The sequence below is a fragment of the Pseudomonas fluorescens genome (assembly GCF_002022275.1).
Classification (GTDB): Bacteria; Pseudomonadota; Gammaproteobacteria; order Pseudomonadales; family Pseudomonadaceae; genus Aquipseudomonas; species Aquipseudomonas fluorescens_AJ.
In genome coordinates, this window is record NZ_MSDF01000016.1 from 510,764 (window position 1) to 568,125 (window position 57,362).

The 57,362-nt window shown below is 61.2% G+C and carries 50 protein-coding genes (1 of these 50 cut by a window edge); 16 read left to right on the forward strand and 34 right to left on the reverse strand.

All coding sequences use genetic code 11. From position 1 onward, the window contains the following. Positions 1-705: 705 nt before the first annotated feature. Complete coding sequence (locus BFW87_RS14330) at positions 706-1,470, forward strand: SDR family oxidoreductase (RefSeq protein ID WP_064450434.1); 765 nt, start codon at positions 706-708, stop codon at positions 1,468-1,470. A gap of 188 nt (positions 1,471-1,658) precedes the next feature. Then, positions 1,659-2,564, forward strand: a complete 906-nt coding sequence (locus BFW87_RS14335) for a cation diffusion facilitator family transporter (RefSeq protein WP_078740438.1) — start codon at positions 1,659-1,661, stop codon at positions 2,562-2,564. A 111-nt stretch (positions 2,565-2,675) separates the two neighbouring features. On the opposite strand, the gene BFW87_RS14340 is transcribed toward BFW87_RS14335, so the two are convergent. The 5 genes from BFW87_RS14340 to ureE all read right to left on the reverse strand — a co-directional run bounded on the left by BFW87_RS14340 (position 2,676) and on the right by ureE (position 6,351). Continuing rightward, positions 2,676-3,785, reverse strand: a complete 1,110-nt coding sequence (locus BFW87_RS14340) for an AGE family epimerase/isomerase (RefSeq protein ID WP_078740439.1) — start codon at positions 3,783-3,785, stop codon at positions 2,676-2,678. A gap of 171 nt (positions 3,786-3,956) precedes the next feature. Beyond that, positions 3,957-4,529, reverse strand: coding sequence for a HupE/UreJ family protein (locus BFW87_RS14345; RefSeq protein WP_078740440.1), 573 nt, complete (start codon positions 4,527-4,529; stop codon positions 3,957-3,959). Between the two features lie 24 nt (positions 4,530-4,553). After that, positions 4,554-5,168, reverse strand: coding sequence for an urease accessory protein UreG (gene ureG / locus BFW87_RS14350; RefSeq protein ID WP_017737493.1), 615 nt, complete (start codon positions 5,166-5,168; stop codon positions 4,554-4,556). 11 nt (positions 5,169-5,179) lie between these two features. Beyond that, positions 5,180-5,854 carry an urease accessory protein UreF gene (locus BFW87_RS14355; RefSeq protein WP_078740441.1) on the reverse strand — a complete coding sequence of 225 codons (675 nt, stop codon included), beginning with the start codon at positions 5,852-5,854 and terminating at the stop codon, positions 5,180-5,182. Then, complete coding sequence (gene ureE / locus BFW87_RS14360; protein ID WP_078740442.1) at positions 5,851-6,351, reverse strand: urease accessory protein UreE; 501 nt, start codon at positions 6,349-6,351, stop codon at positions 5,851-5,853. The genes BFW87_RS14355 and ureE overlap by 4 nt, the downstream gene beginning before the upstream one ends. A 341-nt stretch (positions 6,352-6,692) precedes the next feature. On the opposite strand from ureE, the gene BFW87_RS14365 reads away from it, so the two are divergent. After that, positions 6,693-7,166 (forward strand): C40 family peptidase, encoded by a 474-nt coding sequence (locus BFW87_RS14365; RefSeq protein WP_078740443.1) that lies wholly within the window; start codon positions 6,693-6,695, stop codon positions 7,164-7,166. A 5-nt stretch (positions 7,167-7,171) separates the two neighbouring features. Here the strand turns inward: BFW87_RS14365 and BFW87_RS14370 are convergent, their stop codons facing one another. After that, positions 7,172-7,804, reverse strand: a complete 633-nt coding sequence (locus BFW87_RS14370; RefSeq protein ID WP_078740444.1) for a TetR family transcriptional regulator — start codon at positions 7,802-7,804, stop codon at positions 7,172-7,174. Positions 7,805-7,955: 151 nt separating this feature from the next. Further along, positions 7,956-8,327, reverse strand: a complete 372-nt coding sequence (locus BFW87_RS14375; protein ID WP_078740445.1) for a hypothetical protein — start codon at positions 8,325-8,327, stop codon at positions 7,956-7,958. A gap of 368 nt (positions 8,328-8,695) precedes the next feature. Between BFW87_RS14375 and BFW87_RS14380 the strand changes: the two genes are divergently transcribed. Then, positions 8,696-10,768, forward strand: coding sequence for an AsmA family protein (locus BFW87_RS14380; protein ID WP_078740446.1), 2,073 nt, complete (start codon positions 8,696-8,698; stop codon positions 10,766-10,768). 174 nt (positions 10,769-10,942) lie between these two features. On the opposite strand, the gene BFW87_RS14385 is transcribed toward BFW87_RS14380, so the two are convergent. After that, a complete protein-coding gene (locus tag BFW87_RS14385) occupies positions 10,943-11,473 on the reverse strand; it encodes a ferritin-like domain-containing protein (protein WP_078740447.1) in 531 nt (176 codons plus the stop codon). Between the two features lie 98 nt (positions 11,474-11,571). Next, complete coding sequence (locus tag BFW87_RS14390) at positions 11,572-12,471, reverse strand: LysR substrate-binding domain-containing protein (protein WP_078740448.1); 900 nt, start codon at positions 12,469-12,471, stop codon at positions 11,572-11,574. Between the two features lie 136 nt (positions 12,472-12,607). On the opposite strand from BFW87_RS14390, the gene BFW87_RS14395 reads away from it, so the two are divergent. Beyond that, positions 12,608-13,249 carry an FMN-dependent NADH-azoreductase gene (locus BFW87_RS14395; protein ID WP_078740449.1) on the forward strand — a complete coding sequence of 214 codons (642 nt, stop codon included), beginning with the start codon at positions 12,608-12,610 and terminating at the stop codon, positions 13,247-13,249. Between the two features lie 91 nt (positions 13,250-13,340). After that, entirely contained in the window at positions 13,341-14,231 is an 891-nt protein-coding gene (locus BFW87_RS14400) for an esterase/lipase family protein (protein ID WP_078740450.1), read from the forward strand. A 112-nt stretch (positions 14,232-14,343) separates the two neighbouring features. Here the strand turns inward: BFW87_RS14400 and BFW87_RS14405 are convergent, their stop codons facing one another. After that, positions 14,344-15,231, reverse strand: a complete 888-nt coding sequence (locus BFW87_RS14405) for a DMT family transporter (protein ID WP_078740451.1) — start codon at positions 15,229-15,231, stop codon at positions 14,344-14,346. A 97-nt stretch (positions 15,232-15,328) separates the two neighbouring features. Here BFW87_RS14405 and BFW87_RS14410 point away from each other — a divergent pair, with 97 nt between their 5' ends. From BFW87_RS14410 to BFW87_RS14420, 3 genes are all read left to right on the forward strand, one after another. Then, entirely contained in the window at positions 15,329-16,117 is a 789-nt protein-coding gene (locus tag BFW87_RS14410; protein ID WP_078740452.1) for an AraC family transcriptional regulator, read from the forward strand. A 72-nt stretch (positions 16,118-16,189) separates the two neighbouring features. Then, entirely contained in the window at positions 16,190-16,492 is a 303-nt protein-coding gene (locus BFW87_RS14415) for a PsiF family protein (RefSeq protein WP_016972558.1), read from the forward strand. Positions 16,493-16,715: 223 nt separating this feature from the next. Continuing rightward, positions 16,716-17,729, forward strand: a complete 1,014-nt coding sequence (locus BFW87_RS14420; protein WP_078740453.1) for an AI-2E family transporter — start codon at positions 16,716-16,718, stop codon at positions 17,727-17,729. Positions 17,730-17,850: 121 nt separating this feature from the next. Here BFW87_RS14420 and BFW87_RS14425 read toward each other — a convergent pair whose 3' ends face one another. After that, on the reverse strand, positions 17,851-19,119 hold the full coding sequence (locus BFW87_RS14425) for an Hsp70 family protein (protein WP_078740554.1): 1,269 nt from the start codon (positions 19,117-19,119) through the stop codon (positions 17,851-17,853). Positions 19,120-19,358: 239 nt separating this feature from the next. On the opposite strand from BFW87_RS14425, the gene BFW87_RS14430 reads away from it, so the two are divergent. Both BFW87_RS14430 and BFW87_RS32280 read left to right on the forward strand, forming a co-directional pair. Next, a complete protein-coding gene (locus BFW87_RS14430; RefSeq protein ID WP_078740454.1) occupies positions 19,359-20,300 on the forward strand; it encodes a DnaJ C-terminal domain-containing protein in 942 nt (313 codons plus the stop codon). Positions 20,301-20,385: 85 nt separating this feature from the next. Then, positions 20,386-26,235, forward strand: coding sequence for an NEL-type E3 ubiquitin ligase domain-containing protein (locus BFW87_RS32280; RefSeq protein WP_254865887.1), 5,850 nt, complete (start codon positions 20,386-20,388; stop codon positions 26,233-26,235). Here BFW87_RS32280 and ureC read toward each other — a convergent pair. The 11 genes from ureC to urtA all read right to left on the reverse strand — a co-directional run bounded on the left by ureC (position 26,220) and on the right by urtA (position 36,383). Next, positions 26,220-27,920, reverse strand: coding sequence for an urease subunit alpha (gene ureC, locus BFW87_RS14445; RefSeq protein WP_078740455.1), 1,701 nt, complete (start codon positions 27,918-27,920; stop codon positions 26,220-26,222). The two genes, BFW87_RS32280 and ureC, sit on opposite strands and share 16 nt — an antisense overlap. A gap of 113 nt (positions 27,921-28,033) precedes the next feature. After that, entirely contained in the window at positions 28,034-28,339 is a 306-nt protein-coding gene (locus BFW87_RS14450) for an urease subunit beta (RefSeq protein ID WP_078740456.1), read from the reverse strand. Continuing rightward, on the reverse strand, positions 28,336-28,869 hold the full coding sequence (locus BFW87_RS14455; RefSeq protein WP_078740457.1) for a GNAT family N-acetyltransferase: 534 nt from the start codon (positions 28,867-28,869) through the stop codon (positions 28,336-28,338). Before BFW87_RS14455 ends, BFW87_RS14450 begins: the two co-directional genes overlap by 4 nt. 5 nt (positions 28,870-28,874) lie before the next feature. Further along, the gene (locus BFW87_RS14460) at positions 28,875-29,387 is read right to left on the reverse strand and encodes a GNAT family N-acetyltransferase (protein WP_078740458.1); all 513 of its coding nucleotides are present in this window, start codon (positions 29,385-29,387) and stop codon (positions 28,875-28,877) included. Positions 29,388-29,396: 9 nt separating this feature from the next. Next, positions 29,397-29,699 (reverse strand): urease subunit gamma, encoded by a 303-nt coding sequence (locus tag BFW87_RS14465; RefSeq protein ID WP_010213535.1) that lies wholly within the window; start codon positions 29,697-29,699, stop codon positions 29,397-29,399. 175 nt (positions 29,700-29,874) lie between these two features. After that, the gene (locus BFW87_RS14470) at positions 29,875-30,714 is read right to left on the reverse strand and encodes an urease accessory protein UreD (RefSeq protein ID WP_078740459.1); all 840 of its coding nucleotides are present in this window, start codon (positions 30,712-30,714) and stop codon (positions 29,875-29,877) included. A gap of 31 nt (positions 30,715-30,745) precedes the next feature. Beyond that, on the reverse strand, positions 30,746-31,444 hold the full coding sequence (gene urtE / locus BFW87_RS14475; protein ID WP_078740460.1) for an urea ABC transporter ATP-binding subunit UrtE: 699 nt from the start codon (positions 31,442-31,444) through the stop codon (positions 30,746-30,748). Positions 31,445-31,576: 132 nt separating this feature from the next. Beyond that, complete coding sequence (gene urtD / locus BFW87_RS14480) at positions 31,577-32,410, reverse strand: urea ABC transporter ATP-binding protein UrtD (RefSeq protein WP_176159746.1); 834 nt, start codon at positions 32,408-32,410, stop codon at positions 31,577-31,579. Then, positions 32,407-33,474: an urea ABC transporter permease subunit UrtC gene (urtC, locus tag BFW87_RS14485; protein WP_078740462.1), complete on the reverse strand. Its 1,068-nt coding sequence runs from the start codon at positions 33,472-33,474 to the stop codon at positions 32,407-32,409. Before urtC ends, urtD begins: the two co-directional genes overlap by 4 nt. After that, complete coding sequence (gene urtB / locus BFW87_RS14490) at positions 33,474-34,976, reverse strand: urea ABC transporter permease subunit UrtB (protein ID WP_078740463.1); 1,503 nt, start codon at positions 34,974-34,976, stop codon at positions 33,474-33,476. Before urtB ends, urtC begins: the two co-directional genes overlap by 1 nt. A 141-nt stretch (positions 34,977-35,117) precedes the next feature. Beyond that, entirely contained in the window at positions 35,118-36,383 is a 1,266-nt protein-coding gene (urtA, locus tag BFW87_RS14495) for an urea ABC transporter substrate-binding protein (RefSeq protein ID WP_078740464.1), read from the reverse strand. 263 nt (positions 36,384-36,646) lie between these two features. On the opposite strand from urtA, the gene BFW87_RS14500 reads away from it, so the two are divergent. Then, the gene (locus BFW87_RS14500; RefSeq protein WP_176159747.1) at positions 36,647-41,173 is read left to right on the forward strand and encodes a DUF4329 domain-containing protein; all 4,527 of its coding nucleotides are present in this window, start codon (positions 36,647-36,649) and stop codon (positions 41,171-41,173) included. 10 nt (positions 41,174-41,183) lie between these two features. Here the strand turns inward: BFW87_RS14500 and BFW87_RS14505 are convergent, their stop codons facing one another. The 10 genes from BFW87_RS14505 to BFW87_RS14550 all read right to left on the reverse strand — a co-directional run bounded on the left by BFW87_RS14505 (position 41,184) and on the right by BFW87_RS14550 (position 51,921). Continuing rightward, positions 41,184-42,194: a FecCD family ABC transporter permease gene (locus BFW87_RS14505; protein ID WP_078740466.1), complete on the reverse strand. Its 1,011-nt coding sequence runs from the start codon at positions 42,192-42,194 to the stop codon at positions 41,184-41,186. Continuing rightward, positions 42,191-43,138 carry an ABC transporter substrate-binding protein gene (locus BFW87_RS14510; RefSeq protein ID WP_078740467.1) on the reverse strand — a complete coding sequence of 316 codons (948 nt, stop codon included), beginning with the start codon at positions 43,136-43,138 and terminating at the stop codon, positions 42,191-42,193. The genes BFW87_RS14505 and BFW87_RS14510 overlap by 4 nt, the downstream gene beginning before the upstream one ends. Continuing rightward, positions 43,135-43,923: an ABC transporter ATP-binding protein gene (locus tag BFW87_RS14515; protein ID WP_078740468.1), complete on the reverse strand. Its 789-nt coding sequence runs from the start codon at positions 43,921-43,923 to the stop codon at positions 43,135-43,137. Before BFW87_RS14515 ends, BFW87_RS14510 begins: the two co-directional genes overlap by 4 nt. A gap of 140 nt (positions 43,924-44,063) precedes the next feature. Further along, complete coding sequence (locus tag BFW87_RS14520; RefSeq protein ID WP_078740469.1) at positions 44,064-46,169, reverse strand: TonB-dependent receptor; 2,106 nt, start codon at positions 46,167-46,169, stop codon at positions 44,064-44,066. A gap of 149 nt (positions 46,170-46,318) precedes the next feature. Beyond that, positions 46,319-47,701, reverse strand: coding sequence for a PepSY-associated TM helix domain-containing protein (locus BFW87_RS14525; RefSeq protein WP_078740470.1), 1,383 nt, complete (start codon positions 47,699-47,701; stop codon positions 46,319-46,321). A 122-nt stretch (positions 47,702-47,823) separates the two neighbouring features. Continuing rightward, on the reverse strand, positions 47,824-49,884 hold the full coding sequence (locus BFW87_RS14530; RefSeq protein WP_078740471.1) for a TonB-dependent copper receptor: 2,061 nt from the start codon (positions 49,882-49,884) through the stop codon (positions 47,824-47,826). A gap of 93 nt (positions 49,885-49,977) precedes the next feature. Continuing rightward, the gene (locus BFW87_RS14535) at positions 49,978-50,379 is read right to left on the reverse strand and encodes a DUF2946 domain-containing protein (protein ID WP_078740472.1); all 402 of its coding nucleotides are present in this window, start codon (positions 50,377-50,379) and stop codon (positions 49,978-49,980) included. Between the two features lie 10 nt (positions 50,380-50,389). Then, a complete protein-coding gene (locus BFW87_RS14540) occupies positions 50,390-50,872 on the reverse strand; it encodes a copper chaperone PCu(A)C (protein ID WP_078740473.1) in 483 nt (160 codons plus the stop codon). A gap of 46 nt (positions 50,873-50,918) precedes the next feature. Continuing rightward, a complete protein-coding gene (locus tag BFW87_RS14545) occupies positions 50,919-51,314 on the reverse strand; it encodes a DUF2946 domain-containing protein (RefSeq protein ID WP_078740474.1) in 396 nt (131 codons plus the stop codon). Between the two features lie 250 nt (positions 51,315-51,564). Next, on the reverse strand, positions 51,565-51,921 hold the full coding sequence (locus tag BFW87_RS14550) for a helix-turn-helix domain-containing transcriptional regulator (RefSeq protein WP_078740475.1): 357 nt from the start codon (positions 51,919-51,921) through the stop codon (positions 51,565-51,567). A gap of 453 nt (positions 51,922-52,374) precedes the next feature. Here BFW87_RS14550 and BFW87_RS14555 point away from each other — a divergent pair, with 453 nt between their 5' ends. After that, positions 52,375-52,626, forward strand: a complete 252-nt coding sequence (locus BFW87_RS14555; RefSeq protein WP_078740476.1) for a DUF6124 family protein — start codon at positions 52,375-52,377, stop codon at positions 52,624-52,626. 119 nt (positions 52,627-52,745) lie between these two features. On the opposite strand, the gene BFW87_RS14560 is transcribed toward BFW87_RS14555, so the two are convergent. Both BFW87_RS14560 and cbiE read right to left on the reverse strand, forming a co-directional pair. Further along, positions 52,746-53,465 (reverse strand): cobalt-precorrin-6A reductase, encoded by a 720-nt coding sequence (locus tag BFW87_RS14560; RefSeq protein WP_078740477.1) that lies wholly within the window; start codon positions 53,463-53,465, stop codon positions 52,746-52,748. After that, entirely contained in the window at positions 53,462-54,667 is a 1,206-nt protein-coding gene (cbiE, locus tag BFW87_RS14565; RefSeq protein WP_078740478.1) for a precorrin-6y C5,15-methyltransferase (decarboxylating) subunit CbiE, read from the reverse strand. Before cbiE ends, BFW87_RS14560 begins: the two co-directional genes overlap by 4 nt. Before the next feature lie 38 nt (positions 54,668-54,705). Here cbiE and cobG point away from each other — a divergent pair, with 38 nt between their 5' ends. The 3 genes in view from cobG to BFW87_RS14580 are tightly spaced (each overlapping or abutting the next) and all read left to right on the forward strand, a layout consistent with a single transcriptional unit that may run on beyond the window. Then, positions 54,706-56,052: a precorrin-3B synthase gene (gene cobG / locus BFW87_RS14570; protein ID WP_078740479.1), complete on the forward strand. Its 1,347-nt coding sequence runs from the start codon at positions 54,706-54,708 to the stop codon at positions 56,050-56,052. After that, entirely contained in the window at positions 56,045-56,671 is a 627-nt protein-coding gene (locus tag BFW87_RS14575) for a precorrin-8X methylmutase (RefSeq protein ID WP_078740480.1), read from the forward strand. The genes cobG and BFW87_RS14575 overlap by 8 nt, the downstream gene beginning before the upstream one ends. Further along, positions 56,671-57,362, forward strand: partial view of a precorrin-2 C(20)-methyltransferase gene (locus BFW87_RS14580; RefSeq protein WP_078740481.1) — the 5' portion only. 40 nt of this gene lie beyond the right edge of the window; only the first 692 of its 732 coding nucleotides appear in the window; it begins with the start codon at positions 56,671-56,673; its stop codon lies beyond the right edge, outside the window. The genes BFW87_RS14575 and BFW87_RS14580 overlap by 1 nt, the downstream gene beginning before the upstream one ends.

Below are 57,362 nucleotides of genomic sequence, written 5' to 3' on the forward strand. Positions count from 1 at the left end.
AGCCAGCTCCCACATAAAGCGGCTCCCACATTCTTTTTTGTGCTATCCACAGACCGTTCCGGAAATTGTGGAAAACAAATCCAGCCTCCTCTCAAAGCGCGACATATAGCCGCCGCAAATCCCTGTTTTGTCACAGTTTTGACTTGTCCCCATCGGCTGTGGAACCGGCTGTGGGTAACGTGGGAGTAGCTGGCTGAAAGCCAATAACCACGGGGCTTGCAGCGCGATGGTTGTTTTTTGATCAGGCGGTTTTTCGTGACCTGCCGGGGGTTTTGTCAACCTGTTTAAAGACACAGGTATATGACTGAAATATGTCGCTTCAGCCTGTGGATAAGTCTGTGACTAAACTCTGGAAAGACTGCCGCAGAGGCCGGAATGACTGGCCTGGAGCCATCGTTCGGATTTTCCCTCTTTACGCGGGCCTACATACGGCCCGGTCCAGGTCAAGCAATAAACTTTCTAAAACCGTCTGCAGGCCTTGTGCACAGCGGCCTGAGGCATTTTGCACTTGCCCCCAAAGACTGTGGGCGCAGTTGTGGATAACCTGCGTGCATGTTGCTGCAGGCCACGTTTCATAAGGCTTTGCTCGAGGTGGTCAAATATTGATCAGCCTTGGATGAAGGTGTGTGCTTAGCGGTTGCCGCAGACGCGGCGTACGGGCATTCTGCTGGCAACTTTTTCCCCGATGCCCGCAAGGAGAACTCCATGTCCGACACGCTGTTTATTACTGGCGCCACTTCAGGTTTCGGCGAAGCCTGTGCCCGTCGTTTTGCCGACGCCGGCTGGAAACTGGTGCTCACTGGCCGTCGTGCCGACCGCTTGAATGCCTTGGTCGAAGAGCTTTCTAAACAAACCGAAGTCCACGGCCTGGTCGTGGACGTGCGTGACCGCAAGGGCATGGAAGACGCCATCGCCAACCTGCCGCCGTCGTTTGCCAAACTGCGCGGGTTGATCAACAACGCCGGCCTGGCCGTGGGCACCGACCCTGCGCCCAAGTGCAGCCTCGACGATTGGGAAACCATGGTCGACACCAACATCAAAGGCCTGCTGACCACCACCAGCCTGCTGCTGCCGCGTTTGATCGCCCATGGCCGTGGCGCCGGGATCATCAACCTGGGCTCCATCGCCGGCAGCTACCCGTATCCGGGCAGCCACGTGTATGGCGGCTCCAAGGCGTTCGTGAAGCAGTTCTCGCTGAACCTGCGTTGCGACCTGCAGGGCACCGGCGTGCGTGTCACCAACATCGAGCCAGGGCTGTGTGAGAGCGAGTTCTCGCTGGTGCGCTTTGGTGGCGATCAGGCGCGCTATGACGCGACTTACGCGGGTGCCGAGCCGATTCAACCGCAGGATATTGCCGACACCATCTTCTGGGTGCTGAACACGCCGGCGCACGTGAATATCAACCGGTTGGAGTTGATGCCGGTGAGCCAGACCTGGGCTGGGTTTGCCATTGAGCGTGGTGCCAAGTAAGGCTTTAAACCGGGTTGCTGCCATCGCAGGCAAGCCAGCTCCCACATTTGATTGGGTTCACACGGTCAAAATGTGGGAGCGGGCTTGCTCGCGAAGGCGCCAGATCGGCCAAAACAGGCCATAAGGTACACTCCCCTCCTGAAAACCCCTCCGCGCTGTGCGGATTTAAGGTTTTGACGGGAGGAAATGTGAGTAACCGAGGTGAGCAGGCACTGCTCAAACAATCGACCATCCTGATGTTCGCGGTCGCGATCGCCGGGATTGTCACGGGTGTGATATCCGGCGCCCAATCCATTCTCTTCGACGGCTTTTTCTCGCTGATCGCCACCGCCATCAAGGTGTTGATGCTGATCACGGCCAAGCTGATCGCCAAGCAAAGCAACGAGCGCTTCCAGTTCGGTTATTGGCACCTGGAACCCATGGTGCTGTTGATCGAAGGCAGCTTCCTGTTGTTGATCGCGATCTACGCGTTCCTCAACGGCGTGTTCGGCATTATCAACGGCGGGCGCGAGATCGAGTTGGGGTTGGTGATCGTCTATGCGGCGGTGTTTACCGTCGTCGAATTCGCCTACTTCTTCTACGTGCGCTACCGCAATCGCCAGCTTAAATCTTCATTGATCCAGTTCGACAACATCAGCTGGCTGGTGGACGCGATGCTCTCGGTGGGCTTGCTGATCAGCTTTCTTGCGGCCTTGCTGCTCAAGTCCCAGGGCTATGGTGAGTGGGCGGTATATGTGGACCCATTGATCCTGATCCTGTTGGCCCTGAGCATGCTGGCGCCGGCGTTCAAGATCCTGCGCCCGGCGTTGCGCGAGGTGCTCGGGATTGCCCCGGACCAGTTGGACGACAAGGTGCGTGAGGTGATGGACGCGGCGCAGGCCAAACATGGTTTCGACGGCTACGTGTCCTACGTGCAAAAGCACGGCCGGGCACGGTTTATCGAGATTCATGTGGTGTTGCCGGCGGATTACCCGGTGGATAACGTCGCGACGCTGGACGGGCTGCGTGAGGAGATATCCACAGGGCTCGGCAAAGCGGATGCGGCGCGGTGGTTGACGATCAGTTTTACCGGGGATCGCAAGTGGGTTGCGTGACCGTCAGTTAGACCGAGGTGAGGCCATCGCAGGCAAGCCAGCTCCCACATTTTGACCGTGTGAACCCGATCAAATGTGGGAGCTGGCTTGCCTGCGATGAGGCCCTGAAGGTCAGCCCAGATGCCGGATAAGGCCCTGATAGCAGGTCGCCAAATGATAAGGCGTGGTCGACGGCATATCCCTCCGACTCACCTCTCCCCGGGCATCCAGGCATTCATTCCAACCCTTCTCATGTAAAAAGTGCTGCTGCAGCGCCAGCAATTGGCGTTCCAGCACCGCTTCACTGCCAGGCCGCAAGGTCAGTGCCCGCAGGTATTCCGCCTGGGCCCAGATCCGTTGCGTGGCGTCGCGCACGCTGCCATCCAGAGCGAGCATGCCGCTGACCGCGCCACTCACGTTATCCACACCCTTGAGCTCGGCGTAGGCAAACGCGCGGGTCAATGAAGCGTGCAAAGGCGTGCCCCGCAGCACATCCGACGATTCCAGCAAAAAGAACCATTCGAACTGGTGCCCGGGCTCAAACCAGTTATCCACAGCGCCCAGCGGTTTTTCCATCATCACGCCGGTCTGGCGGTCGATGAAGCGCTTTTGCATGGACGTGGCCAAATCCAGCAGCGCGTCGCGGGTGATGGCGTCTTCACGCACGGCCAGGGTGGCCAGGAAACCTTCGGCCAGGTGCATCAACGGGTTTTGCAGCGGCCCGGAATTGAGCGAAGACCAGTTGCGCTCCAGCACCGCGTCGTACAGGCCGTCGCCTGTGGCAAAGCGTTTGGCGACCACATCCAGCGCGGCATTGAGCACCGATTCCACCAGGGGCTCACGCACTTTGGCCCAGTAATGAGCGCAGGCGAAGATGATGAAGGCGTGGGTGTAGAGGTCTTTGCGCTTGTCCAGCGGCTTGCCGGCGGCGTCGATGCTGTAGAACCAGCCGCCGTGTTCGGCGTCGTGGAAATGCCGTTGCAGCGAGCGGAACAGCGCCGCCGCGCGGTTCTCAGCACACTCGGCGCCCGGCTCGCCGATCAGGCTGGCGAACAGGTACAGCTGACGGGCACAGGCCATGGCGCGGTAGCGTTGCGGGGGCAATGGCCGGTGATCGGCGTCCAGGGCTTCATAGGGCAATGCCAGCTCGGCATTCCAGCCCGGGCCCTGCCAGAGTGGCACGATCAGGCTGTGGAAGTGGGTGAGTAGAGTGTTCAAGGAGGGTTGGGAAGCGCTGGGCATTGGCTGGCGTCGTCACGGCAGGGGTGTAGGCGCGCATGGTAGCAGGCTTGAGTTCTGTGGTGTCTGTGAGACCGCCATCGCGGGCAAGCCCGCTCCCACATTTGGAATGGCGAACCCAATCCAATGTGGGAGCTGGCTTGCCTGCGATGGGGGCCTTGAAGGCGCTGAAAATCAGCCCGCCAACAACCAAACCCCAGTCGCCGCCGAAGCCGCCCCGGCCACGCGCACCAACGGCGCCGCCGCAGCCGGCAGGAAGCGCACGACGGCATAACCCGCCGCGTGCAGGACGGCAGTCGCCCCCACAAACCCGGCGGCATACGCCCACGGGCTGGACATGTCCGGCAGCTCCAGGCCATGCGCCACACCATGAAACAGTGCAAACAACGCCGTAGCACCCACAGCCACAAACAACGGCGGCCGCACCGCCAGTGCCACCGCCAAACCGAGCGCCAGCACCGAAGCAGCAATCCCGCCTTCCAGCGCCGGCAATTCCAGCCCTTCAAAACCGAGCAGGCCGCCAATCAACATGGTGCCGACAAACGCACACGGCAGGGCCCAGCGCGCATTACCTTTTTGCTGCGCCGCCCACAAGCCGACAGCGACCATGGCCAATAAGTGATCAATGCCGCCCAAAGGATGGCTGATACCGGCCACCAGACCATTATCGCCATGCCCGGGGTGAGCAAAAGCGATGGCGGGGGCCAGCAGCAGGGCGGCGGTTGCGAGAAGTTTGTTGAGACCCATGAACAGGCTCCTTTCAGGGTAGGGTCAGGCTGCAGTCAGCAAGCCCTGACGTTCGATAAAGGCGACGATTTCTTCCAGGCCGACGCCGGTTTTCTGGTTGCTGAACACAAAGGGTTTGCCGTTACGCATGCGCGTGGTGTCGCTGTTCATCAACTCAAGTGACGCGCCGACCAGGGGGGCAAGGTCGATCTTGTTGATCACCAGCAGGTCGGATTTGCAAATACCGGGCCCGCCTTTGCGCGGCAGCTTGTCGCCCGCCGATACATCGATCACGTAGATGGTCAGGTCCGATAGCTCGGGGCTGAAGGTCGCGGACAGGTTGTCGCCGCCGGACTCCACCAGAATCAGGTCCAGGCCGGGGAAGCGGCGGTTGAGTTGGTCCACGGCTTCCAGGTTGATCGAAGCGTCTTCGCGAATTGCCGTGTGCGGGCAGCCGCCGGTTTCCACGCCGATGATGCGCTCCGGCGCCAGCGCCTGGTTGCGCACCAGGAAGTCGGCATCTTCGCGGGTGTAGATGTCGTTGGTGACCACCGCCAGGTTGTAGCGATCGCGCAGGGCCAGGCACAGGGCCAGGGTCAGGGCCGTCTTGCCGGAACCTACCGGGCCGCCGATGCCGACACGCAGGGGTTGTGTGTTCATATGTGCTTCTCCTAGGAACGGAACAGGCGGCTGTACTGGCGCTCGTGGGCCATGCACGCCAGGGACAGGCCGAACGCGGCGCTGCCCAGGTGATTGAGGTCGATGCGGGAGGCGTCCTGCTGGGCTTGTTGCAGCAGCGGCAGCAGTTCACTGGTCAGGCGTTGCGCGGCTTGCTGGCCCAGGGGCAGGGTTTTCATCAGCACGGCCAATTGGTTTTCCAGCCAACTCCATAGCCAGGCGGCGAGGGCGTCATCGGGGCTGATATGCCAGGCGCGGGCTGCCAGGGCCCAACCCAGGGCGAGATGAGGTTCTGCTAGCTGTTCAAGCAAACTGCGCGCGGCGTCGTCCAGTTCGGGCAAGCCGTTGAGTAGTTGCTGCAGGGAATAGCCCATCTGCCGGCTTTCCTGGTACAGCTCGCGGGTCTCGCGGCTGGCGCGGTGTTCTTCACACAGCGTGCTCAGCTGCGGCCAATCTTCATCCGCCGCGGCGCGGCAGTGGGCGAGCAGCAGCGGCGCTTCGAAGCGGGCGAGGTTGAGCGTCAACTGATCACTGATCCAGCGTCGTGCGCTGGCGGCATCCTTGACGCGACCATTCTCCACGGCCATTTCCAGGCCCTGGGAGTAGCTGTAGCCGCCAATCGGCAATTGCGGACTGGCCAGGCGCAACAGCGCCCAGGCCTGGTTCACAGGCGTACGCCGAACTGGTGCAGCTTGGGCGGGTAGTTAAAGTCTTCGTCGCCATGGCGCGAATGATGATGGCCGCCGCCGTAGGCGCCGTGTTCCGGCTGGAACGGGGCTTCGATGGTTTCAGTGGTGGCGCCCAATTGATCGAGCATCGCCTTGAGCACGTAGTCATCGAGCAGGCGCAGCCAGCCATCGCCCACTTGCAGCGCGACGTGGCGGTTGCCGAGGTGGTAGGCGGCGCGGGTCAATTCAAAGGCGTTGGTGCAAGTGACGTGCAGCAGCTGTTCAGGGCGGGCACGCACGCGTACGACGCGTCCGTCTTCGGCTTGTAGGCATTCGCCATCGTGCAGCGGCGGCTGGCCGCGCTCCAGAAACAGGCCGACGTCTTCACCGTCGGCACTGAAACAGCGCAGACGGCTCTTGCTGCGCGCTTCGAAGTTCAGCAGCAACTCGGCGGCCCAGAGGGCTTGGGGGGCGATTCGGCGGTGGATCACCAGCATCAGAAGGCTTCCAGCTATGAGCGATAAGAGAGCCAGAGCAAGGGGCTTGCCAACCCTGTAGTCGGGTGGGAAATCCCTGTAGGCAGGCGCGGTCATGCCACCGAATAGGGCGTCAGCGCGGTCCGGCAGTGATTCAATTTGGTGCGTGTTTTGAATGTATAGCACTGGATGTGGGCGTTTTGCGTTGAGATCCGCTACTCACAGGGTGAAATTTCTTTCATCTGTTTCTTTTCGGATTTTTATTCGGACTTGTCCTACTGGGTTTCGAGATTTGGCCTTCCATAAGTTACGCGCCGTTTGATTAGGATTTGCGCCGTGTTTAATCCACCGCGACGTTCATCATGTTCAAATCATTTTTGTATGTACTTATCGTCAGTCTGGCCTGTGCCCTGCCATCGGCGTCGGCCAACCTTCAGCATCGCCCCACCTCCATCAGCAATGTGATCGATCGCGCCCATGAGCTGCTCGGCACGCCTTATAACGCGGGCGGGGATTCGGCGCAGCGTGGCTTCGATTGCAGCAGTTTCCTGGTCTATCTGTTCAAGACCGAGGCCAATATCCAACTGCCCCGCACCACCACCGACATGCACCGCTCAACGGCGGCGACCATCGAGCGCAGCGCGCTCAAGCCGGGCGATGCGGTGTTCTTTTCGGGTAATGGGCGCGGCCGGGTCAGCCACGTCGGCCTTTATATAGGCCAGGACAAGTTCATCCATTCGCCCAGCAGTGGCAAGCGTGTGCGAATCGACTCGCTGACCAACACCTACTGGAAGAAGAACTACACCACCGCCAAGCGCTTTCACACGGCGGGCTGACAGGCTTACTCGGTACTGCCCAGCCCTTGCCAGTGCTTGAGGCCGATAAAGATAAAGCGCAGTTGCTGGGTGATTTTCGCTTGGGGCGTGAGGTGGGCAGGCAACGCGTGTGCCGGCGGGTCGATGATGTCGGGCAGGGTGGCGAACACGCTCTTGACGATCAGGTCGGCCATTACATGCAAACCATCAGCGTCCAAATGCTGGAGCTTGGGCATAAACGTCAGGTCGGCGGCGAGGTCTCGCGTGATGTCTTCGCGCAGCGCACCAATGGCTTGGCGCACGGCCAGGCAGCCACCGTATTGCTCGCGGGCCAGGAACAGGAATTGCGAACGGTTGGCCGAGACCACATCGAGAAAGATCCGCACGGACGCGTCAATAATGCCACCCATCACGAATTCGTTATGGCGCACCAGGCGAATCGTGGCGCGGAAGGTCTGGCCGACTTCACTCACCAAGACCAGGCCCAACTGGTCCATATCATCAAAATGGCGATAGAACCCGGTCGGCACGATGCCGGCGGTTTTGGCCACTTCGCGCAGGCTCAGGCTGCCAAACCCACGGCCACACTCCATCAGATGGCGGGCAGCGTCCATCAAGGCGAGGCGGGTCTGTTGCTTCTGTTCGGCGCGGGGCAGCATTGGCGGGTGGGCTTTGTCGGCAAGTACAGCGACGCACTCTAGCAAAACAGCTTTGCCGGCGTCGAACTTGGCAGGCGTAAGGCGTGACGCGGTTTATAAAAAAGCAAAAGCCCGATCGGCAGATCGGGCTTTTTTCTGGGCCACCACGGGGTTAGCTCTGTGCTTGATGCAGTTCTTGCAGACGGTCCGAACCACCTTCAGCAACACCTTCGGTGTAAGCGCGTTTGTTGGCTTGTTCAGAGCCGCCTTCTACCAGACCTTTCTGTTCCAGGCGATCACGGCCACCTTCAGCAACACCTTCGGTGTAGGCGCGTTTGTTGGCGTGTTCCGAACCATTTTCAGCAACGGCGCCTTTGGCGTAGTCACGGTTTTCGTCTTCTTGCGAACCGCTGCGAGCCAGGGTCTGGCTGGATTCAACGGCTTGAGCTTTGTTCTGTGGGGTAGCTTGTTCAGCGGCTGGCAGGGCAAAAGCACTGGAAGCGAGAACAGACAGCAGGGCGACAGCAAGTACTTGGCGTTTCATGAGGGTTGCTCCTTGGGAGGGCGATAAAGTGGGTACAGGGCTAATGCTACTCTCGATAAGTCGATATGAAAGTTCATAAACACAATGGTAATAATCAACAGAATTGATTGTTCCCGGCAGAGGCTCTAGAACGGACCTCTCAAGCCCGCGGTTTTGCACCAAGGTGGGTATTTTCGACCCGTTCGCGGGTAACACTGGTGCATTGTTGATGGTTCGGGCGACTGGGGCTGTAGGAAGAATCGCTTTTTTTGCGGTTAATTCGTTCTCCGGCTAAACCCCGGGGCTGTTTGCCAGTCGTAGCCTTATAAGCTGTAGTCACAAGGTGCGCCGCAGCGCGCACCCTCAGTCGTAATCAGGAGTCATGTGCAATGACGCGCACTCGTAAAATCGTTGCCTGGAGCTGCGCCAGCTTCGTTCTGTTAATCGCCGTGGTGGTGTTGGTGCTGGTGTTTTTTGACTGGAACCGCATCAAGCCGCCGCTCAATGCCAAGGTCTCCGAAGAGCTGCATCGCCCGTTTGCCATCAATGGCAACCTGGCTGTGGTGTGGGCGCGGGAGCCCGATGAAGGCGGCTGGCGCGCCTGGGTGCCATGGCCTCACGTGATTGCCGAAGACCTGACGTTGGGCAACCCCGACTGGTCGAAAAAGCCGCAAATGGTCACGCTCAAGAAAGTCGAATTGCGCATTTCGCCCTTGGCCTTGCTGGTGCAGCGCGTGGTGATCCCGCGCATCGACCTCACCGAACCGAGCGCCGACTTGCAGCGCCTGGCCGACGGCCGCGCCAACTGGACGTTCAAATTCGATCCCAAAGACCCCAACGCCGAGCCCTCCAGCTGGGTCGTGGACATTGGCGCCATCGGCTTCGACAAGGGGCACGTGACCCTCGACGACCAAACGCTCAAAACCCAACTCGATGTGATCATCGACCCGCTCGGCAAGCCGATTCCTTTCGGTGAAATCGTCGGCGACGCGCAGGCCAAGAAGGCGCTGGAAAAAGGTTCGGCACCTCAGGACTACGCGTTCGCCCTCAAGGTCAAAGGCCAGTACCACGGTCAGAAGCTCGACGGCACCGGCAAGATCGGTGGCCTGCTGGCCCTGCAGGACGCGGCCAAGCCGTTCCCGCTGCAAGCCCAGGTCAAGATCGCCGACACCAGCATCGCGCTCGCCGGCACGCTGACCGATCCGCTGAACCTCGGCGCGCTGGACCTGCGCCTGAAACTTTCCGGCAGCAGCCTGGGCAATCTCTACCCGCTGACCGGTGTCACACTGCCCGATTCCCCGGCTTACTCCACCGACGGTCACCTGATCGCCAAATTGCATGAGGCCAGCGGCGCGTCGTTCACCTATGAAAACTTCAACGGCAAGATCGGCAACAGCGATATCCACGGCGACCTCGGCTACGTCGCCAGTCAGCCACGGCCCAAGCTTACGGGCGCGCTGGTCTCCAACCAATTGCTGATGGCTGACCTTGCGCCCCTGATCGGCGCCGACTCCAACGCCAAGCAAAAAGCCCGTGGCGGCGAGAGCAAACAACCGGCGACCAAAGTGCTGCCGGTGGAAGAGTTCCGCACCGAGCGCTGGCGCGATATGGACGCTGACGTGGAGTTCACCGGCAAGCGCATCGTGCACAGCGCCGAGTTGCCGTTCACCGACCTCTACACCCACGTGGTGCTCAACGATGGCGAGCTGAGCCTGGAGCCCCTGCGTTTTGGCGTGGCCGGCGGCAAGCTGGATGCGCAGATTCGCCTGAACGGGCGCACCACGCCGATGGAAGGCCGCGCCAAACTCACCGCGCGCAATTTCAAGCTCAAGCAGTTGTTCCCGACGTTCGAGCCGATGAAGACCAGCTTTGGTGAACTCAACGGCGATGCGGATATTTCCGGGCGCGGCAACTCGGTGGCGGCGCTGTTGGGCACCTCCAACGGTGACCTGAAAATGCTCATCAACGACGGCGCGATCAGCCGCAGCCTGATGGAAATTGCCGGGCTCAACGTGGGTAACTACGTAGTGGGCCGCCTGTTCGGCGACAAGGAAGTGAAGATCAACTGCGCAGCGGCAGACTTCGGTATCAAAACCGGCCTGGCGACGACTCGTTTGTTTGTGTTCGATACCGAGAACGCGATCATCTACATCGACGGCACCGCGAACATGGCCAGCGAGCAGCTTGATTTGACGATCACACCGGAATCCAAAGGCTTCCGCCTGTTCTCCCTGCGCTCACCGTTGTACGTCAATGGCCCGTTCATCAAGCCGAATGCCGGTGTGAAGGCCGTGCCGTTGATGCTGCGTGGTGCAGGCATGGTCGCCCTGGGTGTTATCGCCGGCCCGGCAGCCGGGTTGCTCGCACTGGTCGCACCGAGCGGCGATGAGCCGAACCAGTGCGCGCCGCTGCTGCAACAGATGAAGGAAGGCAAGGCGCCAAAAACAGTGAAAGGCAACTGACGAAACCGGGTACAAAATGTGGGAGCTGGCTTGTCGGGTCGCCGCATCGCTGCGATAGCGGTGTAACAGTCGATACAGGGGCTGACTGTCAGATAGCTATCGCGGGCAAGCCCGCTCCCACATTGGAAAAAAAGAGGGGCTGATTAATCAGCCCCCTCTTTTTCGTGTTGCGAATTACAAGCTGCCAAGAATATCCGCCATGTCATCGGCGTGCTCTTCTTCCTGCGCCAGGATTTCTTCGAACAGGCGGCGAGTAGTCGGGTCCTTGTCACCGATGTACTGAATGATCTCGCGATAGCTGTCCACCGCGATCCGCTCGGCCACCAGGTCTTCGTAGACCATTTCCTTCAAGTTATTGCCGGCCACGTACTGAGCGTGGGAGTTTTTCGACAGCAGGTCCGGGTTGAACTCCGGCTCGCCGCCCAGCTGCACGATGCGCTCAGCCAGCTTGTCGGCGTGTTCGGCTTCCTGGGTGGCGTGTTCCAGAAACTCCTCGGCCGCCACATGCGCTTTCACGCCGGTGGCCATGAAGTAGTGACGCTTGTAGCGCAGCACGCAGACCAGTTCGGTGGCCAGCGAGGCGTTAAGCAGGCGAATAATCTCTTCGCGGTCAGCGTCGTAGCCTTCGGTCACGGCACCGTTTTCGACGTTCTGGCGGGCGCGTTCGCGCAGGGTCGCAACGTCAGTCAAATGTGCTTCAGTCATCTCAATCTCCTGGTGCTAATCCGGTTTTACGCCACGCTCTGCTGGCGTGATCGCTCCAAGTTGTGAGTGTTGCGCGAGGCGAAAAGTTTTATCGGATTTCAAAGTGCATGGCCGGACAGCTGCGCTTCTTCCTGTACCCATTGGAAAAACGCCCGTACCGGCGCATGCCGTTCGCGGCCGGGCACGCACAGCGCGCTGTAACCGGCGCCGTCCACGCGCACTTGCGGCCGGTAAGGCACCAACAAACCGCTGGCAACGCTTTCCGAGACGAGGATGTTGCTCGCCAACACCAACCCCTGGCCGGCAATCGCCGCCTGCAGTGCGTAGTGCTCTTCGTCGTATTCGCGCAGCAGCGAGGTGTGGGCCAGCCAGGGCTCGCCGGCCTTTTCGCACCAGGTTTGCCAGCCCAGGGCATACAGATCGGAGTTGTGCCAGCGCACGCTGATCAGCGTTGGCACTTGGGAGGCGGCCCGTGCGACCTGTTCGGGGGAGCCATACACCGCAAACGATTCATCGAACAGGCACAGGCCGTACAAGTGCGGGTAATCGCCAAGGCTGTAGCGAATCACCAGGTCGACGCTGGCGTCCTGCTGCAAGTCGACCACGGCGCAGCGTGTGTCCAGGCGCAGGTTGATATCCGGATGGGCGGCATAAAAACGCCCCAGCCGTGGCACCAGCCACAACGCGGCAAAGGCCGGCGTGGTGGACACGGTGAGTTGCCCGGCGCTGCGTTGCGGGCGCAAGGCGTCGAGGCTGTGCGCCACATCAAGCAGCGCGCCGTGCAGGCTTTGGAACAGCCGCTCGCCGCCCTCGGTCAGGCGAACCTGGCGCGGCAGCCGCTCAAACAGTGCAATGCCCAGCCAGGTTTCCAGGCTGCGGATCTGATGGGACACGGCCGTGGGCGTCACCGACAGCTCTTCGGCAGCGGCTTTGAAACTCAGCAGGCGCGACGCGGATTCAAACGTGCGCAGGGCGGTCAGGGGCAGCGAGGCGAACATTTTGGCTCCATGGATGAAATGGATTCATCCAGATCAACTATTGCTCATTTGTCGGTCGGCACCCTCGGCTCTAGATTTGTGAGCAAGAACGGCGGCCGCCACGGTTGCCGGAGTCTAACTCGCGAAGGGTATACAGATGAAAAAAATGCTAGTGATCCACGCAAGTCCGCGTGGCGAACGCTCTCACTCCCGGCATTTGGCCGAGTCGTTTCTCGACGCCTGGCAGGATGCCAATCCGCAGGCGCAGATCACCCGTCGCGAAGTCGGCCGGGCGTTTATCCCCCACGTCACCGAAGCCTTCGTGGCGGCGAATTTCTACCCCGAACCGCAATCCTTGCCGAAGGTGATGAAGGCCGACCTGCAATTGAGCGATGAGTTGGTGGGCGAACTGATCGAGCACGAGCTGCTGGTGATCTCCATGCCGCTCTACAACTTCGGCGTCCCCAGTGGCCTCAAGGCCTGGATCGACCAGATCGTGCGCATGGGCCTCACCTTTGACATCACCCAGGACAGCAACGGCATTGCGCAGTATCAGGCGTTGTTGAAGGGTAAAAAGGCGCTGATCATCACCAGTCGGGGCGGCAGTGGCTTTGGTCCGGGCGGGGAGTTTGAATGGATGAACCATGCCGACCCGCACTTGCGCACGGTGTTGGGTTACATCGGCATCGACGACGTGAGTGTGATCGCCGCCGAAGGTGAAGAGTCGGACAAAAGCGTGTTCCAGCGCTCCTGCGAAGAAGCTGAACGCCAACTGCATGACGTTGCGCGGCGGTTTTAACGTGTCATGAGTCTGTCATGGGGCGGTCATGTCGATTTATGAAAGGCTGGTCTAGGATGGACCCATTGCTTTGCTGATCAGAGCCGCGCCCATGCCGCAACCCCTTGCCACGCGTTATCCCCTGGTGCTGGTACCCGGCATGCTGGGGTTTGTGCGCCTGGGCCTGTTCCCGTATTGGTACGGCATCGTCCCGGCGTTGCGGGCGGGTGGGGCGCAGGTGTTTCCCGTGCAGGTGGCGCCGCTTGACGCCAACGAAGTGCGCGGCGAGCAATTGCTGGTGCAGATCGAGCGCATTCGCCGCGAGACAGGCGCCGCCAAGGTCAATTTGATCGGCCACAGCCAGGGCTCGCTGACCGCGCGGTATGCGGCGGCCAAGCGCCCGGACTGGGTGGCGTCGGTGACCTCGGTGGCCGGGCCCAACCATGGCTCGGAACTGGCGGACCATATTCACGCGCATTACCCGGCGGACAGCGTAAAAGGCCGGATCATGAGTGCGGTGTTTCACGCGGTCGCGTGGATGATGGGCCTGTTGGAAACCGGCTATCGCGGGCCACGCTTCAAGGCCGATTTGCAGGCGTCGCACCATTCGCTGACCAGCGCGGGAGTAGCGCTGTTCAATCGCGACTACCCCCAGGGTTTGCCGCAGGCATGGGGCGGGCAGGGTGCCGAGGAGGTCAATGGCGTGCGCTACTACTCGTGGTCCGGCACGTTGCAGCCGGGCAAGACGGACCGTGGGCGCAACTTGTTCGATGGTACGAATCGCAGTTGTCGGCTGTTCGCCCGCAGTTTTGTGCGGGAGAAGGGGCAGTGCGACGGCATGGTCGGGCGGTACAGCTCACACCTGGGCCTGGTGATTGGCGACGACTACGCCCTGGATCACTTCGATATCGTCAACCAGTCGATGGGGTTGGTGGGCAAGGGGGCGGAGCCGATTCGGTTGTTTGTGGAGCATGCGCAGCGGTTGAAGGCGGCGGGGGTTTAGCCCGGGACCGCGTTATCGTTCATCGCAGGCAAGCCAGCTCCCACATTCGACTGCATTCCAAAGGATGAACTCGGTCAACTGTGGGAGCTGGCTTGCCTGCGATAGCGATTTATCAGGCAACACCGAGCTCACGGCGAAACGGCGTCGTCCAGCGCTCCGACAAAATCACCCCACCTAATGTCAGCAACCCACCGACCAGGTGATACATCGCCAACTCTTCCTTCAGTACCAACGCTGCAATCAGCGCGGTGATCAGTGGCAGCAGATTGAAAAACAGCGTGGTACGGCTCGGCCCCAAGGTTTTGATCGAATGCATCCACGCCAACGGCGCCAGCATCGAGGCCAGCAAGCACGCATACAGAATCAGCGGGACATTCGCCCAGCCCAGGCCGGCCTTCGCCGAAAACAGGTACAGCGGAAACAGCACCACCACCGCCACCAGTATCTGCAGATACAGCAGCACCAACGGCGGCAAGCGCAGTTGCCATTTCTTCAGCAGGGTGCTGTAGACCGCGTAGGCGAGGGTGGCGACCAACATCATGCCGTCGCCCAGGTTGACCCCGTGTTGCAGCAACGCCCCGAGGCTGCCGGCCGACACCACCACCACCACGCCAGCGAAGGACAGCACTGCGCCGGTCAGCGCGCCGAAGGTCAGGCGCTGCCCGAGGCTGATGATGGCCGCCGTCAGTGCCATCAACGGCATCAGCGACAGGATGATGCCCATGTTGGTCGCGGTGGTGACCGTCGCGGCGTAGTAGGCCAGGCTTTGATAAACCGCCATGCCCAGCACGCCAAGAATGAAGATCTTGCCCAGGTTCGGGCGGATCAGTGCCCAATTGGCGATCACCGGTTTGAGCATGAACGGCGTGAACAGCAGCGCCGCCAGCAGCCAGCGGTAAAAGCCGATTTCAGCGGGAAAGATCGAGCCCACGGCAAGCTTGTTGACCACGGTGTTGCCGGCCCAGATAAAAATGGCGAGCAGGGGATACACGTATTGCATCGAAGGAAACCAGATAGGGTGTTGAGCCGGGATTATCGCTTGTCTGGATCGAAGCCTATACTGCGATCCAGACAAACGACCTCTGTATGCAGACAATATGCCCCGACACACCATACGCCTCGCGGATTTCCCCGCCCTGCCGAGCCCTGTGTACTTCCGCTACTCCGATTTGGCCCCTGATACCGAGTGCACGCCGCATCAGCACTTCTGGGGCTCGCTGGACTATTCGGCCAGCGGCGTGATGCGCATGGAAGTGGCCGGCAACCGCTTCATGTCGCCGCCGCAGTACGCGGTATGGATTCCGCCCTATACCGAGCACAGCTCATACAACGCGCAGGCCATTGTCTACCGCTCGGTGGGCCTGGCCCCGGAACTCTGCGAGCACTTGCCGCAGGCGCCGTGCACCCTGGCGATCAGCGAGATTCTCAAGGCTATCCTCAGTGACTTTGCCCGGCGAGACGTCAATATCCCGCAAACCGAGGCGGATGTCCGTCTGGCGCATGCGCTGGTGGACCAGCTCAAACAGGCGCCGATTCACGATTGCTTCCTGCCCTACGCCCGTCACTCCGGGCTGCTGGGCGTGCTCGAAGGCATGCAGGCCGACCCCGGCGATAATCGGCCCCTGGCGCAGTGGGCGGAGCAAGTGCACGTCAGCGAAAGAACCCTGGCCCGCCAGTTTGTGCGGGAAGTCGGCATGAGCTTCGGCGAGTGGCGTCAGCGCCTGCGTTATCTGGCCGCCATCGAGGCGCTGGACAGCGAGCGCAGCGTGCAGCACGTGGCCTTCGACCTCGGTTACAGCACCGCGTCGGCCTTCATCGCGATGTTCCAGCGCCACGCCGGCTGTACCCCGGAGCAGTACCGTCGGTCGAATATTCGCAGTCGGTAGAGATGTAACAGGCTTTGACTACACTGGCGTGTAGGCCGTGCCCCTTCGGTACGGTAACAGGGAGAAAACTCCATGAAGATGCTGCGTATTCCGCTGTTGATGATGGGCCTGCTGCTGTGTTCCCAAGGGTTTGCCGCCACGGCGCAGCAAAACAAGATGACCACCTGCAACGCTGAAGCCACCACCAAGACGCTCAAAGGCGACGATCGCAAAGCCTTTATGAAAACCTGCCTGTCGGCACCCGCGGCCAACGACGCCAAGACCCTGACCCCGCAGCAGCAGAAGATGAAAGACTGCAATGCGTCGGCGAAAACCAAGGCGCTGACCGGCGATGCGCGTAAAACCTTTATGAGCACTTGCCTCAAAGGTAGCTAAATACGCGAATCCCCCTGTGGGAGCGGGCTTTTGTGGGAGCCGGGCTTGCCCGCGATGCAGGCACCTCGGTCTTGCTCTGAATCGAGGTGATGCCATCGCAGGCAAGCCAGCTCCCACACAAGCCAGCTCCCACACTGACGGTGTTCCCCATTGAGACCCCTCGCTTGATTCCTCCAAGGCTGGCAGACTGCCCATCCTTTAACGCCGTTCGTTTTGAGGCTGTATGCCAACGTTTTCGCAGCGTCACGTGTTGTTGCTGGTCAGTTGCATCATCATTTTCGGTGGATTACTGCTGGTCCTGCCGCTCAAGCTGCTGCCCAGCCTGCTGGCCGGCTTGTTGGTCTATGAACTGGTCAATATGCTCACCCCGCAACTGCAGCGCCTCATCGAAGGTCGGCGCGCGCGTTGGCTGGCGGTGGCTTTGCTCGGCACCCTGATCGTCAGCGTGCTGACCCTGATTTTTGCCGGCGCTATCAGCTTCCTGCTCCACGAAGCAGAAAACCCCGGGGCCTCCCTCGACAAATTCATGGGCGTGGTCGACCGCGCGCGCGGCCAGCTGCCGCCGTTCGTCGACGCCTACCTGCCCGCCAGCGCCGCCGAATTTCGCGTGGCCATCGGTGACTGGCTGAGCAAGCACCTGAGCGAACTGCAGCTGGTGGGCAAGGATGCCGCGCACATGTTCGTCACCTTGCTGATCGGCATGGTGCTTGGCGCAATCATCGCCCTGCAGCGCGTGCCCGACCTGACCAAACGCAAGCCCCTGGCTGCCGCCTTGTTCGACCGCCTGCACCTGCTGGTCCAGGCCTTTCGCAACATCGTCTTTGCCCAGATCAAAATCGCTGCGCTCAACACCGCCTTTACCGCGATCTTCCTGGCTGTGGTGCTGCCGCTGTGCGGGATTCACCTGCCGCTGACCAAAACCCTGATCGTGCTGACCTTCCTGCTCGGCCTGTTGCCGGTGATCGGCAACCTCATGTCCAACACGCTGATCACCATCGTCGCGCTGTCGCTGTCGATCTGGGTAGCCGTGGCGGCGCTGGGGTATTTGATCGTGATCCACAAGGTCGAGTACTTCCTCAACGCGCGGATTGTGGGCGGGCAGATCAGTGCCAAGTCGTGGGAATTGTTGTTAGCGATGCTGGTGTTTGAAGCCGCATTCGGCCTGCCGGGCGTGGTGGCGGGGCCGATTTACTATGCGTATCTCAAGAGTGAGCTGAAGCTCGGCGGGATGGTTTAAGGCTTGATGTTGCCTGGGCTGACGCCATCGCGGGCAAGCCCGGCTCCCACATTTGGAATGCATTCCAGTGTGGGAGCCGGGCTTGCCCGCGATAGGGGCGCCACGGTCTTTCAGCTAAAACTCAGTAGCCGTACCGTTTGCTGGCCTCAATCGCCAGACCACTGCCAATACTGCCAAAGATATTCCCTTCCACATGCCGCGCATTCGGCAGCATTGCCGAGATGCTGTGGCGCAGGGCCGGAATGCCGCTGGAACCACCGGTAAAGAACACCGTGTCGACCTGATCGACCGTCACTGTTGCGTCGTTGAGCAGCTGCGTAACACTGCCGCGCACGCGCTCCAGCAGGCCATCGATCGCCGATTCAAACAGCGCGCGGCTAAGCTCCACGCTCAAACCCGGTTCCACCCGGTCGAGCAGCACATGGCGGCTGTCTTCGCGGGTCAGCTGGATCTTGGTTTCTTCCACTTCCATCGCCAGCCAGTGGCCTGCGCGCTGTTCAATCAACTTGAACAGGCGGTCGATGCCGCCGGTGTCTTCGATGTCGTAGCGCATGCTGCCCAGGGCCAGCTGGGATTTTTGCGAGTACACCGAGTTGATCGTGTGCCAGGTGGCGAGGTTCATGTGGTGGCTGGTGGGCATGTAGGCACCGCTTTTCATGCGGCTGCCGTAGCCGAACAGCGGCATCATGCCTTGCAGGCTGAGCTGTTTGTCGAAGTCGGTCCCGCCGATGTGCACACCGCCGGTGGCGAGGATGTCGCTTTGGCGGTTGTCGTTGTGACGGCGGTCCGGGCTCAGGCGCACCAGCGAGAAGTCAGACGTACCCCCGCCGATGTCGACGATCAGTACCAGCTCTTCTTTCTGGATGGTCGACTCGTAGTCGAAGGCCGCCGCAATCGGTTCGTACTGGAACGAGATGTCCTTGAAGCCGATCTTGCGCGCCACATCCACCAGGGTGTTTTCCGCTTCCTGGTCGGCCATCGGGTCGTCATCGACGAAAAACACCGGACGGCCCAGCACCACTTCTTCGAATTCACGGCCGGCGTTGGCTTCGGCGCGGCTCTTGAGCTGGCCGATAAACAGCGCCAGCAGGTCGGTGAACGGCATCGCGGTGCCGAGCACGCTGGTGTCGTGCTTGATCAGCTTGGAACCCAACAGGCTCTTGAGCGAGCGCATCAACCGGCCTTCGTAGTTTTCCAGGTACTCGTGCAGCGCCAGGCGACCGTAGACCGGGCGGCGCTCCTCGAAGTTGAAGAACACCACTGACGGCAAGGTGATCTTGTCGTCCTCCAGCGCGATAAGCGTTTCCATGCCGGGACGAATCCAGCCGACGGTGGAGTTGGACGTGCCAAAGTCGATACCGCAGGCACGGGCTGGGGATGGGTTTTCCATGACAATCAGGTTCCGGTTGAAAAACGGCCGCGCAGTGTATGCCAGTCGAGGGCGGATGCGTAGGCCGACCATCCGTTAAATCGTGCTTGAAACCTGGGGATTTGCCCCCACATCTGCTGCATACGGCAAGCGCCGATAACACGTTGACGCACCCCCCAGGCCACATCACTCAACAAGTGCAATGCAGCGCACGTTGTGCCCCGGGCTGTGCGATCCCGATTTAGGAGGCTGAACCGCCGATGGATTTCAAAGATTACTACAAGATATTGGGTGTTGAGCCGAGCGCCGATGACAAGGAAATCAAGGCCGCCTATCGCAAGCTCGCACGCAAATATCATCCGGATGTGAGCAAGGAAAAAGACGCCGAAGAGAAATTCAAGGACGCGTCCGAAGCCTATGAAGCGCTTAAAAGCGCCGATAAGCGCGCCGAATACGACGAACTGCGCAAATACGGCCAGCATGGCCAGCCGTTCCAGGGGCCACCGGGCTGGCAGAGCCGTGGCGGTTTTGGCGGCGGCGGCCATGATCAGGGCGATTTCTCGGACTTCTTCAGCTCGATCTTCGGCTCGCGCGGCGGCGGTTTTGACGGCGGTCAGCGCCGTCCTGCCGGGCGTAAGGGCCAGGACGTTGAAATGCAGCTGACCGTGGCGCTCGAAGAGACGCTGTCCACCGAGTCCAAGCAGATCAGCTTCCAGGTGCCGCAATACGACGCCTCGGGCCGGCATGTCAGCAACACCACCAAGAGCCTGAACGTGAAGATCCCCGCCGGCGTGGCCGACGGTGAACGCATCCGCCTCAAGGCGCAGGGTGCGCCGGGGATTGGCGGTGGAGCCAATGGCGATCTGTACCTGATCATCAAGTTTGCTACCCATTCGAAGTTTGAAGTGGAGGGCGAAAACCTGGTGATCACCCTGCCGCTGGCGCCGTGGGAACTGGCGCTGGGCGCAGAAGTGGCGGTGCCGACGTTGACCGGCAAGATCAACCTCAAGGTGCCCGCCGGCAGTCAGAACGGCCAGCGCATGCGTGCCAAGGGTCACGGTTTGCTGAATAAGGCCGGGGAGCGCGGCTTCCTGTACATCCTGCTCAAGGCCGTGATGCCTAAACACGCAGATGAGGAGACCGTCGCCCTGTGGCAGGAATTGTCCAAAAAGGCCGCGTTCAACCCCCGGGAACACTTCTGAAAATAGGCGCCCGGCGCTAACTATCTAGCGCTGTTCCCCTTGTCGGCCATGATGTGCTGACGCTCCATTTGAAAGGAGCGACATCATGGCCGATCTCTTGTCCGGCGCCCTGCCGGCAGCGACCCGAAGCATCCACCGCAACTACCTGGAACAGGCCACGCCTGCCTGGCTGATTGACGCCACGTCGGCCCGCCGCGCCCAACTCAAAAAGGCTCCAGCGCAATTGCCGGCCTGGTTCCTGCGTGCCACCGCGCAACAACAGCGGGCACTGAATGAAAAATTCACCGCCAGCTTTAAACAACAAACCGTACTCGATAAGGCAATGGCACGGCTGCAGGACATTGATGCGTTTGCCGAGCCCTTGCTGGTCAAGGCGCTGCAGGAACAGTTCCAGGTGAAGCTGGACGTCCATCAAACGCTGCTGCAATTGCATAAACCTGTAGAGGTCGAGCAGGTTGGCGTGACCTTTCGCACCTATGAAATCATGCGCTTGCCCTTGCTGCAGGCCGCCTTGCATAACTTTGAAGCCCGCGAGTGTGAGCCGGGGGCTTTTCTGGCTTCGTCGGGGTTTATTACCCAAGGCACGTTGGCGGGTAAAACCGTGCCGGTCAGCACCCTGTTGACGGTGCCGCAATTCACCGCGCTGTGCCGCTCGCTGGACATCGGAGCGAAGTATCAACGTTACCTCAACGACTTCTTGCGTGGCGCAGACCCTGTCGCAGAACAGGTGATGCGGCAGCGGTTTACCCGTGCGCGCAAGGCCGACCTGGCGGCGTCGGCGGAGCAGGCGTTGCTCACCAAGGACATTGAACCGGCGGACTACCAGATGATCGTTTCGGTCATCAATGGCGAAACAAACCCCAGGATGGGGAAAAAGCAGGTGTGGTTCCAAGACCTTGGGCTGATGAAAAAGCGCATGACCGGCTGCGTGGCGTTTGTTATCTGCGAAAAATACCGCTACGCCGATGAACTGATTCTCTACATCCCCCATGACCCGCATCACCCTTTGAAGCGCTACACCTGGCCGCAGATGCAGGCGATGTTCAAGCAGCGATTTACGGCTCGCGATACCCCGGACCCGGGTGATGGCAGCCCGACGGCCTATCAGCGGTTTTTCAGCCAGTTTGTCGGTTACGGCGACCTTCCCGCGTACTTCAATGAACTCAACGAATCGGTTCCAGCGTCGGAAGCGATTGCCAGCAAGGCGCCCTATTCACCGTTGCTCGTGTCGGTGATCAACGGCTTCAACCCGTTTTCGGCGTTTACTCCGGTGCTTGATCTACCGCCGGACCCGCCGCCGACACAGCGGCCCAACATGGACCCTTTCCTGAATGCGATCACGCTGACGCGCAAAGGTCACGGTATCTGGGCGGACAATATCGACCTGTGGGATTACCTCTTCGAGCAGCACCGCGACAAGCTGTTTGCCGATGCCCGTCGCCACGCGGTGCCTACCGCGGATGTCGACGCACGTGTGCGCTCCGAGAAGTTCGCCAAACTGCTTGGCATCGGCTTGCTGGCCTTGAACGTGGTGTCCATGTTCGTGCCGGTGCTGGGGGAGGTGATGATGGTCGTGATGGCCGGCCAACTGCTCTACGAAACCCTGGAGGGCAGTATCGAATGGAGTGAGGGCGATCGCCGTGCTGCCAAGGCGCACCTGGTAGACGTTGCTGAAAACCTGGCGTTTCTGGCAGTCATGGCGGTGGGCGGCAAAGTCCTTTCCAGGGTCATTGCCACCCAGCCTGAACCGCTGATCGAGGACCTTGATCCGGTGGCTCTGCCCAACGGCCAGAAACGTTTGTGGCGTGCCGACCTGGCCGGTTATGAAAGCGCGGTCACCTTGCCGGCTGACGTTATGGCCAACCCACAGGGTGAATACCAGCATGCGGGCAAGAGCTACATCCGTCAGTCAGGCAAGCTGTTTGAAAAAACCTTAGATGCGTCCCTCAATCGGTGGCGCATTCGGCATCCCACTGACCCCCAGGCTTATCAGCCGCTGCTGAGTCACAACGGCGCCGGGGCCTGGCGGCATACGCTGGAACGGCCGCTGACCTGGGACCGCACCACCCTGATGCGGCGCATGGGGCCTGCCGTCGACCGGTTTACCGACGAGCAGTTGCTGCAGATCGCTACTATCAGCGGTACCCGCGATAGCGCATTGCGCAAGATGCATCTGGATGATGCGCCGCCGCCGCCGGTGTTGGCCGACACGCTGCGGTTGTTCAAGGCGGAGCAGGATGTGGCACACGTCATCGAACAGATAGGCAGTGGCCATGCGGTCGATGAACGTTATCTCTATACCTTGCCGTTGGTGACTGAAATGCCGCGCTGGCCAGTGGGGCGGGTGCTCGAAGTGTTTGATGAGCCGAGTCTTACTGGGCCGTCTCAGCGCTACGGTGTCGAGCGGCTGTTCCACGGGGTAAAGCTCAAGCCGCCGATTCGCATCAGCCGCGCAGACGTGCTGGCGAACAAATTGCCTGCGCATGTTCTTGGCGCACTTGATGAGTCGGAAGTGGTTGGCCTGCTGGGCAATGAACCGGCGCGTGTGCGAAGCAACCGTCCTCAGGAATTTCGCAGGCAAATTGCCGATTACGCGCGCACCCGCCAACCCGCGCTCTTCGACAGTCTTTATGCCGGCACTGAAAAGCCTTCCGTCATGGTCGCCAAGTTGCAACGCTTGCATCCAGGCCTCAGCGAGCATGCCGCGCAAAGCGTGCTGGATGAAGCCAGTATCGAGCAGCTGGAACGGCTGTACACCACCGGACGCGCGCCCTTGGCGATGCAGGAGCACGCCCGTTGGTACATCCTTCAGGGCCGTTTGGGGCGAGCCTATACAGGCCTGCACATGGAAAATATGCTCAGCGCCGACAGCAAGCGCCTGGCTCTGCACACCTTGGGCAAACTACCAGGCTGGCCGCAGGATGTACGCCTGGAGAACCGTGAAGGCAGCATCGCGGGTGTTTTGCTGGACAGCATTGGCCCCGAGACCGCGAGGCATCATAAGTACCTGGTCAAGCGAGGGCCGAGTTATCAGGCGTTCAATGACCGCGGTGAGGCCCTCACCTTACGGGTCAGCAGAACCGAACTGATGACGGGGCAATTGCCGGCACGCATCGCGCGTTTTCTGAGTGAACCGCAGATGGATGCACTGGTGGGGCGCTATACGTCGCGTTTGCCGGCTGAGCGTATTGCTGCGGTTCAGAAGAAACTGCAGGAACAAGCGGTGCTGGTCCGAGCGCGTCTGATGCGCAGTTTGTACACCGAGCAGCAGCCAATGACTGACGCGGCGGTCACGTTGATTCAGCGTGATTTCAAACGCCTGCCCACGTTGATGGTGCGCGAGATGCTGGCCCAGGCGACGCCTCAGGAACGGGCGACTCTCGACGGTACCGGACGTATTCCATTGACCCTCGCCCAGCGGGCGCGCTTGCTGCAGCAGGACGTGCGGTTGAGCCTGGCCTACGAAGGGCTCTACCTCGACGGGATGGCGGACCAGGACACCGAAGCCCTGGTGCTCAACACCCTCGGGCGTTTGCCTGGCTGGACCGACAATGTGCGCCTGGAAGTGCGCGAAGGCGGCCAAGGTGGTGCACTGCGCGCCAGTTTTGGGCCCGACGACGCCGCTGAGCGCAAGGTGTTGGTGCGCGTTGGGGACGCTCGTTATCAGGCCCGCAATGAGCGCGACGAGCATTTGCACGGCGTCGATGACCTCTACGCCTCCCTGCAACATGCCTTGCCCGACCGGCATCGTCAGGCGCTGGGGCTGCCGCATGTCGGACAGGGCGCACAGCTCAAGCAAGCGATCATTGCCCATGCATTGCCTCGCGAACAATTACGTACCGTGCTGAAGATGCAGTCACCCGTGCAACCCTTGTTCAAACTGCCGTCACGTTGGGTCGATGGCCGCATTGGCTACCCCTTGAGTGGTCAAGGACGCTACACGCAAGAGGTGACGATCAGGCGCCGGGTACATAAGCTATTTCCAGCTATGACCGAGGCCCACCTGAATAAATTTTTGCAGGGGCGCGACCTCGAAGACGATTCCTGGCTGCTGGCGCTGGAACAAGAATTCGCACAACTGGACGTCGTGTTGAGCCAGTGGATGTGGGATAACAGCCCCGGCCGGCGTGTGCTGAGCGTGCGTCGCAACATCTCTAAAACCATCCGGGCCGCATGGAGAAACAGCAGCGCTCGATGGGACGTTGATGCGCGTGGAGCTTATCGTGGGCAAGCCATAGAGTTCAGTGACCGACGTATCGGCCGCGAGCTGGCAACCCTGCCCGCGTTGCCGGGGAATTTTGATCACGTCACTGGCGTGTCGTTGTCTGATATCGGGCTGACCGAGGAAGGTACAGCCTTTCTGGCGACATTCCGTCGCCTGCGTGCGCTGGACCTGTCGGACAATGACCTCACGCAGTTGCCCAAGGTGCTGGAGCAGTTGCCGCACCTGGAGCATCTGGCTCTGGAAAACAACGAGATCGTCCTGACCCCCGAGGCAGTTGCAGTGTTGAGGGCGCAGACGCGTTTGAACTATCTCTTCCTTGACGGTAACCCGTTGGGTCTGACCCCCGATATTGGTCGCATGGGTCAGTTGAATATGCTGACGCTGGCTGGCTGCGAGTTGAGACAGTGGCCCGTGGGCATTTTCGGGCAACAGAGGCCGCGAGAATTCCAACTGGATTTGACCTACAACGAGCTCACCGAGATACCGGATGTCGCGCCGGGCTCCGAGCGCGCGCAAGTGCTTGCCAGAACCATCGTGAGCCGTGAACAGGTGTCGCCTCAAGTACTGGCGAGCCTGATGCTCTATATCGAGTCAGTGGGGCTGGACCCAGAGCGTAATTTCCCGCCACGTGGCAAGCACGACAGCGTGCGCTGGAAGGCAGGCTTGACTGATGAGCAATGGCTGGCAAAGCAACCTGCCTGGGATGCACTTGAAGCGGCGCCGAAGTCTGAACCGTTTTTCGATGAGTTGCGCAAGTTAAGCACGTCCTCTGATACCGAAGACCCGGAGTACAGCCTCCTGCTGACGGCCAAAGTCTGGCGGATGCTGGAGGCGATGGCGCAATACGCAACACTGCGAAAACGCCTGTTTCGCATGGCGTTGGCGCCGACGACGTGTGTGGATGCCGGCGCGCAGCTGTTCAATGCGATGGGGGTTGAGATTCTGCTGCAGGAAGCGCTGGCGATCCCTGATGAGCCGCTGCGCACCCGCACACTCCTGGAATTAGCGATCGGCCGGTCGCGCCTAACCAGATTGAGCAAAATCGCCGGCGGTCGGATTGATCAGCTCATGGCTCAAGGGCGCGTCGCCCCGCGCTTCGATGGGGACGGGTACTTGATTCCCCAGTACGACGAGCAGGGGAATTTGCGTGCAACATTTGACGAAGTGGAGATCCACTTGGCGTATGCCACGCAATTGGCGGACCCGCTGGCGCTGCCCTGGCAGTCACGCAGCATGAAATTCCCGGAATCGGATGTCACCGAGGAGCACTTGGAGATTGCCTACAAAAGCATTGCCGATTTCGAGCGTGGCGAGCTGCTGATTGATCAGATCCATGAACAGCCGTTCTGGACCAACTATATCCAAGTATCTTTTGGTGATGCCTTCCAGGCTGCTAGAAACAAAATCGAGGCAATCACGGACTTGCAGATGGCGCAGCGGCAGTGGAGCGAAAACGGGCGCCTGAACGCACAGGAAAAACAGGCACTGCGCGATACGATCACCACGGCGGGGCGGATATTGGGTAAGTCGGCTGAGCAGATCCGCGAAGGCGTGGTCATGGATAACGCGCAATATGATGAAGAAATGGAGGCGCTGGCCGTTGAGTTCACGAATGTTCCGACCACGCTGACGCGCCAGCAACTCGCCAGGTTCCCGCAACAGGCCCTGGCGCCCTGGTCGCCAGGGTTATTGGGTCAAAACAGGAAATAACGCTGCGCCATCGGCAACACGTCCGCCGGTTCACACCACAGCAACACCCCGTCGGCCTTGACCTGATAGGTCTGCGGGTCCACCTCGATATCCGGCAGGTAGTCGTTGTGGATCAAGTCGGTTTTCTGCACGTTGCGGCAACCCTTGACCACGGCGATCTGCTTCTTCAACCCCAATGCTTCGGGCAACCCGGCGTCATGCGCCGCCTGGCTGATAAAAGTCAGGCTGGTGGCGTGCAGCGAGCTGCCGAAGCTGGCGAACATGGGGCGGTAGTGCACCGGCTGCGGCGTCGGGATCGAGGCGTTGGCGTCGCCCATCAGGCTGGAAGCAATCGCGCCGCCCTTGAGGATCAAAGTTGGCTTGATACCGAAAAACGCCGGGCGCCACAGCACCAGGTCGGCCCATTTGCCGACTTCAATGGAGCCGACAATATGGCTCACGCCGTGGGTGATCGCCGGGTTGATGGTGTACTTGGCGATGTAGCGTTTGGCGCGGAAATTGTCATTGCCAGGGCCGTCGCCGGGCAACGGACCGCGCTGTTTTTTCATCTTGTCGGCGGTCTGCCAGGTGCGCGTGATCACTTCGCCGACGCGGCCCATGGCTTGGCTGTCGGAGCTGATCATCGAGAACGCGCCAAGGTCGTGCAGGATGTCTTCGGCGGCGATGGTCTCGCGGCGGATGCGGCTTTCGGCAAAGGCCACGTCCTCGGCAATGCTCGGGTCCAGGTGGTGGCAGACCATCAGCATGTCGAGGTGCTCGTCGATGGTATTGCGAGTGAATGGCCGGGTCGGGTTGGTCGAGCTTGGCAGCACATTGGCAAACCCGCAGGCCTTGATAATGTCCGGCGCATGGCCGCCCCCGGCACCTTCTGTATGGTAGGTGTGAATGGTGCGACCCTTGAGCGCGGCGAGGGTGGTTTCGACGAAACCGGATTCGTTGAGCGTGTCGCTGTGGATCGCCACCTGCACATCGTATTCGTCGGCGACGCTCAGGCAGTTGTCGATGCTCGCGGGCGTGGTGCCCCAGTCTTCATGCAGCTTCAAACCGATGGCGCCGGCCTTGACCTGCTCGATCAACGGCTCGGGCAAGCTGGCGTTGCCCTTGCCGGTGAAGCCGATGTTCATCGGGAACGAATCACTGGCTTGGAGCATGCGCGCCAAGTGCCAAGGGCCCGACGTGCAAGTGGTGGCGTTGGTGCCGGTCGCAGGTCCCGTGCCGCCGCCGATCATGGTGGTCACGCCGCTGGTCAGCGCTTCTTCGATCTGCTGCGGGCAGATGAAATGCACATGGCTGTCGATGCCGCCGGCGGTGAGGATCATGCCTTCGCCCGCGATGACTTCGGTGCTCGCGCCGATGGCCATGGTCACGCCGGGCTGGATATCCGGGTTACCGGCCTTGCCGATGGCGTGGATGCGGCCGTTTTTCAGGCCGACGTCTGCTTTGACGATGCCCCAGTGGTCGATGATCAGCGCGTTGGTAATGACCGTGTCGACCACTTCATGGGCGAGCAGCTGGCTTTGGCCCTGGCCGTCGCGGATCACTTTACCGCCGCCGAATTTGACTTCTTCACCATAGACGGTGAAGTCCTGTTCGACTTCGACGAACAGTTCGGTGTCGGCCAGGCGGACCTTGTCACCGACGGTGGGGCCGTACATGTCGGCGTAGGCTTGGCGGCTGATTTTCATCTGTGTGTACCCTGAGAAATTTGTGTTGAATGTGAGACCGCTATCGCAGGCAAGCCAGCTCCCACAGGGGAACGCATTCCAACTGTGGGAGCTGGCTTGCCTGCGATGAGGCCCTAGAGGTCGCCCATGATCCGCCCGGCAAACCCAAATACTCGCCTGCCTCCACTCAAATCCACCAACTCGATTTCGCGACTCTGCCCCGGCTCAAACCGCACCGCCGTCCCCGCCGGAATATTCAAACGCATGCCACGGCTCGCCGCGCGATCAAACGTCAGCGCGTCATTGGTTTCGAAAAAATGGTAATGCGAGCCCACCTGAATCGGCCGGTCACCGCTGTTGGCCACGCTTAAACTGATAGTGCGTCGGCCGACATTGAGTTCAATGTCGCCAGGCTGAATCTGATATTCACCAGGAATCATGCAGGTTGCCCCAGGGTCTTGAAGTAGATGGCGGTCGGGCTGTAACGCCCGTCCGGGCTTTGGCAGTAGTCGGGCAGTTCACCGACTTTGGTGTAGCGCAGCGACTGGTAGAACGCTTCCGCGCCCGAGCCGGCCTCGGTGTCCAGGTACAGCAGCCCGCGCTTGTGCTGGCGCGCGGCGAGTTCCAGGGTGTTCATCAGTTGTTGACCCAGGCCATGGCGCCGCGCGTTGCTGTGCACCAGCAGCTTTTGCACCTCGGCACGGTTCAGGCCGTTGGCTTTCTGGCACAGCGCCAATTGCACGCTGGCGATCACTTGTTCGTCGCGCACCACCACCCACAGCAGCAGGCTGGCGTCTTCAATGCTTGCTTGCACACCGCTCAGGTAGGTGCGGGCTTGGCCTTCATCGAAGTCGGCCATGAAGCCGACCGAAGCACCGTGCTTCACCGCGTCCAGCAACAGCTCAATCAAGCCCAGGCGGTAATGGGCAAAACTTTCAGCATTGACTCGACGCAGTTGCGCGGCGTTCATCGACCTCACTCCTTGGGCGGTTCGGCGCCCGGATTCAATGTCAGTTGCATAAAGGTCAGGTCCAGCCAGCGGCCGAACTTGATGCCCACCTGCGGCATCTGCCCGGTGGTGATAAAGCCTTGGCGCTCATGCAGGCGGATTGACGCCAGGTTGCCGCTTTCGATGGCGGCGACCATCACGTGCTTGCCACAGTCGCGCGCGCGTTCGATCAGCGCTTCCATCAGGCGCGGGCCGAGGCCCTTGCCGCGCTGGTCATTGCGCACGTACACCGAGTGCTCGACGCTGTAGCGGAAACCCTCGAATGGCCGCCAGTCGCCGAAGGAGGCATAGCCGGTGACTTGATCATTGTCGACCGAGACCAGCACCGGATAACCCTGGGCATGCCGTGCACTGAACCAGGCCTGGCGGTTGCCCAGGTCCACCGGTTGTTCGTTCCAGATCGCCGTGGTGTTCAGCACCGCGTCGTTGTAGATATCGCGGATCGCCGGCAAGTCGCTTTGGGTGGCATCACGAATCATGGCCGGGCCTCACGCGATCGGCTGGTGAACGGTGACCAGCTTGGTACCGTCGGGGAAGGTGGCTTCCACCTGGATGTCCGGGATCATTTCCGGGATGCCTTCCATCACCTGCTCACGGCTGAGCAGGGTGGTGCCGAAGTGCATCAGGTCGGCCACGGTACGGCCATCGCGGGCGCCTTCCATCAGGGCGGCGGAGATGTAGGCGATGGTCTCCGGGTAGTTGAGCTTAACGCCACGCGCCAGGCGGCGCTCGGCGACCAGGCCTGCGGTGAAGATCAGCAGCTTGTCTTTTTCCCGTGGGGTCAAATCCATGGTTCAAGGTCTCTCATAAACAGCATTCTTAAAAACAACGAAGATCCGATGTGGGAGCGGGCTTGTGTGGGAGCTGGCTTGCCTGCGATGGCATCAACTCAGTGTCCTGTTTAACCGAGTCGTCTGCATCGCAGGCAAGCCAGCTCCCACAGAGGGCAGGTTCCACTTCAAATCTTCATGTGCTCCAGATTCTTGGTGCTACGGCCTCTCGGCCCAGTACGGCCGGTCGCAAAAGCCGCCATAAATCAATCAACCAACCCCGAGCATGCAACGCCTCGCTGGCCAGACAACGGGCCACCAGCAGGCCCGGCAATTGGGTCAGGTCACCGCGCACCGCGTGGGGCAGGTTGCGACACTGCTCAAGCAATTCAGGCTCGATATCACCGGTCAGCAGCAACGTGGCAAACACCGGCTGGCCGTCCAGCCCGATCGGCGAGTCGAGCAAACCGTCGGCGCCTACAATGCGCTGGCGCTCATGCCAGAGCAACTGGCCGTCGCGGCGAATGTCCAGGTGCGATTGAAAGTGGCCGAGGTCGAAACGCTCGCCGCTGGCCGGGCGGCCGAGTGCGACCACGTCCCAGTAGAACAGGCGGGCATCGCCCTGCAGATCAATGCGCGTGGTGAGTTCGGCCTGGGCGGCGCTGAAGACGATGGTTTCCTGGGGCAGCCATTCCAGCGTGGCGCCGGCTTCCACGCTCAGTTCGAGCTGCTGAAACGCCGGGCCGTTGGCGCGGTACCACTTGGCCGCGCCGGGGCTGGTCAACTGGGCCCAGGCCCCGGCGCCGACGTGGGCGCTGATGTTCAGGCGATCGCCGCCGGCAATGCCGCCTGGCGGGTGCACGATGATGTGCTGGCACACCTCGGGGCCTTCGGCGTACAGGTGCTTTTGCACCCGCAGCGGGCCGAGGTGGCGGCGCATGACCGGGCGCGTGGTGTCGCCGAAACGCGCGTAGCCGAGTTCCAGCTCGGCGTGCCAGCTGGGGGTGAACAGGGCGGGGGAAACGGGCAGGTTCATGGTTCAGTGCTTTTCGTCAGGACGCTACAGATTAGATGGTTACCAGCCCGCGTACACCCTCGGTTTCCATATTTTCACCGCGGCCCTGCGCCACGATTTCCCCGCGCGACATCACCAGGTATTGGTCGGCCAATTCGGCGGCAAAGTCGTAGAATTGCTCCACCAGCAGAATCGCCATGTCGCCACGCGCTGCAAGCTTCTTGATCACCGCGCCGATCTCCTTGATCACCGACGGCTGAATTCCTTCGGTGGGCTCATCGAGAATCAGCAGGCGCGGGCGGCTGGCCAGCGCGCGGCCAATCGCCAATTGTTGTTGCTGGCCGCCGGACAGGTCTCCACCGCGCCGATGTTTCATCTGCAGCAGCACCGGGAACAGTTCGTAGATGAAGGCGGGCACTTCCTTGGCTTCGGAGCCGGGGAAGCGTGAGAGCCCCATCAGCAGATTCTCTTCCACGGTCAGCCGCCCGAAAATCTCCCGGCCTTGTGGCACATAAGCGATTCCCGCATGCACACGCTGGTGCGGCTTGAACCCGGTGATGGCCTTGCCTTCCCAATTCACCGCGCCTTCTTTGGCCGGCAGCAGGCCCATCAGGCACTTGAGCAGGGTGGTCTTGCCCATGCCGTTACGGCCGAGCAGGCAAGTGACTTCGCCTACCTTCACGTCGAATGAAAGCCCGCGCAGGATGTGGCTACCGCCGTAGTACTGGTGCAGCTTGTCGACTTGCAGCATGTTCAAATTCTCCTCAATTCCCTGATTGGAACCGGATCAACTGTGGGAGCTGGCTTGCCTGCGATGACGGTGTATCTGATACACCGCCATCGCAGGCAAGCCAACTCCCACATAAAGCAGTCCTTGGCAGCGTTAGCGACCGAGGTACACCTCGATCACCCGCTCGTTTTCCTGCACCTGCTCCAGCGACCCTTCGGCCAACACGCTGCCCTGGTGCAACACGGTCACGTGGTCGGCAATCGCGCCGACAAAGCCCATGTCGTGCTCCACCACCATCAACGAATGCTTGCCCGCCAGGCGCTTGAACAGTTCGGCGGTGAATTCGGTTTCGGCGTCGGTCATGCCCGCCACCGGCTCATCCAGCAGCAACAGTTGCGGGTCTTGCATCAGCAGCATGCCGATCTCCAGAAACTGCTTCTGGCCATGGGACAATAGCCCCGCCGGACGCTGCACTGAGGCCGTCAGGCGGATGGTGTCGAGCACTTCGTCGATGCGGTCTTTCTGCTCGCCACTCAGGCGCGCACGCAAACTGGCCCAGACTGACTTGTCGGTCTTTTGCGCCAGCTCCAGGTTTTCAAACACGCTCAGGGCTTCAAACACCGTGGGTTTTTGAAACTTGCGCCCGATACCGGCCTGGGCGATCTGTACTTCGCTCATGCCAGTTAAATCGATGTTTTCGCCAAACCAGGCGGTGCCGTGGCTGGGGCGGGTCTTGCCGGTGATCACGTCCATCAGCGTGGTCTTGCCCGCGCCGTTGGGGCCGATGATGCAGCGCAGTTCGCCGACGCCGATGTAGAGGTTCAAGTCGTTGAGCGCCTTGAAACCGTCGAAGCTGACGCTGATGTCTTCCAGGGTCAGGATGGTGCCGTGGCGGGTGTTCAGGCCTTTGCCGGCGGCTTGACCAATGCCGATGGCGTCCCGGCCGCTGCCTGCGTCGAAAATAGGTTCAAGCATGACGTTCCTCATTTCTTCAACAGGCCGATAACGCCCTTGGGCAGGTACAAGGTGACGATGATGAACAGCGCCCCGAGGAAGAACAGCCAGTATTCCGGGAAGGCCACGGTGAACCAGCTCTTCATACCGTTTACCACGCCTGCGCCCAACAACGGGCCGATCAGCGTGCCACGCCCGCCCAAGGCGACCCATACAGCGGCTTCGATCGAGTTGGTCGGCGACATCTCGCTGGGGTTGATGATGCCGACCTGCGGCACATACAGCGCACCCGCCAGGCCGCACAGCACCGCGCTCAACACCCATACGAACAGCTTGAACCCGCGCGGGTCGTAGCCGCAGAACATCAGGCGGTTTTCCGCATCGCGCAGGGCCGTCAGCACCCGGCCGAACTTGCTCTGCGCCAGGCGCCAGCCGGTGTACAGGCTGGCGACCAGCAACACCACCGTGGCGAAAAACAACACCGCCCGCGTGCCCGGTTCAGTGATGCCAAAACCCAGGATGCTGCGGAAGTTAGTGAAGCCGTTATTGCCACCAAACCCGGTCTCATTGCGAAAGAACAGCAGCATTCCGGCAAAGGTCAGCGCCTGGGTCATGATCGAGAAATACACGCCCTTGATCCGCGAACGGAAGGCAAAGAACCCGAACACCAACGCCAGCAAACCCGGGGCCAGCACCACCAGGCACATCGCCCAGAGGAAATGCTCGGTGCCGGTCCAGTACCACGGCAACTCGGTCCACGACAGGAAGGTCATGAACGCCGGCAGTTCGTCCCCGGACGCCTGGCGCATCAGGTACATGCCCATCGCATAGCCGCCGAGGGCAAAGAACAATCCGTGGCCCAGCGACAACATGCCCGCGTAACCCCACACCAGGTCCAGCGCGAGGGCGACGATGGCGTAGCACAGAATCTTGCCCACCAGCGTCAGGGTGTAGGCCGAGATATGGAAGGCGTTGTCCGGCGGCAACAAAGACAGCAACGGCAGCGCCAGCAGCACGAGCAGAATCAGCGCGCCGACTGCAATCGTGACCTTGGGGCCGGCCTTCTGTGTGGCTGTAAGCATCAATGGCTGGTTCATCAGTCGATCACCCGTCCTTTCAGTGCGAAGAGTCCTTGCGGGCGTTTCTGGATGAACAGAATGATCAGCGCAAGGATCAGGATCTTGCCGAGCACGGCGCCGATCTGCGGTTCAAGAATCTTGTTGGCGATGCCCAGCCCGAAGGCCGCCATGACGCTGCCGGCCAACTGGCCGACGCCGCCGAGCACCACCACCAGGAACGAGTCGATGATGTAGCTCTGGCCCAGGTCCGGGCCGACGTTGCCGATCTGGCTCAGCGCCACGCCGCCCAAGCCTGCGATGCCGGAGCCGAGGCCAAACGCGAGCATGTCCACACGCCCGGTCGGCACGCCGCAGCAGGCGGCCATGTTGCGGTTCTGGGTGACGGCGCGCACGTTGAGGCCCAGGCGTGTCTTGTTCAGCAGCAGCCAGGTCAGCACCACCACGCACAGGGCGAAGGCGATGATCACGATGCGGTTGTACGGCAGCACCAGGTTGGGCAGTACTTGAATGCCGCCGGACAGCCATTCGGGGTTGGACACTTCGACGTTCTGCGCACCGAACACCAGGCGTACCAGCTGGATCAACATCAGGCTGATGCCCCAGGTGGCGAGCAGCGTTTCCAGCGGGCGGCCGTAGAGGTGACGAATCACCGTGCGTTCCAGCGCCATGCCGATGGTCGCGGTGACGAAAAACGCCACCGGCAGCGCGATCAGCGGGTAGAACTCGATGGCTGCGGGCACGTAGCGCTGCATCAGCATTTGCACCACGTAGGTGGAATAGGCGCCGAGCATCAGCATCTCGCCGTGGGCCATGTTGATCACGCCGAGCAGGCCGAAGGTGATCGCCAAACCGAGGGCGGCCAGCAGCAGGATTGAGCCCAGGGACATGCCGCTGAAGGCCTGGCCGAGGATCTCGCCGAACATCAATTTGCGTTTGACCTGGGCCAGGCTGGTTTCAGCGGCAGTGTGCACGGCGGCATCGGTTTCAACGCCGGGAGCGAGCAAGGCTTCAAGGCGCGTGCGGGCCAGTGGGTCGCCGGTGCCACCCAGCAAGCGAACGGCGGCGAGGCGCACAACCGGGTCGGCGTCGACCAGTTGCAGGTTGGCCAGCGCAAGGCTGAGGGCGGTGTGTACGTCTTCGTTTGTTTCGGCGGCGACTTGTTGATCGAGGAATTTCAGCTGCGCAGGTTGTGCGCTTTTTTGCAGGGTTTGTGCCGCAGCCAAGCGCACCTTGGGGTCGGCGGCGAGTAATTGCTGGCTGGCTTGAACGTTGTCGATCAAGCCGCGCAGGCGGTTGTTCAGGCGTACGGTTTTGGTTTCACCGTTGACGGTGAGCTGGCCTTGTTGCAGGGCGTCCACCAACTCGATGCGCGCCGGGTCGGGTGTGGCGGCCCAGTTCTGGAGCAGTTTGGCTTGTTCGGTCGGGTTGGCGTTGAGGAAGTCTTCGGCGTCGCTGGCGTGTGCGCCAAAGGGCAGCAACAACAGGGCTGTGAGGATGAGGCGGTACAGGGCAGTGGGCATATTCTTGGGCCTTGCTCAAACTAATGTGGGAGCTGGCTTGCCTGCGATTGCGGTGTATCAGATACACCGAGTCGTCTGCATCGCAGGCAAGCCAGCTCCCACAGGGATTGTGTCGACACTCAAGTGCCGACACCCCTCGGATCAGTTGCTCTTGACGGCGTAATCCGGCTTCTTGTCATTGCCCGGAATGTACGGGCTCCATGGCTGGGCGCGAATCGGCTCTTTGGTCTGCCACACCACCGAGAACTGACCATCGGCCTGGATCTCGCCGATCATCACCGGTTTGTGCAGGTGGTGGTTGGTCTTGTCCATGGTCAGGGTGAAGCCCGACGGCGCGGCAAAGGTCTGGCCGGCCATGGCTTCGCGCACTTTGTCGACGTCTGTGGACTTGGCTTTCTCCACCGCCTGCGCCCACATATGAATACCCACGTAAGTGGCTTCCATCGGGTCGTTGGTCACGGCTTTGTCCGCGCCCGGCAGGTTGTGGGCCTTGGCATAGGCTTTCCAGTCGGCGACAAACTTCTTGTTCACCGGGTTCTCCACCGACTGGAAGTAGTTCCAGGCGGCGAGGTTGCCCACCAGCGGCTTGGTGTCGATGCCGCGCAGTTCTTCTTCACCCACGGAGAACGCCACTACCGGTACGTCGGTGGCTTTCAAACCCTGGTTGGCCAGTTCCTTGTAGAACGGCACGTTGGAGTCGCCATTCACGGTGGAGATCACCGCGGTTTTGCCGCCGGCCGAGAATTTTTTGATGTTGGCCACGATGGTCTGGTAATCGGCGTGGCCGAACGGGGTGTAGACCTCTTCGATGTCTTTATCCGCTACGCCTTTGGAATGCAGGAACGAGCGCAGGATCTTGTTGGTGGTGCGCGGGTACACGTAGTCGGTGCCCAACAGGAAGAAACGCTTGGCACCGCCGCCGTCTTCGCTCATCAAGTATTCCACCGCCGGGATCGCCTGCTGGTTCGGCGCTGCACCGGTGTAGAACACGTTCGGCGACATCTCTTCACCTTCGTATTGCACCGGGTAGAACAGCAGGCCGTTGAGTTCTTCAAACACCGGCAATACCGATTTGCGCGACACCGACGTCCAGCAGCCGAACACCACGGCGACCTTGTCCTGGGTCAGCAGCTGGCGACCCTTTTCGGCGAACAGCGGCCAGTTCGACGCAGGGTCCACCACCACAGGTTCGAGCATCTTGCCGTTCACCCCGCCCTTGGCATTGATCTCGTCAATGGTCATCAGCGCCATGTCTTTGAGCGACGTTTCGGAGATGGCCATGGTCCCGGACAACGAGTGCAGGATGCCGACCTTGATGGTCTCGGCGGCCTGCACGGTCCAGGTCAGGCCCATGGCGGCAATGGATGCCGAAAGAGTGAAAGCCTTGATCAAGCTGCGACGCTTCATGGTGCGATCTCCGAGAACCCAAGTGTTGTTATTGGACAGATACCAAGGCTTTTGCAAAGGCTGTGCCTGCTTTGGAATAGGCCGTATTCAAGGGTGCTCGGATGGCGCTTTCAGTCGGCGGTGCACTGAATAGGCGCCGGATGGATAGGGTAGCAAGGGTAGGGCACTGTCTTGGTGCGAGGGCCTGACTAACTATGTAGCCCCCCCGGAATCAGCGGGTGTTCAGGATGGCTGTACATCCAATCTTGTTCCGAGGATTTATCATGGACGACCAACCCATGCGCGAAAAACGCGCAACCCTTCCCCGTGGCCACGCCAAGCTGGGCACCCTCACCCCGGCGTTTTCCAGCGTCGATGAAGTCGCCCGCTACCTTCACGGGAGCGTGGGGAGCAATTTGCAAGTGGAGTACGGCAGCGTCATTCTGCGGCGTTCAGCGGATGGGCTTTACGTTGGCAGCGAACCGATTTCGGACCGGCCAACCGTGTTCAATTTTGATCTTTTGCTCGACAGTGACGCCGGCTACACCACCTACCTCGAACCAGAGGGTTACCAGATTGTTGCCAGTTGGCACACGCACCCCAACAGCACTGCGTGGGTTGCCCGCGAAAATCCTGCATGGACGGCGCATCAAATCACGGCTTTCCAGGGGTTTTACTCAGAGCCGGACATCATGTTCAATCACCAGAACCGTTCAAAATTCAGGGAGGCTTACCTCTCCGGGCCAAACGGCACTCTGGTCAAATACCAATTTGATGAAACAGCAGCGGCGTTAGGCTTTGCTCATTGGATCATTACCAGAGGGAAGTTTGAATCGCCCCACGCCTTTGATGGGACGATTGAAGGGTTTTACAAAAAAGTCGCCTCGGTAGGGAGGTTGACGTTTTTAATCTCAAGCCCGTACTGGGGCGGCTCCTTGGGCCAGGTGCCGGCTGACTGGGTCCCCTACAAGCCATGGCCGGTTTTCGCGGACGCCCAGCGTGCGCTCGCGCATGCCTCGGTGCAGATCCAGCGCAAGCCCAACCTGCGTCAGCAAGCATTGATCCTGCAGTCCGATGCGCTGGCGGACTATGCCGCTCGTGACCCGGACCCCGTCGAAGGCTTGGCGGGCGTGCTGCCTCAGCTTCCTCTGGGCTATCACCTGCACGGGATTTACGTCCACGCACGGCCGCTGCCCGTCCAGTACCCCACGCTGGAAAGCTGGCTGTACAAAAACTTCATTAGCCCGCTGGAGCTTGCACAGCACATCGCGCGGTTTCGCGGTTACAGCCAGGGGCCGCAATCCACGTTGGGCGCTTCGTTGTACATCCGCCTGCGGGACGAAGCCGTCTTGCGCTATCGCTTCTCCGGCTCGGCGCTTGAATCCCAGTTGTTTGCTCAGGCACCCGATGGCCAGGTAATCGACAACGGTTGGCAAGCCGAGCTCCTCCAGGGTTCATTACTGACCCGCGACTTCGTCCGTAAAGTGGCCGCTGCCGGCGAGCTGAGCGTGGAAAAAACCAGCGCACTGTGGGATCGCAGTGGCATTGTCGATACGGATTGGACCCCTTTTTCGCGTTTCACCCTGCCGTCCTTGAGCATTACCTTTTTGTCAGCCGACGACGCCGCTCGCTTTATCCACGGGGACATTAATGGACGTCGCGAGCAGGTACTCGGCGGGATGATTCTTCAACAACCCGACGGCCGCTTCGTGGCGACTCAGCCCGTGCCCACGGGGCCAAGGCCGTTTGCCTTCGACGGCCTCTACCCTGTGGATCGCCAGAACAACCCGATTATCCTGAATGCGGGTTATCGTCTGCATGCCCGCTACGGCACGCGCCTCGCGTTGTCGAAGACTGACCCGGCCTATGTTGCTCGTTTCAAGTGGACTCGCCAGGAAGCCGAGCTGAGCGGCCAGATGTTCCACCCGCAAGACGTAGCCGACCTGCTTGCTGCGGGCGTCACGGGCTACCTGTCGGGCTCGCAGGACAGCTTGATCGCGTGCAGTCCTGCTACCACGTCGTCGGAGTGGCGCAAGCAATGGAAGGGCAATGCCGCCAGGGACGACAGCGCGATTGCCACACGCCTGGCCGACGCGACGATAAAACCTGCGGATGTAGTCAGGACCCTGGCCGAGTCGGGTACGCTGCGGGTGGTGATCGGCAATGCGCTGTGGGGGCCCGCCGATTTTGTTGAAGTGGACTGGGGGCCGTGGGTGCGCGTCCTGGAATTCCAGCGCCCGGCGACGGTGAGCCACGGGCCTGTCTTCAGGACCGCTGACGACGCTGCCAGCGATCTGTACCGACGCGACCCGCGGGACCACGTGCAATACTTTGCCAGCCGCTACTTTGCGTTCATCCTCAAACATCAAAGCCGGGAGGAATACGTTGCCAGTGAGCTGATTCCAGTCACCGGCAAATCTCCGCTGCTGTCCCTTGCCAGCCTCTATGGCACCCGACTGCCCGACGGTTTCGATTGTCACAGCCTGTACTACGCCAACCAATTTGTCGGGAATGGCTCGGCAGCCTGGTTAAAGCGGGTGTTTATCGAACCCGAGGACTTGAGCGAGGCCATTGCCCAGGCGCGTATCCAGACGATGCTGCCTCCCCGCGGCGCCCCGGTGTACATCGCCACACCGGAAGGTGCTTTGTTGCGCTACCAGTCGCCCTCTACCCAAGGGATTTTCGAGTCACGAAGTGAAGCGGACTCACTTGAAACGGTGCGCGCCAAGCTGAATATCGGCACCTTGCAACCCCTGCAGTTTGTGCGGCGGGTAGCGTCCTCCGGCCACTTGCAGGTGGTGCGGACCAGTCATTGTTGGGGCGTCTCCAGCGATGTGACGGGACTGTGGGTGCCCTACGAAAACCTGCAACGGCGCCGTCTCAGCCCGGCGTTTCTTTCCATGGATGATGTTGCGCAGTACATCCGCCGTCGCGTCCTGCCGAACCTGGATCAGCCATACGGCGGTATTATCCTGCGTCGTGACGATGGCTGGTTTGTTGCTACTGAACCGGTGCGCGTGTCGGACGAGGTATTCGATATCAAAAGTATCTTCCCCGACGAGATGGTGACCCGTGGGCTGTACCCGCCGCGCACGGCGGTCGTTGCCAGCTATCACTCCAGACCGGCGACGCAATGGCCGTTTTTGCTCTCGCCAGCGCAGTCGGCGGTGTACGGCAACATGTTTTCCACACGGTTGCTGGCCCATTCACTGTCCGCTGCTCAAGCGCGTCACTACCACTATCTGTTGGCACCCGATGGTGCCTTGATACGCTTGAAGCCGCGTCCGGAATTGAAATACCCGCCTATTTCGGCCGCAGCGCTCGTCACACGCCCGCGCAATCGTCGCGACTGGCTCAGCGGGGCGCTTGAACGGCAGATACGCAACGGTGAATTGGCCCCCGGCGAGTATGTAACTCGCGTGAGTAAAACGTTTGACTTGCAGGTGGTTGTTGGCAGCACGATGTGGGGAGCTCCGGGAGTGGTTGCCGATTGGAGTCCGTTTGCCAGCGTGAACTTGCGTGGTCGGCGTTACCTGGAAGCGAGTGTCGATCCTGCTTTCAGCCCGCTGCACACCCGCGCCGATGATGCTGTGCGTTATGCCCATGAACATGCCGGATCAAGGGATGAGGCACAGTTTGGCTATGTACTCCAATCGACTGGCAACGGGCATTTTGTCGCAACGCTGCCAGTCACTGAGGGAGGCTCGGACCTGGCCCATCGTCGGGTTTTTGCGGATGCAGGCTACCCCTATCGATATCAAATGGCGGGGCTATATCTGTGTGGGTTGCACTGGGGAGACATTCAACCCGGCGGCCAAATAATGACCCTGGACTCCATTTATCGCGGGTTGATCTCGCCCTCGCGGTTGATACAGGCGATGTACCAGGTCAGCGCCACTGCGAGCCGCGCGGCGTTGCCAATTTATTTGTCGTGTGCCGATGGCGCCTTGCTGAAGTTCACCGTGCGCAATAATCGATTTGTCGACTACCGGGACGACCTCAGATTGAAACTGAGCCAGCTCAGCCCGCGTGATTATTTCCGGCGTATGGCGGCGGCGGGCGATTTGCGCATTCTGGTGCCCAGTGTCAATTGGCCAAGCGTCGGCGTTGTGGATGCACAGTGGCAGCCAGGGCGTTCACGCGGCGTGCCGGCGGTTGGCGACAACAGATGGGCGCTGGGGCCGGTGCATGCCCACCGTGACGATGCGGCCGGCTATGTCCATGGCCGCGCAGACGTCTTTAACCGCCAGCAGGCGATCAGTGCGTTGCTCGAGAAAACGGCGGCGAACTTGTATGTGCCAGTGCTGGCGACACCCGATGAAGGTTTTCCCTCCAGCATTGCCCCGCAGCTGTTCTCCAGCGTTTCCAGTTGGCCGACAGGCTATCAGATCAGCGCCGCTCATCTGTTGTTTCACACAGGGCAGGACCAGCAGCGAGCAGACGTTGACGCATCGTACGTCGAGTACTTTGTCTCCTGGCGAGAGCTGAGTTTTTATCTGTACGGGTTGAAAGAAAAGAAGCTGCCAATCACCGGCTTTTACCTGACGGCGCTGGACGGCGCGTTGCTGAGCTATACGCCGAGCTTTGGCAAGGACGAAGAGGATTTACTGGCGGTACCCGGCAAATGGACGGCCAAGGACGGCTATACCGCACTGGCCCCAACGCCGTCGCGGGTGTTGTCCGAACTGGCGCGACTCGGTCAGTTTCGGGTGCTGCGCCGCGGCAGTTTCTGGACCATACGTACCCTGTTGGGCAGCGATTTGAGGCTTCCAGGCAACTCGACTTACCGTCCAGGCAAAGATGAGTTGTGAGCAATCCGGTCTAACGCTTGCGCATCAAGCCAATAAAAAACAACCCGCCAATCGCCGCCGTGGCTACGCCGATCGGCAAGTCCTCGGGGGCGATCAGCGTGCGCGCGGCCACATCCACCCACACCAGGAACAGGCTGCCTAGCAGCGCGCATACCGGCAATAACCGACGGTGCTCGGCGCCGACAAGGCGCCGGGCGATATGCGGCACCATCAGCCCCACAAAGCCGATGGAACCGCTGATGGACACCAGCACGCCGGTCATCAGCGAGGCGACCAAAAACACCTTTAAACGCACATTGCGCGCATTCAGGCCCAGGGTCACGGCCGTCTGCTCACCGGCCATCAAGGCGTTCAACGGGCGAGCCATGCCCAACAGCACCAGCAGCCCCAGCAGCACCGTGGCGGCTGGAATCGCCAGCAACTCCCACCGCGCCAGGCCGAGACCGCCGAGCATCCAGAACATGACGGCCGATGCGGCGCGATGATCGCCCATGAACAGCAACAGGTTGGCCGCCGCCATCATCACAAACGACACCGCCACGCCGCACAGCAACAGGCGATCACTCTCCAGCCGCCCATTGCGGCTGGCCACCGCCAGCACCACCAGCATGCTCGCCAACGCGCCGATAAACGCGGCGATGGGCAGCGTCAGCAGCCCGACGATTTCACCCACATGCAACACCACAATCACCGCGCCCAGGGTGGCGCCTGAAGTGACGCCGAGCAGGTGCGGGTCAGCCAGCGGGTTGCGTGTGACGGCCTGCAACACCGCGCCAATCAATGCCAGCCCGGCACCCACCAGCGCGCCGAGGAGCATGCGCGGCACGCGAATCAACCACACGATATGTTCCTGCCCGGCCAGCCAGTTCACCTCGCCGACACCGAAGGCCTTGTACAGCACAATTCGCCACACCACCTCCACCGGCACCCGCGCCGGGCCAAAGCCCAAAGAGATCACGCAGGAGACCAGTAACACCGCGCCGAGCGCGGCAAGCAACAAGGCGTAGCGACGGGTAATCATTCGCCGTGGAACCCCTTGGCCAGGGTTTCGACCGCCAGCACGTTGTCGATCCCCGGCGTGGCCTGCACATACGGGATCACGATAAAGCGCTGGTTCCTGATCGCGTCCACGGCTTGCAGCGCCGGGTTGTTCAGCAGGAACTGCTCTTTCTGCTCGGCAGTGATTTCGCTGTAGTCGACGATCACGATCACCTGCGGGTTGCGTTCCACGACGGTTTCCCAGTTGACGCGAGTCCAGCTGGCGTCGATGTCATCGAGAATATTGCGCCCGCCCGCCGCATCGATCAGCGCCTGGGGCATGCCGAGGCGGCCGGAGGTCATGGCGCGGTCTTCACCGCTGTCATAGAGGAACACGCGCGGTTTGTCGGCGGGCAAGTCTTTTTGCACCTCGGCGACTTGCGCCTGCATCTGTGCGATCAGCGCGTTGGCGCGGTCCTGCACGTCGAAGATCTTGCCGAGGTTGCGCAGGTCGTTATAGGTGTCGTCCAGGGTCGCGGCCGGGCGCTTCATCACAAAGGCGCACGACTCGGTCAGCTCATACACATTGATGCCCAGCGGTTGCAGAGTGGCCGGCGTGAGGTCGCCGCCCACGCGCATGCCGTAATCCCAGCCGGCGAAGAAGAAATCCACATTGGCGTTGAGTAGGGTTTCCACCGACGGGTATTTGCTCGCCAGTTCCGGCAGGCCGTCGAGTATCGCGGTCATTTCCGGCGTCACCGATTTCCAGCCGGTTACGCCGCTGTAGCCAGCCATGTGCGACTTGAGGCCCAGGGCGAGCATCATCTGGGTCATATTGATGTCGTGGCTGACCGCGTGTTTCGGCGCTTCCTGGAAGGTGACGTCGCGGTTGCAGCTTTTGATGGTGACCGGGTAATGGGTCGCCTCGGCGAACGCTTGGGATGTGCCGAACAGCAAAGCAATAGCAAGGAGGGCGCGAAGGATCATGGTTGGGTTATCCAGGTGATTCGGGGGTAGCCGGACAGGGGGTGGGTGTCGACCAGTGCTTCGACGCCAAAGACATCGCGCAGCAACTCGACGGTCAGCACTTCATGGGGCGTGCCGCTGGCGATGATGCGGCCGTGGTTGATCACGTACAGGCGGTCGCAGAAGGCGGCGGCCAGGTTAAGGTCATGGATGCTCGCCAGGGTGCCGATGTTCAGGCGCTTGACCAGCCGCAGCAACTCCAGCTGATAACGCGGGTCGAGGTGGTTGGTCGGTTCGTCGAGCACCAGTAGCTCGGGTTGCTGGGCCAGGGCGCGGGCGAGGATCACGCGTTGTTTTTCACCGCCTGAGAGGGTGGCGAAGGCGTGGTCCTCGAAGCCCTGCATGCCGACGGATTCCAGCGCTTGCTGGATCAGCTGTTGATCATGCAGGGTGTCGCTGTCGAACAAACCTTTATGCGGTGTGCGGCCCATGGCGACCACTTCATCCACGCGCAGGCCGAACGCATCGGGGAATTCCTGCAGCACCACCGCGACGCGTTGCGCGCACCATTTCGCGCTCTGTTTCCACACGTTCTGGTGGGCGAGAGACACATCCCCCTGATCGGGCCGGGTGAACCGATAGGCGCAGCGCAACAGGCTGGTTTTACCGCTGCCATTGGGCCCGATCAACCCCACAAACTCCCCCGCGCCGACCTGCAGGCTGGCGTCACACAGGTGGAACTGGTGAAGGCAGTGGCCGTGAACCTGGGGTGTCCAGGTGAGGCGGGTGAGGGTGAGTGAAGTCATCGTGTCTCTCAAATTAAACGCTGTTCAACATGTGGGAGCTGGCTTGCCTGCGATAGCGGTCTCCCCAGCACAGATGCATTGCCTGACCCACCGCTATCGCAGGCAAGCCAGCTCCCACAGGGGTTCTATGTGATGACCGGTTAAAAGGTGTAATCCGCCGTGACGAAGAACGAGCGTGGCTCACCGAGGATCCACTGCTGGCCTTCGTTGTACTGGCTGACGGCGTAGGTGCGATCGAACAGGTTATTCAATTGCAAACCCAGCGTGGTGTTGCGCATCGCCTTCCATGACACAGTGGCGTCAACCACGGTGTAGCTCGGTACTTCGCTGGTGTTGGCAGTATCGGCAAACCGCGAGCCCACATAGCGCACCCCGGCACCCGCGCGAATATCGTCGGTCACGGCCTTGCTCAGCCACAGGTTGGCGGTGCGGCGCGGCACGTCGGTGGGGCGGTTGCCGTTGCGGGAAACGGCCTGGCCGTCGACCACTTCGGAGAAGTCGTCGTACTGCGCGCGCACGATGGCCGCATTGGCTTGCAGTTGCCAGGCGTCAGGCAGTTGCAGGTCAAGGCTGGCTTCCAGCCCGTTGGAAGATTGCTGGCCGACCTGTTCCTTCTGATCAGTGCCGGGAATGCTCACCAACAGTTTCTTTTTCACAATGTGATACGCCGCCAACGTCCATTCGCCGCGCGAATCCCAGAAGGATTGCTTGAGGCCGACTTCGGCTTGCTTGGCGGTGGACAGGCCGAACTGCTGCTGGCTCGGGCTCAAGGTGATGAGGCTGCCGACGCCGTCGGTGCTGGTGGCGTACTGGCCGTAGACCGAGGTGTCGGGGGTGATCGCGTAGACCAGACCGGCTTTCCAGTTGTTGCCGGTGAGGGTTTTGTCAGAGTCGCTGCCATCTATCAGGGATTCGCGGTCGATGTGTAGATAGTCACGGCGCACGCCGGTGATCAGCGAGAGCTTGTCGGTCAGTTGCAGGCGGTTTTCAGCGAAGGCGGCCAGCTGTTTGGTGGTGCTGACCGACTGTGGAATGAACGGGCTGGCACTTTCAAAGGGCTGCGGCACTGGGTGCTGAATGTCCACCGGCTGGCCGCCGCCCGGCACGTCGTCGAAAGGCGCGTTACTGGCAAGACGGAACCGAATACGGTTGTACTCGACGCCGGTCACGGTCTGGCTGTCGAGGCCAAAGAGCGTGTGCTTGAACGTGAAGGTCTGACGATCACCGACCTGTTCCTGGTCATGCTTGATGCCCAGGTAATCCTGGCGTACCAGGCCGCCATTCACATAGTTGTAGCTCTCGGCGTTCTGCCAGCGACGCTGGTTTTTCAGGTACGACAGTTCGTTGGTGGCGGTGACGTTATCGTTGATCTGCCACTCGCCTGTCAGGCGCGTCCATTGGTCGTTGTAGAGTTGTTTGTCGTCGCTGACGTTGTAGTTCTTGTCACGCAGGCCTTTGTGCAATTGGCCGTTGATCAGCGGCGTGCCGTAATAGTTCTGCGGGCTCTGGTTGCCGTAATCGTGGGCCAGTGTGAAGCTCAAGTTGTCGGCCGGCTGCCAACGCAAGGCGCCGCTGACGAAGTCGCTGGCGGAGTCGCCACGGTCGATGAAACCGTTGCTGCGCAGGCGGTTTACGTTCAGGCGATAGCTCAAGGTGTCGGTCAGCGAGCCGCCACTGTCGAGGGCTTCCTGCTGTCGATCATCGGAGCCATAACCGAGGCGGACATGGTTTTCGATCTCGCCTTCAAACGGCTTTTTCGGGATCGTATTGATCACCGCGCCGGTAGCGCCCTGGCCATACATCACCGACGCCGGGCCGCGCAGCACGTCCACGCGTTCAACCGACCAGGTGTCCACCGGGAAGGTGGAAGTGCCGGCGCCGTCGAACATGCGCTGGCCGTCGTACAGTTGCAGCACGGAGCTCTGCCCGGTAAAACCGCGTGCCTGCAACGAAGTACCACCGTCACCCGGTGAGCCCGTACGGGTGATGCCGGTGGCGCGGGAGATTGCGTCCTGCACGCTCGCGTCGCCACGTTCGCGAATTTTCTCGCCGGTCTGGCTTTCGACACTGACTGGGGTTTGCCGCGCCGTGAGGTTCAGGCGCGAGCCGGCCGTGGTCGGGGTGTCCAGGTCGATACGTTCTTCATCGACGGCGGGTGCCGTGACGGGGCTGGCGGGCAGGGTCAGGGCCTGGGCACTGTTATGCAGGGCGAGCAGGCACAAGCCGGACGCGAGGTACTTGTTCATCGGTCGATCAGTCTTCTTGGAGGGTTGCTCGCCGCAGGGCGCGGCGAGCAACGATAGCGCAGAAAGTGTTATAAGTTAACACTTATTGGCTGCGGGACAAAAGTCGCGCAAGGCTACAGAACGCCTCTGCCATGGGCATCTCGCTTGATTCATGCCGAACCTGAGGCAGATTCATGTTGATTGAACAAGCGTGACAAGACGAGGCGATCCAGCGCCCACACAACGATCAACGAGGCGCCCACCAACGGGAAAATGATCGCCAGCGCCAGCATGATCACCATTGCGGTTTTCCATTTCGGCAGGTCATGGCGCAGCGGTGGAACCCCCAGCCCGCCCGCTGGCCGACGCTTCCACCAGATCACCACGCCGCTGACGGCGCTGAGCAGAATCATCAGGCAAATCAGCAGTACGATCAGTTGATTGACCCAGCCGAACATCTTGCCCTCATGCAGCATCACACCGCTCTCGGTGGCTCGCGCGACCGTGTTGTAGTGTTCCCAGCGCACGTCAGCGAGGACCTTGCCGGTGTACTGGTCCACATGCAGCGTGGCGTCGTTGCGCGGGTCGTTGGCGAACACCGAGACAGTGAACACCCCGGTGGCGGTGGTCGGGAGGGTAATGCTGTAGCCAGGCTCGACTTTACGCGCGCCCGCCAGGTCCACCACCTGTTGCAAGCTCACCATCGGCGCGGCCGGACCTGCCTGCATGGCGCCGTGGTTCATGTGTTCGGCATGCTCGCCGGACATCGGCATCGGCGTGTTTTCCATGGCCCACGGCACGGTCTGCTGGCTGGCGGTGTTGAGGATGCGCGCCTGCTGATCGGACTGCGGAACGTTGTTCCACATCGCCACGGGGAAGGTGTTCCACAGCTCGGCATATTGCTTGCCCCAGAAGCCGGTCCAGGTCATGCCGCTGAGCAGCATCACCAACAAAAAGGCTGCGCCCCAGAAGCCGGCGACCGCGTGCATATCGCGCCAGAACACCCGGCCACGGGTGCTGAAACGCGGCCACAAAACGCCCGCCGAAGACTTGCCGCGCGGCCACCACAGGTACACGCCGGACACCACCAGCATCACGCCCCAACCGGCGGCGAGCTCCACCAGGCGATCGCCCACAGTGCCGATCATCAGCTCACCGTGCAGCGCACGGGCGATGGCTTGCAGGTTGTACTTCGAGTCCTGTTCGCCGAGGACTGTGCCGCGATAAGGGTCGACAAAGACGGTCACTTCGCGGCCTTCGTTGTGCATCACGAATTGCGCACTGCTGGTGGCGTCGGCGGGTGGCAGGTATTTGCTGATCGAGGCATGCGGGTAGGCTGCCTGGGCGCGTTGCAGTTGTTCATCGGCGCTCATTGCGTGTTCGGCGGTTTGGACCTTTAGCAGGTCGCCGTACATCAGCGGATCAAGCTGGGGTTTGAACAGGTAGATGATGCCGGTCAGGGCCAGCAGCACCATGAACGGGGCGACGAAGAGCCCGGCGTAGAAGTGCCAGCGCCAGGCGAGGTTGTAGAAGGAAATTTTTTGAGTGGTCATCAGGGTGCTCCGCAAGGCTTTGAATTTTTTATGTCAGTTGGGCCGCCATCGCAGGCAAGCCAGCTCCCACATTTGAATGTATTCACAAATCTAAGGTGGGAGCTGGCTTGCCTGCGATGCTCTTAGAAGCTCATATCCACCTTGGTCCAGAGGGTTCGCCCCGGCTCCTTGATGGCTTGCGGGTCATTGGCCGGGTAGCCGAACCCGGCGTTGCCGGCCAGGTTCAAGTGCTCGGCATACGCCTTGCCGAACAGGTTGTCGACGCCGGTGCTGACCTTGAAATGTTTATTGATGCGGTACGCCGCGTTCAGCGAGAACACGCCAAAACCACCGCTTTTGTCGAAGTCCTTGCCGACCACGTTGCCCTTGTTCTGATCAATGCGATTCTGCGCCGCGACCACGCGCCACAAGGCACCGGCGCTCCAGTCGTCTTCGCTGTAGGTCAGGCCGAAGCGTGCATCCAGCGGCGGCATTTGTGGCAGCGCCTTGCCGTCGCTGGTGTTCTTGCCCCAGGCGTAGGCGAGGGTGGCGTCGGCTTTCCAGTGGCGCGTGAGCTTGTACGCCGTGCCCAGTTCGCCGCCCATGATGCGCGCGTCCACGTTGCGCGCCTGGGAGGTGGTGCCCATCATGCCGGGCGTGTAGTCGAACAGGATGAAGTCCTGCACACGGCCGATATAGCCCGAAGCCCAGGCTTCGAGGTCGGAGGTTTTGTATTGCGCGCCGAAGTCGAACTGGGTGGTTTTCTCGGGTTTTACGCCGTCGAAGGCGTTCACTGAACCGGCTGCGCCCGTGTTCGGGGAGAACAACTCCCAGTAGTCCGGGAAGCGCTCCGAGTGGCCCAGGCCGGCGTAGACGGTGGTCGGGCTGTCGGCCAAATCATGTTCAAAGCGCACGAAGCCCGATGGCAGGGTGTCGGCGCGGGTGTCATTGGCGGTCGGGTTGGGGCGGCTCATCATTCCTGAATCGGTGGTTTGACGGAAATCCTTGGCCGAGGCGCGGTCCAGGCGTGCGCCGGTGATCAGGCGGTCGCGGTCGGCGGCGTACCAGGTCAACTCGCCGAACACGCCGTAGTTGTGGAAGTTGGCGTCCTTTTCCCGTGGCAGGTCCTTGTAGGTGTCGATACCCATGCTGCTGCGTTCGCGGTGTTCGTTGGTCTGCGCGTCCAGGCCGCCGATCAGTTGCACATCGGCCCAGCGCCAGGTCGCCTTGATCCGTGCGCCGAGGGTGCGGCGGTCGACGTTGGCGGCCATGGGCCCGGCCATCATCCCCGTACCGGACGGCGTGCGCAGCGTGTAGTTGTCCATCACGTGGTCGGCGTAGTTGTAGTAGACCTGGGCTTCGACCTTATCCAGCACCTCACCAATATTGGACTTTTCGAAACGCAGCCCCAGGCTTTCGCGCAGGAATTGAGAGCCGTCCATGCCGCGCCCGGCGTAACGCGCTTCGCCATCGCCACGGCCGGCGGTGAGTTCGAGCAGGGTGTCGGCGTCGGGGGTGAAACCCACGGCCACGTCGCCGTTCCACTTGTCGTAGCGCGAGGCGACGGTGTCGTTGTTGCCATCCTTGTAATCGTCGGCGTGGGCCTGGTTACCGATGACTCGCACATAACCCAAAGGCCCACCGGCAGCTGCGTCGACAACCTTATCGAAGCGCCCGTTGGAGCCGGCCAGCACACTGGCGTTGAGCCGCGTGCCCAGCTCGCCGAACTGCTCTGGCTCGCGTTCGAACAGGACGGTGCCGGCCGATGCGCCCGGGCCCCAGATCACGGTTTGCGGGCCTTTGATCACGGTGAGCTTGTCGTAGGTTTCCGGGGAAATGTAGGAGGTGGGCGCATCCATCCGGCCCGGGCAGGCGCCGAGCATCATGCTGCCGTTGGTGAGGATATTCAGGCGCGAGCCGAACATGCCGCGCAGCACCGGGTCGCCGTTGGTGCCGCCGTTACGCACCAGTGCGAAACCGGGAATGGTCTTGAGGTAGTCGCCGCCGTCGCTGGCGGGCACCGGTTGGCGCGGGTCTTTCGGGTCTGTGATCACGGTCAGCGGCGAACTGGGAGCGATCGCGGTGATGACCGTGGGGCTCAGTTCGTGCTCGTCGGCGTGGGCGAGTGGAGTCAAAAGTGCGCCGCACAGAACGGCGACCACGGGAGTGCTTCCCAAACGGGTGTCAGCAGAAAACCTGGACATGACAAATTCCATCAATCAATCGTAAACAACACGGCCAGCAGCCTGCGGCTGTCTGTCTAAAGTCGGCCGGGGTGAAGTAACGCTGTGAAGTGCTTACGCGTTGACGGGCGGTGCGCGGCTGCGGGCGCCGGGGAAGATGCTCTGCCGGGCGTGGCCCAGGCGAGTGGCGGGGGTAAGGGCGTTGGCGGGCGGCAGGGTGCCAAGGGTGAAAGTTGAAATACCGCCGGGCAGAGCCGGGCAGCTATACAGCAGGTCGCAATAGCCGCACTTGGACCAGAGGGCGTGGTGTTCGTCAGGGGCTTTGGGGTGATGGGAGTCGCCGTGGTCCATCGGCATGTCCATGGACATGCTCATCGACATACCGGCGTGATGGTCCATCGGCATCGCCTGGGAAATCAGCGGACCGATAAAGATCATCAGCATGGCGAACAGGCTGATCCAACTGCCGCGTCTTACGCGGGCGTGTGGAGAAAACCTGGCGCGAGGGGCGCCCATCGAGGTTGGCCTACTGGGCGTGCTTATGCTCGTGGGTGGCCACAGGCGGCACTTTCTGCACCGAGACTTCGACTTCCACCTTGCCGGCTTTTTCGAAGGTCAGTGTCAGTGGGAATTGCTTGCCGTCGGCCAACAGGCTGCGGTCTTTGAGGCCCAGCAGCATCACGTGATAGGCCATCGGTGCGAAGGTCAACTCGCCTTTGGCCGGCACGGCGACGCTGGGCACTTGCTGCATTTTCATCAGGTCGCCCTGCATCACATGCTCATGCAGCTCGGCCTTGTCCGCCACGGGCGTTTCGACGCTGAGCAGGCGATCGGGTGCTTCGCCCGTGTTGTGAATTACAAAATACGCCGCCACTGTCGGCGCGTTGGGCGGCAATTCCTGGGACCAGGGGTCGCTCACCAGCAAGTCGCCGGCCTTGTAGTCATCGGCATTGGCAGCACTGAACACCGGCAACAACAACGCAGCCAGAAGCAGGGAAGATTTAAGCATGGCAGTTCTCCAGAACGGTTCTAAACGCAGTTCACTTGCGAAGAAATCAGACCGTGGGAGAGGCGCGCGGGTTGAGGCTCGGCCATTGCTGGCGCGGGGTAGGGTTTTGTAGGGCAGGCGGCGACAGGCCCAACACAGCATCAAAGCGTGTGACATACAACTGCGGCGCGTACCCCGGCAACGCCACCACCGGCGCCGAGCCCGAGCAACACCAGCAATGCTGCATGGTGGAGTGATCGTCCTGTTGCGGTGACGGAATGTCCAGTTTGCCCAAGGCAATGGTTTTCAGACTGGCGCCGTTGGACGAGCAGAAACTGCCCCACAGCAGTTGTTTAACCGGGTCATCCGACTGCTGCATCGCACTGGCCATCGGCATGGCAAAGGCGTTGAACAGCACTGCAAAGCAGGCGATCCACACAATTGCAAAGCGTTGACGGGCCATGGCGGACAATCCGTAGGGTTAAACGATCAGGTGGGTATTTAGCCTGATCGAGGGGGATAAGTAAAAAGGGGCGGTGTGGTTTGGTGTCGCAGTGACTGGTTTGAGGATAGACGGGAAACGCAGATTGCCAATTTTGCACTCCACACTGTGGGAGCTGGCTTGCCTGCGATTCAGACAACTCGGTCTTCCAGTTGGACCGAGGCGATGCTATCGCAGGCAAGCCAGCTCCCACAGTGTGGAGTGCGCTTGGTTATTGCTTGGCGTTGATTCTGCTGGTTGCGCGAGCAATGTCGTCTTGCCCTATTTTGATCAATGAGCCATCGCCAGGGTCTTCTTCGATGCAGGCTTGGAGAAATGCATCCATATCTTCTTGTGTGTGGAGATAGTCGGCAGCGTCGAAAGGAGTGAACTCTGTCGTTCTGTCAGATAGCTGTTGGGCTTTTTCCAGCCATTGGTTTAACCGTGCTGCGACTTCGGGTTCATCCAATGCCAGGGCTTGCGCTTCAACGCCAAGTGCGTTCGCAAACTCGGGGTTCCCGAATATGTGTTCGACAATGGTTTGTTCGGTTGGTCGAGTGAAGCGCTGGGAGCGGTTGTTTTGGGGCATGCGATGAGCCTTGTGTTTAACGTCGGTGGACGAAGTATTGAGCATCATCGCGAAGGGTATATGGGGCTCGGTAGTCAGCGGGTTCTGGTGTCTGTGTAGGTCCGTTCCTATCTGGATTTTGTGCAGTTCTAGCCTTGAAGTTCTCTTCAGAAATTTCCGACAAGTCTTTAAGGTTGTCCCTAGGACACTCGATCTCTAGTCTCCGGACACCGCTGCACACTCAGCGGTCGGGCGTCGCGGCCCGTATTTCTCCAGACGCAGAAGCGTCATTGTCTCCTTTCAGTTGGCGCTTTTTTATCGTCTACTGTGCGGCGCTATGGCGGCTGTGCGCGGGATACCTTCGGGTATGCCGGTGTTCTGGAGAGTCGGTCCGCGAACCTGCGTACAGCTGCCACCCCCCATCGCGTCGCGGCGATCAGTGGCGGCTCCTTCTAACATCTCCGGAGCTTCATAATGATCAAACCCACCCCAAATCCCCCCATCCGCCTATTCACCGTGGCCGATGGCATCAGTACCGAAGACTTGCTGGTCAACCTCAACGAAACCCTAGCCTCGGCGAATGCGCTGGGCTGCGATCTTGCATTTGACCTGGATGGCTCGAAGCGAGAGGCGTTGCTGGGCGTTGTGCAATTGATTGAGCTGGCGCAGTTGCTGGCTGATCGTGTGCAGGAAGGCACAGGGCAGGCGACCACCGCCAGCAGCTAACTACACAGATCAAATGTGGGAGCGGGCTTGCTCGCGAAAGCGGAGTGTCAGCCAATACATCAGGTGACTGATACACCGCCTTCGCGAGCAAGCCCGCTCCCACAGGGGATAGTCGTCGTTTAGAAGGTGGTGATTGCCTGTAGCACCGCGGCCACGGTGGTGAATTCTCGGTCTACGGCCGCCAACACTGGCCGTTTCAACACCAACACAGGCACCCCGCGCTCCCGCGCCACTTCAAGCTTGGGCTCGGTCGCCGTGCTGCCGCTGTTCTTGCTGATCAGCACATCAATCTGTCGCCGCTCAAACAACGCGCGCTCATCCTCGATCAGAAACGGCCCACGTGCGCCGATCACCTCACACCGCTCATTCCCCGGATACACGTCCAGCGCGCGCAGCGTCCAGAACTGCTCCGGCGGGATTTCATCCAGGTGCTGCAACGGCTCGCGGCCCAGCGTGAACAGCGGGCGCTTGAAGAGCTTCAACGCGTCAATCAACTCAGCCCAATCACTGACCTCGCGCCAGTCATCCCCAACCTGCAGCTGCCACGCCGGGCGGCGCAAGGCCCAGCACGGAACTTCGCCCAAACGCGCCGCTTCGGCGGCATTGCGGCTGATCTGCGCCGCATAGGGATGGGTCGCGTCGAGGATCAGGCTGATATTTTCCTCGCGAACAAACTGCGCCAAGCCTTCAGCCCCACCGTAACCGCCGACACGCACCTGGCAGGTCAGGTCAGTCGGCACCCGCCCAACTCCTGCCAGGCTATAGATATGCTCCGGACCGAGTGTGCGAGCAATGGCCAGCGCTTCTGTCACACCGCCCAACAACAAGATGCGCTTCATAGCGGCTTGACCACTTCCAGCAAGGTGATCGGCAGCGCCTGGCGCCAGGTATCAAATTCGCCCAGCGGCTGGGCCTGCGCGACGTGGATGCGCGTCAACTCGCCGCCGTGCTGCGCGCGCCAGTTCATCAGGGTCATTTCACTTTGCAGGGTCACGGCGTTGGCGACCAAGCGACCACCGGGGCGCAGGTGTTGCCAGCAGGTATCGAGCACGCCTTCACGCGTGACGCCGCCGCCGATAAAGATCGCATCCGGCGCTTCCAGGCCCTGCAAGACATCCGGTGCCTTGCCGCGAACCAGCTGTAAGCCAGGCACACCCAGAGCATCGCGGTTATGTTCGATCAACCCTTGGCGGCCTTCATCGGCCTCAATCGCTAAAGCGCGACAACTCGGATGGGTGCGCATCCACTCAATCCCGATCGACCCGCTGCCCGCGCCCACATCCCAGAGCAATTCACCCGGCACAGGCGCGAGGCGGGCGAGGGTCATGGCGCGTACGTCGCGTTTGGTCAGTTGGCCGTCGTGCTTGAACGCCGAATCGGGCAAGCCGGCGAGGCGCGACAGGCGCGGCGCATGGGCGTCGGCCACGCAGTCGATGGCAACAACATTTAAATCGGCAACCGAGGCGCGGTCCCACGCCTGAGCCAGCCCGTCGATGCGCCGCTCGTCCGCGCCGCCGAGGTGTTCAAACACGCTGATCCGGCTCTGCCCAAACCCGGACTCAGCCAATAACGCGGACATCAGCGCAGGGCTGCGGCCATCATTACTCAACACCAACAACCGCACGCCACTGGCTAGCTGCGCATTCAGCGCCGCCAATGGCCGAGCCACCACAGACAACGTCACCACGTCCTGCAACGGCCAGCCCAGCCGCGCCGCCGCCAGTGACACGGACGAAGGCGCCGGCAAAATCAGCAACTCATCCGCCGCCACCTGCCGCGCCAGGCTCGCGCCCACGCCATAAAACATCGGGTCGCCGCTGGCCAGCACGCAAACAGGTTCGCCACGCTTTGCCAGCACCGGCTCCAGCGAAAACGGGCTCGGCCACAGCTCACGCTCACCCCGAATACACACCGGCAGCAGGTCCAACTGGCGCTGACCACCTATAATCCGCGAGGCGCGCAACAGGGCATGCCGGGCATTCCTGCCCAGCCCCTTGAAGCCGTCTTCACCGATGCCTACTACCGTCAGCCAGGGCGACATATGAATTCCTTGAACGACATCCGACGGGCAGGCTTTTCATGCCGCCGGACAAAGCAGGCATAATACCGCGCCTTTACCCGTCAACCGGTAGCCCCGTGAACCAGACGCCCGTCCTGAATACCTTACGCCCCTCGGCCTGCCCGGGGTTGCTGCGTATCGTCCAGGCGTTGGACGGCGGCATTTGCCGGATCAAATTGGCTGGCGGTTCCATCAGTGCCGCGCAAGCCATCGCGGTGGCGGACGCGGCGCAGGCCTATGCGGGTGGCGTGATCGAGGCGACCAACCGCGCCAACCTGCAGATTCGCGGGATCGGCGTCGAGCAGGAGGCCTTGATCGCGATGCTGCTGGCCGCCGACCTCGGCCCGAACAACGCCGCCGGCGACGATGTGCGCAACCTGATGCTCAGCCCCAGCGCCGGGATCGACCCGCAGATGCTGTTCGACACCCGCCCGCTGGCGGATCAAATCCTCGCCACCCTGCAAAACCACCCGCGTTTTCATGAGCTGTCGGCCAAATTCGCCGTGCAAGTGGACGGCGGGGAAGCCCTGGCGATGCTCGAGCATCATCACGACCTGTGGTTATCGGCGTTTGAGCGCGACGGCGAAACGTTGTTGGCGTTCGGCCTGGCTGGCTGCCCGGGGCTGGATGCGCCCTTGGCTGCCGTGCCGCTGGACCAAGGCCATGCGCTGGTGGTGGCTGTGCTGGAGGCCTTTCTCGATCTGGCCACGCCTGAGCAAACCCGCATGCGCCATCTGGCTGTGGATAACGTGCTGAGCCGTCTGGGCCTGCCGCTGCTGCCGGTCGACGGCTTCAAACGCCCGGCCAGTGGCGCTTTGCTGCACCTCGGCACTTATCCACAGCGGCAAAAAAACCGGTTCTACGTTGCCGCCGTTGCGCCCTTGGGCCGCCTGGACTCGAACATGCTCAAGGGCGTCGCACAGTTGGCCAGCGAGTTCGGCGACGGCACTTTGCGTTTCACGCCGTGGCAGGGCGTGCTGCTGCCAGACGTTAAAAATCATGGCGCCGTAACTCAAGGTCTTCAGCAACTGGGCTTTCTCTGCTCAGTCGACCAACCCCTGGCACGCATGATCGCCTGCACCGGCTCAAGTGGCTGCGGCAAAGGCCTGGCCGACACCAAGGCCGATGCCGTGCAACTGGCCGCGCTGCAACCGGAACACGACGTGCACCTGTCCGGCTGCCCACGCTCCTGCGCTGCGGCGCACGTGGCGCCAGTCACCTTGCTGGCCGTCAGCCCCGGCCACTACGACCTCTATTTTCGCGATGCAGCCCACCCGGGTTTCGGCCGGGTGCACGCGCGCACCCTTTCCATTGAAGCGGCGGGCGCCCTGTTGCGCGCTCACCCACGGAGCAACACCGATGATTGATTACATCCGCGACGGTCAGGAGATCTATCGCAACTCCTTCGCCATTATTCGCGCGGAAGCCAAGCTGGACCGTATCCCGGCCGACCTGGAGAAACTCGCGGTGCGGGTGATTCATGCGTGCGGCATGGTCGATGCCATCGATGGCCTGCAGTTTTCCGAAGGCGCAGGCAAGGCCGGGCGTGATGCGCTGGCCGCGGGTGCGCCAATTCTGTGTGATGCGCGGATGGTCTCCGAGGGTGTAACCCGCACGCGTCTGCCGGCCAACAACGAAGTGATCTGCACTCTGCGCGACGACAGCGTGCCTGAGCTGGCGCGGGAGCTGGGCAACACCCGTTCCGCCGCCGCCCTGGAGCTGTGGCGCCCGCACCTCGAAGGCAGCGTGGTGGTGATCGGCAACGCGCCGACAGCGTTGTTCTACCTGCTGGAAATGCTCGACGCGGGCGCGCCAAAACCGGCGTTGATCCTCGGCTTCCCGGTGGGTTTCGTGGGCGCCGCTGAATCCAAGGCAATGCTCGCGGCAGACAGCCGTGGCGTGCCGTTCGTGATCATGCAAGGCCGCCTCGGTGGCAGCGCCATGGCCGCCGCGGCGGTCAACGCCCTGGCCACGGAGGTCGAATAATGCCGGCACGCGGACGTTTGATTGGCCTGGGCGTAGGCCCGGGTGATCCGGAACTGATCACGCTCAAGGCCTTGCGCCTGCTGCGCGAATCGCCGGTGGTGGCGTACTTTGTGGCCAAGGGCAAGAAGGGCAACGCCTTCGGCATTATCGAGGACCACCTGGTGCCACAGCAGACGCTGATGCCGCTGGTGTACCCGGTGACCACTGAAGTGCTGCCGGCGCCAATGTCGTACGAGCAAGTGATCAGCGATTTCTACGATGCGGCCAGTGTTGATGTGGCCGCGCATCTGGATGCCGGCCGTGACGTGGCGGTGATCTGCGAAGGCGACCCGTTCTTCTACGGCTCCTATATGTATTTGCATGACCGTCTTGCCGAGCGCTATGAAGCCCAGGTCATCCCTGGCGTGTGCTCGATGCTTGGCGGCGCTTCGGTACTTGGCGCGCCGCTGGTCTATCGCAACCAGAGCCTGTCGGTGCTGTCGGGTGTGTTGCCCCATGACGATCTCAAGCGTCGCCTGGCAGATGCCGATGCGGCGGTGATCATGAAGCTCGGTCGCAACTTTCCGAAAGTGCGCCAGGTGCTGCAAGAACTCGGTCTGGCCGAGCGCGCGTTGTATGTGGAGCGGGCAACCATGGCCAACCAGAAGATTGTGCCGCTGGATCAGGTCGATCCGGCCTCGTCGCCGTACTT

Excerpts from the sequence above, each read along its gene's own strand:
- BFW87_RS14555 (WP_078740476.1), top strand. The coding sequence starts at position 52,375 with ATGATCAAACCCACCCCAAATCCCCCCATCCGCCTATTCACCGTGGCC.
- BFW87_RS14470 (WP_078740459.1), bottom strand. The coding sequence starts at position 30,714 with ATGAACCTGCCCGTTTCCCCCGCCCTGTTCACCCCCAGCTGGCACGCC.
- BFW87_RS14525 (WP_078740470.1), bottom strand. The coding sequence starts at position 47,701 with ATGACCACTCAAAAAATTTCCTTCTACAACCTCGCCTGGCGCTGGCAC.
- BFW87_RS14500 (WP_176159747.1), top strand. The coding sequence starts at position 36,647 with ATGGACGACCAACCCATGCGCGAAAAACGCGCAACCCTTCCCCGTGGC.
- ureC (WP_078740455.1), bottom strand. The coding sequence starts at position 27,920 with ATGAAAATCAGCCGCCAAGCCTACGCCGACATGTACGGCCCCACCGTC.
- BFW87_RS14400 (WP_078740450.1), top strand. The coding sequence starts at position 13,341 with ATGCCGCAACCCCTTGCCACGCGTTATCCCCTGGTGCTGGTACCCGGC.
- BFW87_RS14505 (WP_078740466.1), bottom strand. The coding sequence starts at position 42,194 with ATGATTACCCGTCGCTACGCCTTGTTGCTTGCCGCGCTCGGCGCGGTG.
- BFW87_RS32280 (WP_254865887.1), top strand. The coding sequence starts at position 20,386 with ATGGCCGATCTCTTGTCCGGCGCCCTGCCGGCAGCGACCCGAAGCATC.
- BFW87_RS14530 (WP_078740471.1), bottom strand. The coding sequence starts at position 49,884 with ATGTCCAGGTTTTCTGCTGACACCCGTTTGGGAAGCACTCCCGTGGTC.
- BFW87_RS14535 (WP_078740472.1), bottom strand. The coding sequence starts at position 50,379 with ATGGGCGCCCCTCGCGCCAGGTTTTCTCCACACGCCCGCGTAAGACGC.
- BFW87_RS14560 (WP_078740477.1), bottom strand. The coding sequence starts at position 53,465 with ATGAAGCGCATCTTGTTGTTGGGCGGTGTGACAGAAGCGCTGGCCATT.
- urtD (WP_176159746.1), bottom strand. The coding sequence starts at position 32,410 with ATGAGGAACGTCATGCTTGAACCTATTTTCGACGCAGGCAGCGGCCGG.
- BFW87_RS14370 (WP_078740444.1), bottom strand. The coding sequence starts at position 7,804 with ATGCTGCCCCGCGCCGAACAGAAGCAACAGACCCGCCTCGCCTTGATG.
- BFW87_RS14540 (WP_078740473.1), bottom strand. The coding sequence starts at position 50,872 with ATGCTTAAATCTTCCCTGCTTCTGGCTGCGTTGTTGTTGCCGGTGTTC.
- BFW87_RS14415 (WP_016972558.1), top strand. The coding sequence starts at position 16,190 with ATGAAGATGCTGCGTATTCCGCTGTTGATGATGGGCCTGCTGCTGTGT.
- BFW87_RS14340 (WP_078740439.1), bottom strand. The coding sequence starts at position 3,785 with ATGCCCAGCGCTTCCCAACCCTCCTTGAACACTCTACTCACCCACTTC.
- BFW87_RS14550 (WP_078740475.1), bottom strand. The coding sequence starts at position 51,921 with ATGCCCCAAAACAACCGCTCCCAGCGCTTCACTCGACCAACCGAACAA.
- BFW87_RS14330 (WP_064450434.1), top strand. The coding sequence starts at position 706 with ATGTCCGACACGCTGTTTATTACTGGCGCCACTTCAGGTTTCGGCGAA.
- cbiE (WP_078740478.1), bottom strand. The coding sequence starts at position 54,667 with ATGTCGCCCTGGCTGACGGTAGTAGGCATCGGTGAAGACGGCTTCAAG.
- BFW87_RS14515 (WP_078740468.1), bottom strand. The coding sequence starts at position 43,923 with ATGACTTCACTCACCCTCACCCGCCTCACCTGGACACCCCAGGTTCAC.
- urtC (WP_078740462.1), bottom strand. The coding sequence starts at position 33,474 with ATGAACCAGCCATTGATGCTTACAGCCACACAGAAGGCCGGCCCCAAG.
- urtA (WP_078740464.1), bottom strand. The coding sequence starts at position 36,383 with ATGAAGCGTCGCAGCTTGATCAAGGCTTTCACTCTTTCGGCATCCATT.
- BFW87_RS14390 (WP_078740448.1), bottom strand. The coding sequence starts at position 12,471 with ATGTTCGCCTCGCTGCCCCTGACCGCCCTGCGCACGTTTGAATCCGCG.
- BFW87_RS14575 (WP_078740480.1), top strand. The coding sequence starts at position 56,045 with ATGATTGATTACATCCGCGACGGTCAGGAGATCTATCGCAACTCCTTC.
- BFW87_RS14385 (WP_078740447.1), bottom strand. The coding sequence starts at position 11,473 with ATGACTGAAGCACATTTGACTGACGTTGCGACCCTGCGCGAACGCGCC.
- BFW87_RS14395 (WP_078740449.1), top strand. The coding sequence starts at position 12,608 with ATGAAAAAAATGCTAGTGATCCACGCAAGTCCGCGTGGCGAACGCTCT.
- BFW87_RS14380 (WP_078740446.1), top strand. The coding sequence starts at position 8,696 with ATGACGCGCACTCGTAAAATCGTTGCCTGGAGCTGCGCCAGCTTCGTT.
- cobG (WP_078740479.1), top strand. The coding sequence starts at position 54,706 with ATGCCGCCGGACAAAGCAGGCATAATACCGCGCCTTTACCCGTCAACC.
- BFW87_RS14430 (WP_078740454.1), top strand. The coding sequence starts at position 19,359 with ATGGATTTCAAAGATTACTACAAGATATTGGGTGTTGAGCCGAGCGCC.
- BFW87_RS14520 (WP_078740469.1), bottom strand. The coding sequence starts at position 46,169 with ATGAACAAGTACCTCGCGTCCGGCTTGTGCCTGCTCGCCCTGCATAAC.
- ureE (WP_078740442.1), bottom strand. The coding sequence starts at position 6,351 with ATGCTGGTGATCCACCGCCGAATCGCCCCCCAAGCCCTCTGGGCCGCC.
- BFW87_RS14425 (WP_078740554.1), bottom strand. The coding sequence starts at position 19,119 with ATGGAAAACCCATCCCCAGCCCGTGCCTGCGGTATCGACTTTGGCACG.
- BFW87_RS14465 (WP_010213535.1), bottom strand. The coding sequence starts at position 29,699 with ATGGATTTGACCCCACGGGAAAAAGACAAGCTGCTGATCTTCACCGCA.
- BFW87_RS14455 (WP_078740457.1), bottom strand. The coding sequence starts at position 28,869 with ATGAACGCCGCGCAACTGCGTCGAGTCAATGCTGAAAGTTTTGCCCAT.
- BFW87_RS14420 (WP_078740453.1), top strand. The coding sequence starts at position 16,716 with ATGCCAACGTTTTCGCAGCGTCACGTGTTGTTGCTGGTCAGTTGCATC.
- BFW87_RS14365 (WP_078740443.1), top strand. The coding sequence starts at position 6,693 with ATGTTCAAATCATTTTTGTATGTACTTATCGTCAGTCTGGCCTGTGCC.
- BFW87_RS14375 (WP_078740445.1), bottom strand. The coding sequence starts at position 8,327 with ATGAAACGCCAAGTACTTGCTGTCGCCCTGCTGTCTGTTCTCGCTTCC.
- ureG (WP_017737493.1), bottom strand. The coding sequence starts at position 5,168 with ATGAACACACAACCCCTGCGTGTCGGCATCGGCGGCCCGGTAGGTTCC.
- BFW87_RS14405 (WP_078740451.1), bottom strand. The coding sequence starts at position 15,231 with ATGCAATACGTGTATCCCCTGCTCGCCATTTTTATCTGGGCCGGCAAC.
- BFW87_RS14545 (WP_078740474.1), bottom strand. The coding sequence starts at position 51,314 with ATGGCCCGTCAACGCTTTGCAATTGTGTGGATCGCCTGCTTTGCAGTG.
- BFW87_RS14460 (WP_078740458.1), bottom strand. The coding sequence starts at position 29,387 with ATGATTCGTGATGCCACCCAAAGCGACTTGCCGGCGATCCGCGATATC.
- BFW87_RS14450 (WP_078740456.1), bottom strand. The coding sequence starts at position 28,339 with ATGATTCCTGGTGAATATCAGATTCAGCCTGGCGACATTGAACTCAAT.
- urtE (WP_078740460.1), bottom strand. The coding sequence starts at position 31,444 with ATGCTGCAAGTCGACAAGCTGCACCAGTACTACGGCGGTAGCCACATC.
- urtB (WP_078740463.1), bottom strand. The coding sequence starts at position 34,976 with ATGCCCACTGCCCTGTACCGCCTCATCCTCACAGCCCTGTTGTTGCTG.
- BFW87_RS14410 (WP_078740452.1), top strand. The coding sequence starts at position 15,329 with ATGCCCCGACACACCATACGCCTCGCGGATTTCCCCGCCCTGCCGAGC.
- BFW87_RS14510 (WP_078740467.1), bottom strand. The coding sequence starts at position 43,138 with ATGATCCTTCGCGCCCTCCTTGCTATTGCTTTGCTGTTCGGCACATCC.
- BFW87_RS14345 (WP_078740440.1), bottom strand. The coding sequence starts at position 4,529 with ATGGGTCTCAACAAACTTCTCGCAACCGCCGCCCTGCTGCTGGCCCCC.